This is a genomic window from Paracoccus sp. DMF, assembly GCF_004407025.1.
GTDB lineage: Bacteria > Pseudomonadota > Alphaproteobacteria > Rhodobacterales > Rhodobacteraceae > Paracoccus > Paracoccus aminovorans_B.
The window spans coordinates 1-56398 of sequence record NZ_SOKV02000016.1; the positions used below are offsets into that span (position 1 = coordinate 1).

Annotated in this window: 48 protein-coding genes and 1 pseudogene (1 of these 49 cut by a window edge); 18 read left to right on the top strand and 31 right to left on the bottom strand. The window is 69.3% G+C overall.

Going from position 1 to position 56398, the window contains the following annotated elements; translation table 11 throughout:
* Positions 1 to 111: 111 nt before the first annotated feature.
* From E3D03_RS10560 to E3D03_RS10595, 8 genes are all read right to left on the bottom strand, one after another.
* Positions 112 to 1674: a BCCT family transporter gene (locus E3D03_RS10560; RefSeq protein WP_263566929.1), complete on the bottom strand. Its 1563-nt coding sequence runs from the start codon at positions 1672 to 1674 to the stop codon at positions 112 to 114.
* A 39-nt stretch (positions 1675 to 1713) separates the two neighbouring features.
* A complete protein-coding gene (locus E3D03_RS10565; RefSeq protein ID WP_263566930.1) occupies positions 1714 to 2640 on the bottom strand; it encodes a bifunctional 5,10-methylenetetrahydrofolate dehydrogenase/5,10-methenyltetrahydrofolate cyclohydrolase in 927 nt (308 codons plus the stop codon).
* Positions 2641 to 2812: 172 nt separating this feature from the next.
* Positions 2813 to 3442, bottom strand: a complete 630-nt coding sequence (locus tag E3D03_RS10570) for an ABC transporter permease (protein WP_263566931.1) — start codon at positions 3440 to 3442, stop codon at positions 2813 to 2815.
* 257 nt (positions 3443 to 3699) lie between these two features.
* A complete protein-coding gene (locus tag E3D03_RS10575) occupies positions 3700 to 3846 on the bottom strand; it encodes a hypothetical protein (RefSeq protein WP_263566932.1) in 147 nt (48 codons plus the stop codon).
* Between the two features lie 186 nt (positions 3847 to 4032).
* Positions 4033 to 4176, bottom strand: coding sequence for a hypothetical protein (locus tag E3D03_RS10580; RefSeq protein WP_263566933.1), 144 nt, complete (start codon positions 4174 to 4176; stop codon positions 4033 to 4035).
* A 179-nt stretch (positions 4177 to 4355) separates the two neighbouring features.
* Positions 4356 to 6866, bottom strand: coding sequence for a TonB-dependent siderophore receptor (locus E3D03_RS10585; protein ID WP_263566934.1), 2511 nt, complete (start codon positions 6864 to 6866; stop codon positions 4356 to 4358).
* A gap of 112 nt (positions 6867 to 6978) precedes the next feature.
* Positions 6979 to 7929: a FecR domain-containing protein gene (locus tag E3D03_RS10590; RefSeq protein WP_263566935.1), complete on the bottom strand. Its 951-nt coding sequence runs from the start codon at positions 7927 to 7929 to the stop codon at positions 6979 to 6981.
* Entirely contained in the window at positions 7929 to 8441 is a 513-nt protein-coding gene (locus tag E3D03_RS10595) for a sigma-70 family RNA polymerase sigma factor (protein ID WP_263566936.1), read from the bottom strand. The genes E3D03_RS10590 and E3D03_RS10595 overlap by 1 nt, the downstream gene beginning before the upstream one ends.
* Before the next feature lie 263 nt (positions 8442 to 8704).
* Here E3D03_RS10595 and E3D03_RS10600 point away from each other — a divergent pair, with 263 nt between their 5' ends.
* Positions 8705 to 13012 (top strand): peptidoglycan-binding protein, encoded by a 4308-nt coding sequence (locus E3D03_RS10600; protein WP_263566937.1) that lies wholly within the window; start codon positions 8705 to 8707, stop codon positions 13010 to 13012.
* On the opposite strand, the gene E3D03_RS10605 is transcribed toward E3D03_RS10600, so the two are convergent.
* On the bottom strand, positions 13009 to 14295 hold the full coding sequence (locus E3D03_RS10605; protein ID WP_263566938.1) for an NAD(P)/FAD-dependent oxidoreductase: 1287 nt from the start codon (positions 14293 to 14295) through the stop codon (positions 13009 to 13011). The two genes, E3D03_RS10600 and E3D03_RS10605, sit on opposite strands and share 4 nt — an antisense overlap.
* Before the next feature lie 78 nt (positions 14296 to 14373).
* Positions 14374 to 16013 (bottom strand): annotated as a pseudogene (locus tag E3D03_RS10610) (FMN-binding glutamate synthase family protein).
* A gap of 104 nt (positions 16014 to 16117) precedes the next feature.
* Here E3D03_RS10610 and E3D03_RS10615 point away from each other — a divergent pair.
* Complete coding sequence (locus E3D03_RS10615) at positions 16118 to 16792, top strand: nitroreductase (RefSeq protein ID WP_263566939.1); 675 nt, start codon at positions 16118 to 16120, stop codon at positions 16790 to 16792.
* Here the strand turns inward: E3D03_RS10615 and E3D03_RS10620 are convergent.
* On the bottom strand, positions 16789 to 17058 hold the full coding sequence (locus E3D03_RS10620; RefSeq protein WP_318013726.1) for a hypothetical protein: 270 nt from the start codon (positions 17056 to 17058) through the stop codon (positions 16789 to 16791). The two genes, E3D03_RS10615 and E3D03_RS10620, sit on opposite strands and share 4 nt — an antisense overlap.
* Between E3D03_RS10620 and E3D03_RS10625 the strand changes: the two genes are divergently transcribed.
* Both E3D03_RS10625 and E3D03_RS10630 read left to right on the top strand, forming a co-directional pair.
* Positions 17057 to 17827, top strand: coding sequence for an AMP-binding protein (locus tag E3D03_RS10625; RefSeq protein WP_411969816.1), 771 nt, complete (start codon positions 17057 to 17059; stop codon positions 17825 to 17827). The genes E3D03_RS10620 and E3D03_RS10625 overlap by 2 nt on opposite strands.
* Positions 17824 to 18699 carry a thiolase family protein gene (locus E3D03_RS10630; protein WP_263566941.1) on the top strand — a complete coding sequence of 292 codons (876 nt, stop codon included), beginning with the start codon at positions 17824 to 17826 and terminating at the stop codon, positions 18697 to 18699. Before E3D03_RS10625 ends, E3D03_RS10630 begins: the two co-directional genes overlap by 4 nt.
* Before the next feature lie 325 nt (positions 18700 to 19024).
* On the opposite strand, the gene E3D03_RS10635 is transcribed toward E3D03_RS10630, so the two are convergent.
* The 3 genes from E3D03_RS10635 to E3D03_RS10645 are packed head-to-tail and all read right to left on the bottom strand — an operon-like array spanning position 19025 to position 20945.
* A complete protein-coding gene (locus E3D03_RS10635; protein ID WP_062562626.1) occupies positions 19025 to 19597 on the bottom strand; it encodes a biotin transporter BioY in 573 nt (190 codons plus the stop codon).
* A 3-nt stretch (positions 19598 to 19600) separates the two neighbouring features.
* Entirely contained in the window at positions 19601 to 20221 is a 621-nt protein-coding gene (locus E3D03_RS10640; RefSeq protein ID WP_263566942.1) for an energy-coupling factor transporter transmembrane component T family protein, read from the bottom strand.
* The gene (locus E3D03_RS10645) at positions 20196 to 20945 is read right to left on the bottom strand and encodes an energy-coupling factor ABC transporter ATP-binding protein (RefSeq protein WP_062562628.1); all 750 of its coding nucleotides are present in this window, start codon (positions 20943 to 20945) and stop codon (positions 20196 to 20198) included. Before E3D03_RS10645 ends, E3D03_RS10640 begins: the two co-directional genes overlap by 26 nt.
* A 120-nt stretch (positions 20946 to 21065) precedes the next feature.
* On the opposite strand from E3D03_RS10645, the gene E3D03_RS10650 reads away from it, so the two are divergent.
* From E3D03_RS10650 to ilvD, 10 genes are all read left to right on the top strand, one after another.
* A complete protein-coding gene (locus tag E3D03_RS10650) occupies positions 21066 to 22916 on the top strand; it encodes an ATP-binding protein (RefSeq protein ID WP_263566943.1) in 1851 nt (616 codons plus the stop codon).
* Positions 22913 to 24259: a sigma-54-dependent transcriptional regulator gene (locus tag E3D03_RS10655; RefSeq protein WP_062562629.1), complete on the top strand. Its 1347-nt coding sequence runs from the start codon at positions 22913 to 22915 to the stop codon at positions 24257 to 24259. The genes E3D03_RS10650 and E3D03_RS10655 overlap by 4 nt, the downstream gene beginning before the upstream one ends.
* A gap of 177 nt (positions 24260 to 24436) precedes the next feature.
* Positions 24437 to 25411 (top strand): tripartite tricarboxylate transporter substrate-binding protein, encoded by a 975-nt coding sequence (locus E3D03_RS10660; protein WP_263566944.1) that lies wholly within the window; start codon positions 24437 to 24439, stop codon positions 25409 to 25411.
* 51 nt (positions 25412 to 25462) lie between these two features.
* Positions 25463 to 25924 carry a tripartite tricarboxylate transporter TctB family protein gene (locus E3D03_RS10665; RefSeq protein ID WP_263566945.1) on the top strand — a complete coding sequence of 154 codons (462 nt, stop codon included), beginning with the start codon at positions 25463 to 25465 and terminating at the stop codon, positions 25922 to 25924.
* A 9-nt stretch (positions 25925 to 25933) separates the two neighbouring features.
* Positions 25934 to 27442 carry a tripartite tricarboxylate transporter permease gene (locus E3D03_RS10670; RefSeq protein ID WP_263566946.1) on the top strand — a complete coding sequence of 503 codons (1509 nt, stop codon included), beginning with the start codon at positions 25934 to 25936 and terminating at the stop codon, positions 27440 to 27442.
* Between the two features lie 10 nt (positions 27443 to 27452).
* Complete coding sequence (locus E3D03_RS10675) at positions 27453 to 28424, top strand: Bug family tripartite tricarboxylate transporter substrate binding protein (protein WP_263566947.1); 972 nt, start codon at positions 27453 to 27455, stop codon at positions 28422 to 28424.
* Positions 28425 to 28533: 109 nt separating this feature from the next.
* The gene (locus tag E3D03_RS10680; protein ID WP_263566948.1) at positions 28534 to 29166 is read left to right on the top strand and encodes a lysophospholipid acyltransferase family protein; all 633 of its coding nucleotides are present in this window, start codon (positions 28534 to 28536) and stop codon (positions 29164 to 29166) included.
* Positions 29167 to 29169: 3 nt separating this feature from the next.
* A complete protein-coding gene (locus E3D03_RS10685; RefSeq protein WP_263566949.1) occupies positions 29170 to 30108 on the top strand; it encodes a phosphatidate cytidylyltransferase in 939 nt (312 codons plus the stop codon).
* A complete protein-coding gene (locus E3D03_RS10690) occupies positions 30105 to 30746 on the top strand; it encodes a CDP-alcohol phosphatidyltransferase family protein (RefSeq protein WP_263566950.1) in 642 nt (213 codons plus the stop codon). Before E3D03_RS10685 ends, E3D03_RS10690 begins: the two co-directional genes overlap by 4 nt.
* 126 nt (positions 30747 to 30872) lie before the next feature.
* On the top strand, positions 30873 to 32711 hold the full coding sequence (ilvD, locus tag E3D03_RS10695) for a dihydroxy-acid dehydratase (protein ID WP_263566951.1): 1839 nt from the start codon (positions 30873 to 30875) through the stop codon (positions 32709 to 32711).
* Between the two features lie 65 nt (positions 32712 to 32776).
* Here the strand turns inward: ilvD and E3D03_RS10700 are convergent, their stop codons facing one another.
* Positions 32777 to 33919 (bottom strand): YncE family protein, encoded by a 1143-nt coding sequence (locus E3D03_RS10700; RefSeq protein ID WP_263566952.1) that lies wholly within the window; start codon positions 33917 to 33919, stop codon positions 32777 to 32779.
* Positions 33920 to 34215: 296 nt separating this feature from the next.
* Here E3D03_RS10700 and E3D03_RS10705 point away from each other — a divergent pair, with 296 nt between their 5' ends.
* Positions 34216 to 35202 carry a putative zinc-binding peptidase gene (locus tag E3D03_RS10705; RefSeq protein WP_263566953.1) on the top strand — a complete coding sequence of 329 codons (987 nt, stop codon included), beginning with the start codon at positions 34216 to 34218 and terminating at the stop codon, positions 35200 to 35202.
* Positions 35203 to 35518: 316 nt separating this feature from the next.
* Here the strand turns inward: E3D03_RS10705 and E3D03_RS10710 are convergent, their stop codons facing one another.
* The 7 genes from E3D03_RS10710 to E3D03_RS10740 all read right to left on the bottom strand — a co-directional run bounded on the left by E3D03_RS10710 (position 35519) and on the right by E3D03_RS10740 (position 45280).
* A complete protein-coding gene (locus tag E3D03_RS10710; protein WP_263566954.1) occupies positions 35519 to 36217 on the bottom strand; it encodes a spermidine synthase in 699 nt (232 codons plus the stop codon).
* Positions 36218 to 36471: 254 nt separating this feature from the next.
* Positions 36472 to 36774 carry a hypothetical protein gene (locus E3D03_RS10715; protein WP_263566955.1) on the bottom strand — a complete coding sequence of 101 codons (303 nt, stop codon included), beginning with the start codon at positions 36772 to 36774 and terminating at the stop codon, positions 36472 to 36474.
* Positions 36775 to 37070: 296 nt separating this feature from the next.
* Positions 37071 to 38108 carry a zinc-dependent alcohol dehydrogenase family protein gene (locus E3D03_RS10720; RefSeq protein WP_263566956.1) on the bottom strand — a complete coding sequence of 346 codons (1038 nt, stop codon included), beginning with the start codon at positions 38106 to 38108 and terminating at the stop codon, positions 37071 to 37073.
* A gap of 136 nt (positions 38109 to 38244) precedes the next feature.
* A complete protein-coding gene (locus E3D03_RS10725; protein ID WP_026155474.1) occupies positions 38245 to 38745 on the bottom strand; it encodes an acetone carboxylase subunit gamma in 501 nt (166 codons plus the stop codon).
* 71 nt (positions 38746 to 38816) lie between these two features.
* The gene (locus E3D03_RS10730; protein WP_263566957.1) at positions 38817 to 41132 is read right to left on the bottom strand and encodes a hydantoinase B/oxoprolinase family protein; all 2316 of its coding nucleotides are present in this window, start codon (positions 41130 to 41132) and stop codon (positions 38817 to 38819) included.
* A 20-nt stretch (positions 41133 to 41152) separates the two neighbouring features.
* The gene (locus tag E3D03_RS10735; RefSeq protein ID WP_318013727.1) at positions 41153 to 43300 is read right to left on the bottom strand and encodes a hydantoinase/oxoprolinase family protein; all 2148 of its coding nucleotides are present in this window, start codon (positions 43298 to 43300) and stop codon (positions 41153 to 41155) included.
* A 138-nt stretch (positions 43301 to 43438) separates the two neighbouring features.
* Positions 43439 to 45280: a sigma-54-dependent Fis family transcriptional regulator gene (locus tag E3D03_RS10740; protein WP_062562644.1), complete on the bottom strand. Its 1842-nt coding sequence runs from the start codon at positions 45278 to 45280 to the stop codon at positions 43439 to 43441.
* A 71-nt stretch (positions 45281 to 45351) separates the two neighbouring features.
* On the opposite strand from E3D03_RS10740, the gene E3D03_RS10745 reads away from it, so the two are divergent.
* Positions 45352 to 45567, top strand: a complete 216-nt coding sequence (locus E3D03_RS10745) for a hypothetical protein (protein ID WP_263566959.1) — start codon at positions 45352 to 45354, stop codon at positions 45565 to 45567.
* On the opposite strand, the gene E3D03_RS10750 is transcribed toward E3D03_RS10745, so the two are convergent.
* Genes E3D03_RS10750 through fmdA form a run of 3 tightly spaced genes read right to left on the bottom strand, consistent with a single transcriptional unit; the run spans position 45564 to position 47669 of the window.
* The gene (locus tag E3D03_RS10750; RefSeq protein WP_263566960.1) at positions 45564 to 45860 is read right to left on the bottom strand and encodes a zinc ribbon domain-containing protein; all 297 of its coding nucleotides are present in this window, start codon (positions 45858 to 45860) and stop codon (positions 45564 to 45566) included. The two genes, E3D03_RS10745 and E3D03_RS10750, sit on opposite strands and share 4 nt — an antisense overlap.
* Before the next feature lie 10 nt (positions 45861 to 45870).
* Positions 45871 to 46383, bottom strand: a complete 513-nt coding sequence (locus E3D03_RS10755; RefSeq protein ID WP_062562646.1) for an AmiS/UreI family transporter — start codon at positions 46381 to 46383, stop codon at positions 45871 to 45873.
* Between the two features lie 59 nt (positions 46384 to 46442).
* On the bottom strand, positions 46443 to 47669 hold the full coding sequence (gene fmdA / locus E3D03_RS10760) for a formamidase (protein ID WP_263566961.1): 1227 nt from the start codon (positions 47667 to 47669) through the stop codon (positions 46443 to 46445).
* 229 nt (positions 47670 to 47898) lie between these two features.
* Here fmdA and E3D03_RS10765 point away from each other — a divergent pair, with 229 nt between their 5' ends.
* Entirely contained in the window at positions 47899 to 50520 is a 2622-nt protein-coding gene (locus tag E3D03_RS10765; protein WP_263566962.1) for an ATP-binding protein, read from the top strand.
* On the top strand, positions 50517 to 51632 hold the full coding sequence (locus tag E3D03_RS10770) for a sensor histidine kinase (RefSeq protein ID WP_263566963.1): 1116 nt from the start codon (positions 50517 to 50519) through the stop codon (positions 51630 to 51632). Before E3D03_RS10765 ends, E3D03_RS10770 begins: the two co-directional genes overlap by 4 nt.
* Here E3D03_RS10770 and E3D03_RS10775 read toward each other — a convergent pair.
* The 6 genes from E3D03_RS10775 to E3D03_RS10800 form a co-directional block, all read right to left on the bottom strand.
* On the bottom strand, positions 51608 to 52363 hold the full coding sequence (locus tag E3D03_RS10775; protein WP_263566964.1) for a winged helix-turn-helix domain-containing protein: 756 nt from the start codon (positions 52361 to 52363) through the stop codon (positions 51608 to 51610). The two genes, E3D03_RS10770 and E3D03_RS10775, sit on opposite strands and share 25 nt — an antisense overlap.
* A 376-nt stretch (positions 52364 to 52739) precedes the next feature.
* Positions 52740 to 53678: a pirin family protein gene (locus E3D03_RS10780; protein ID WP_263566965.1), complete on the bottom strand. Its 939-nt coding sequence runs from the start codon at positions 53676 to 53678 to the stop codon at positions 52740 to 52742.
* Between the two features lie 97 nt (positions 53679 to 53775).
* Complete coding sequence (locus E3D03_RS10785; protein ID WP_062563325.1) at positions 53776 to 54285, bottom strand: gluconokinase; 510 nt, start codon at positions 54283 to 54285, stop codon at positions 53776 to 53778.
* 8 nt (positions 54286 to 54293) lie between these two features.
* Positions 54294 to 55667: a GntP family permease gene (locus E3D03_RS10790; protein ID WP_263566966.1), complete on the bottom strand. Its 1374-nt coding sequence runs from the start codon at positions 55665 to 55667 to the stop codon at positions 54294 to 54296.
* A gap of 97 nt (positions 55668 to 55764) precedes the next feature.
* The gene (locus tag E3D03_RS10795) at positions 55765 to 56046 is read right to left on the bottom strand and encodes a hypothetical protein (RefSeq protein WP_263566967.1); all 282 of its coding nucleotides are present in this window, start codon (positions 56044 to 56046) and stop codon (positions 55765 to 55767) included.
* Positions 56047 to 56107: 61 nt separating this feature from the next.
* Positions 56108 to 56398: the 3' portion of an FCD domain-containing protein gene (locus E3D03_RS10800; RefSeq protein ID WP_263566968.1), read on the bottom strand. 471 nt of this gene lie beyond the right edge of the window; the window shows 291 of its 762 coding nt (coding positions 472-762); its start codon lies beyond the right edge, outside the window — the gene reads right to left on this strand; its stop codon occupies positions 56108 to 56110.

Below are 56398 nucleotides of genomic sequence, written 5' to 3' on the forward strand. Positions count from 1 at the left end.
AGAAGCAGGAAGACATAGCGGGCGGGGCGGGGGTCTGGCGCGATCTCGGTCATGGCTTGGACAAGGTAGTTGCAGCCTGCCGCGCCGGAACAGCGCGGCAGGCCGGTTTCGTCAATGCAGGCGGTCCTTCAACCCGCCGGTATGCGGGTCGATCTCCTCGAAATGGCCATGCACCTCGATATCGTCCAGAAGCCCCTTCCACAGCGAGCCGCAAAGCCCGACCATGACCAGCAGGAAGGGCGCGGCCGCGATGATCGAGGCGGTCTGCAGCCCATCGAGCCCGCCCATCACCAGGAGCACCGAGGCGGCGGCGGCGGCAAGCACGCCCCACAGCACCACGATGCCGGCCCTGGGCTGGGGCGTCCCGCGCGAGGACAGCATCCCCATCACCACCGAAGCGGCATCGGCACCCGAGACGAAGAAGATCGCCACTAGGAACATCGCCACCACCGAGGTCAGCGAGGCCAGCGGGTATTGCTCCAGCAGCGCAAAGAGCGAGACCGGCGCGCCCTTGTCGGCGATGGCCTCGACCAGCCCGCCCGGACCCATCAGCTCGGAATGCAGGGCGCTGCCGCCCATGACGGTGAACCAGACGAAGGTCACGGCGCTGGGGATCACCAGCACGCCCACGACGAATTCGCGGATGGTGCGCCCGCGCGAGATGCGGGCGATGAACACGCCGACGAAGGGCGCCCAGGAAATCCACCAGGCCCAGTAGAAGATGGTCCAGCTGGCCAGCCACTTGCTGTCGCTGAAGGCCGAGGTGCGGAAGGACATCGACACCAGGTCGCCGAAGTAATAGCCCATCGCCTCGATCAGCGTGTCGAGCATGAAGACCGTCGGCCCCAGCGCCGCCAGGAACAGCAGGAGCAGCAGCGCGATCAGCATGTTCATGTTGCTGAGGAACTGGATGCCCTTGCCCACGCCCGAGACCGCCGACAGGATGAACAGCACCGAGAGCACGGCGATGATGCTCAGCGCGATGCCCGCGCTTTCGCCGGTGCCCCACAGGTAGTTCATGCCGCTGTTGATCTGCTGCGCGCCCAGGCCCAGCGAGGTCGCGGTGCCGAACAGCGTCGCGATGATCGCCAGCACGTCGATGGTGCGCCCGATCGGCCCGTGGATGCGGTCGCCCAAGAGCGGGTGGAAGGCGCTCGACACCAGCGTCGGCAGGTCGCGGCGATAGCTGAAATAGGCCATCGCCAGCCCGGCCATGGCATAGATCGCCCAGGGGTGCAGCGCCCAGTGGAAGTAGGCGTATTGCATGGCGACCAGCGCCGCCTCGCGCGTCTGCGGCTGCGCCAGGCCATGCGGCGGGGTGCCGAAATGGCTGACCGGCTCGGCCACGCCCCAGAACATCAGGCCGATGCCCATGCCGACGCTGAACATCATGCAGATCCAGGACCGGGTCGAGAATTCGGGCCGCTCGCCGTCATGGCCCAGCCGGATGCGGCCGAAGCGACTGAAGGCCAGGAAGACCGCGAAAGCCAGGAAGAAGGCCGTCGAGATGACGAAGCTCCAGCCGAAGACCCGGATGATCCAGGCCAGCACGGCGCCGGCGATGCCGGCCAGGCTGTCGGGGGCGGCGACGCCCCACAGGACAAATCCCAGGGCGATGGCGATGGCGGGCCAGAACACGCCCGCGTCCAGCCCCCTGCCGGGTGTTTCCTTCATGCGAAATCCTCCCTCTGTCGATGATCTGCTCAAGAAATGTCAGGCCCGGCCGGGCGCCTCCCCGCCCAGCCAGCCGGCGTCGACCTGGCGCCGATGCGCGGTCAGCGCGTTGCGCATCAGCATGGCGACGGTGACCGGGCCGACGCCGCCGGGGACCGGGGTGATCCAGCCCGCGACCTCGCGCACGCGGTCGGTGTCCACGTCGCCCAGGATGCGGATGCCGCCCTCTGCATCGGCGACCTGGTTGATGCCGATGTCGATCACCGCCGCGCCGGGCTTGATCATCTCGGGGCCGATCAGATGCGGCTTGCCCACCGCCACGACCACCGCATCGGCGCGGCGCGAATGCATCGCGACCGAGCGGGTCATGTGGTGGCAGACGGTGACGGTGGCGCCCTCGGCCATCAGCATGAAGGCGGCGGGCTTGCCGACGATTTCGGAATGGCCGATCATCACCACCTCGAGCCCCTGCAGGGGCAGGCCGGTCTGGCGCAACAGCTCGACCGCGGCGGCCGCGGTGCAGGGCGCCAGGGCGATGTCGTTATAGACGATGTTGCCGATCGAGGCCGGGTTCATGCCCTCGACGTCCTTCAGCGGATGGATCGCCGATTGCAGCGAGCGGACATGGATATGCGCCGGCACCGGGCGCTGCAGGATGATGCCCAGCACGGCGCCGTCGTCGTTCAGCGCCAGGATGCGGCGCTTGGCCTCCTCGGGCGCGATCCCGGCGGGCCAGACCTGTTGTTCGAAGGGCAGGCCGGCGCGTTCGGCGCCGCGCGCCTGGTTCCGGACATAGACCTGAACCTCGGGCGAGGGCCCGATCGAGACCGAGACCAGCCGCCCCACCGGCCGCAGCTGCCGTTCACGGGCGAAGGCCTCGTTCAGCTCGGACAGGATGCGGCGCTGCACGGCCCGGCCGTCGATCAGGCGGTGATCGGTCTGGCTTCGGTCGGGCTGGGTCGGCATGCCGGGCGATCCTTCCTGCTGTGGCGTCTGGGTCCGTGGCGGGTCGCGGCGCATCGGCCGGGCAGGCGCCGTCGGCCGCGACCATGCGGCACCGCCGGCCGCATCTGCGGCAATCAACCGACATGTCATGGGAAAAAACCGTCACGCCCCGGCATTGGCGGGTGGTCGCGGATCAGGGGCTGGCCAGCGCCTCGACCGGGCTCAGCCCGGCGGCGCGGATCGCCGGCACCAGGCCGAATCCCGCGCCCATCAGCGTGGCGCCGACCAGCGCGCCAAGCGCGACCGTGACCGAAAACACCACCGGCATGCCGAAGCCCCAGGCCGCAGTCGCGCCGACGCCGCCGGCCAGCGCCAGCCGGGCGATGCCGCCAAGCGCCGAGAACAGCACCGCCTCGGTCAGGAACTGGGTCAGGACGTCGCGCATCGAGGCGCCAGTCGCGGCGCGGATGCCGATCTCGCAGGTGCGCACGCGCACGGTGATAAACATGATGCTCACCACCCCGATGCCGCCGACGAAGATCGAGATCGCCGCGATGGCGCCGAACAGCAGTTTCTGCGCGGCGCGCTCGGCCCTGCCGGGTGAAGAAACTGCCCCGCGCCACGTCCCAGCCCTGCATGGCGCGAAAGTCGCGGTCGATGCCCAGCACGTCGGTCTGGACCGAGAACGCCCGGCGCTGACCGCCACCTGTTCCCAGCGGCCGGGTATGACGCCCGCGGCATTCGGCAGGCCCTTCAGCGCCTGCGCGTCCTCGGGCGTCAGCGGCCGGCGCGGCATGCGCTCGTCCTGGTCCGAGCCGATCACCACCCAGTTGGTGCCGATGGCCGAGGCGCGGGCGATGAATTCCTCTTGCGCGCCGCGACCGATGACGATGCCCGACAGCGTCAGCGCCGCGCGCCCGGCCTCGCGCAGGGCGGGCAGGAAGGCTGCGCGGCGATACGCAGCCGTGGGCGGCGCAGCCGGGGACGCGGGCGCGGCGGCGGGCCCGCTGTCGGCGGTGATCCGGCCGCCGATGCGGATGACGCGCCCGGCGCGGGCGGCGATGTCATTGTCATGGGTGCTCAGGATAACCGTATGGCCCCCGCGACCAGCGAGCCCCGCCGCCCGGCCTGGCGCTCGGCAAAGCCCAGCTGCGCCGGCAGCTCGGTGCGCTCGGCGGCCAGGCGCGCGAGTTCCGCCTGCAGGCCCTCGACCTGCGCGGGCTGCACCTCGGCGTCGGCCAGAAGCTGGCCGGCGCGGACCGCATCCCCGGGCTAGACCAGCAGCCGGCGTAATTGCCCCGAGACCGGGCGCCGCCATCGACCGCCACCTTGGGCTCGATCCGGCCGCTGGCGGCGACGGCGTTTTCCAGGTCGCGGCGCACGACCGGGGCGGTCATCGGCGGCCGGCGCCGATCACAGCCAGCCGCCGGCGACGGCAACCGCCGCCCCAAGCAGCAGCAGCGCCGCCAGCATGCGTCGGCGCGGGGAACGCGCGGCCGCCTCGGGCGTCGCCAGCGGCGGCGGCAGTTCGCCGCCGGCCGGGGCATGGGCGTTCATGGCCGGCCTCGGGCCAAGGCGATGGGGGGAAAGGCAAACCGGAAATCCTTCGCAAAAGGCAATGACGGTCTGGCTGTGCGGGACGGCGGCCCCGGAAACGGGCTGCGGGTCCTGGCCCCGGGAAAGCCAGGCGCAGCCGGGCCGATGGCGGACCGCGCGCCCCGCCATCCGAGCCCGGCTCAGAACTGGCCGCGCAGGGTCAGGGTGGCGTTCCTGGGCTCGCCATACCAGTTGCCGCCGCTGGGCGTGCCGAGCGTGGCGTAATAGGTCTTGTCGAAGACGTTGTTCACGTTCAGCGCCAGGCTCCAGCGGTCGTCGATCTGGTAATTCACATGCGCGTCCCAGACCGCATAGCCGCCCTGCCGGATCGCGAACTCCGGCTGCGTCCAGCCGGCATCGGTCATGACCCAGTAGGTGCCGGTATTGGCATGCCGGCTTTTCACCGTCACGCCGCCACCCACGGTCCATCTGGAATAGGCGCCCGGCAGGTTGTAGTCGGTCCACAGCTTGAAGATGTGCTTGGGCGTCAGCGCGCTATAGACCACGTTTTCCTTTTCGTTCCTGTTCTGGTTCCAGGTATAGCCGGCAAAGACCTGCCAGCCCGGCGAAACCTCGCCCGAGACCTCCAGCTCCAGCCCCTGGCTGACGATCTCGCCCAGCGGCAGGTAGAAGCGGCTGTTCTCGCCATAGGCCAGGTCCTGAATCGCCTCACCCTTGCGCTCGATGCGATAGAGCGCGGCCGAGACGTTCAGCGCCCCGTCCAGCACCGCGCCCTTGGCGCCCAGCTCGAAGTTGCGACCGGTGATCGGGTCCAGCTGGGTCGGGTTCTCGGGCGGGCCGGCAAACATGTTGCCCTGCGGCTTGTAGACCTCGGTCAGGCTGGCATAGGCGGTCCAGTCCGGCGTCACGTCATAGGTGACGGCGGCATAGGGCGTGAAGATGCCGGTTTCCTGCCAGTGGTAGCTGGTGTCGCGCTCGACGAGATCGCCGTTGTCGTCGTAAAGCTCGTAGATGTCGCGATGCTTGTAGTTGCCGTAGCGGCCGCCGACGATGACATGCGCCTTGTCGGTCACGGCCATGTCCAGCCGGGCATAGATGCCCTGCTGCTTGCCGCCCCAGGCCGGCCAGCCGTGGTCGCGCCGCAGGAAGGTCGGTTCCGGCAGATCGACGCCGGGGAAATCGTCGATGCCCAGCTCGCCGTCCGGGAAGGCGGTGCTGTAGCGGTTGCGGATCTGCTTGCCCTCGCTCATCCGCCAGTCGGCGCCGGCGGTCAGCTTGTAGTCCACGCCCCAGGCGCGGAAGCGGCCGGTGACGCTCAGGTCCACGCCCTTGGAGTGGTTGCCGTCATCCTCGGACGAGACGCTCGGCGCGCCGAACAGCCCCGTTGCCGGATCGACCGGGCCGCCGACGTTCAGCTTGAGATAGTCGAAATCGTATTTCTGCTGCATGGCGTTCAGCTTCACCGACCAGTCGTCGTTGAAGCGGTGTTCGGCGGTGAAGAAGGTCTCGCGGATGGTGGTGTCGCGCCTGGCCCAGTCCGGGTTCAGCGCCAGGTCGCGCGGCAGGCCCAGCTGGCTGCCGTCGAGGAAGGTCGGCAGGCCCGTTTGCCAATGCGTGCCGTATTGGTGCTGATAGGTCACCCCGCCGCTGATGGTGGTGTCGGGCGCCAGGTCGTATTCCAGGATGCCGTAAAGCACCTGCTTTTCCTCGTCCGCCGGCGCATAGAAATACTCGCGGTCCTGCCAGACGCCGACCACCCGGCCGCGCAGCCGGCCGTCGAAACCGATGGGGCCGCCGATATCGGCCTCGATGCGGCGGTTGTTCCAGCTGCCATAGGCCAGCGACACCGATGAACGCACCTCGTCCGTCGGCCGCTTGCGCGCCAGGTTGATGGTGCCGCCCGGCTCGCCCGCGGCCGAGAACAGCCCCTCGGCGCCGCGAAGCACCTCGACCCGGTCATAGATCGCCAGGTCGAAATCCGGCCGGAAGGTCGAGGTATACGAGGTCCCCATATTGTCGATCTGGTAATTGTCGATGACGAACCCGCGCGAGCGGAACTCGGGGTTGCCCATGCCATCCGTGGTGGCGACGATGCCCGGCGCCTTGGCCATGGCTTCGGACATCATGGTCAGGTTCTGGTCCTCGAGCGCCTGGTCGGTCAGCACGGTGACGGATTGCGGCACCTCCCGCAGCGACTCGGCGCCGCGCGCGATGCTGGCCGCCTCGGTCGCATAGCTGCCGCTGCCCTCGGTGGTGGCGCCGGCGCCATGCAGGGTCACGGTTTCCAGCACCACCGCGCCCGCGGCGCCCGGTGCGGCGCTGCCCTGGGTTTGCGGTCCGACCAGCACATAGCGGCCGGCGCCGGCCGATTGCAGCCGGAAGCCGCTGCCGGCCAGCAGCCGGGCAAAGCCCTGCTCGACCGTATAGCTGCCGCTGATCCCGGCGCTTTGCCGCCCGGCCAGGTCCGAGGGCTGATAGACCAGCTGCACGCCCGAGGCGGCGGCATAGCGGGCCAGCACGTCGCTGAGCCGCCCGGGCCCGATGGCATAGTCGCGCGCCTGGGCCGTGGCGGGGGCGGCGATGATGGTGCCCAGTGCCGTGCCGAGCAGCAGCGCCCGGGCGACGGTCAGGCCGGCGGAAACGGCAAGCGCACGCGCGGCGGCTGCCGGGGCGTAGGTCAGGTGGTTCATGCAGCGTGGTCCTTGGCTGAAGGGTCGGCGGCGGGCTGGCGCTCGGGCTGGCGGCCTTTCCTCATTCACCGGACGAGCAGCGAAATGTGATCACCCCCGGCGCGAAAAATCTTCAGCCGCGCGGCACGACCACCACCCACCAGGGCGTGCGGCGCTGGATGCGCACCGGCAGGGTCCGGGCCAGCAGGTCCAGCGCGCCCTCGGTATCGGCTAGCGAGATCGCGCCCGAAACCCGGATCTCCGCTACTTGGCGGTCGCAGCGCAGGATGCCGTGGCGATGGCGCGCCATCTCGGCCAGCACCTCGGCCAGCGGCATGTCCTGCGCAAGCAGCATGCCCTGTTCCCAGATCGCGGCGCTGTCGTCGACCGGACGCGCCGGCCAGACCCCCTCGGCCGAGAATTCCGCCTGCGCCCCGGCCTCGATCCGCCGCGGCGTGCCCCGGCTGGGCCGGATTTCGACCGCGTCGCGGAACACCGCCACCCGCACCTGCCCGTCGAGTTCGCGCAGGCTGAAGCGCGTGCCCAATGCCCGCACCTCGCCGAAGGCGGTCCCGATCAGCAGCGGGCGGGCGACCGGGGCCGGGTCGGGGCTGGTGGTGACCAGGATCTCGCCGCCGCGCAGTTCGATGCGGCGCTCGGCCGCGGTAAAGGCGATGTCGGCGGCGCTGTCGGTGTTCAGCACCAGCGCCGAGGCATCGGGCAGCGCCAGCCTGCGCCGCTCGCCCACCGCGGTCGCGACATCGGCGCGCCATTTCTGCCAGGGCTGCTGCCAGGCCAGCGCGCCCGCGCCGGTCGCGGCCAGCCCCGCCAGCAGGACCAGCGCCCGGCGCCGGCCGGGCTGCGGGTCGACCTGGCCGAGCACCTGCCGGCCCAGGCCCGGCGGCAGGCGCTCGAAGCTGTGGAACACCATCTCGGCCCGCTGCCAGGCGGCGGCGTGCTGCGGTTCCTGCGCCAGCCAGTCGCGAAAGGCGGCGCGCTGGGCCGGGTCCGCGTCGCCATAGCGCAGGGCCAGCGCCCAGTCTGCGGCCTGTTCCAGCAATTCGGTGGGCGGCTGCGGCGGCATCAGCAGGCCAGCGCCATGCAGGCCAGAAGCGCCTTGCGGATGTGCCGGCGCACGGTGATGACCGGCATCTGCACCCGGTCCGAGATCTGTTGCAGCGTCAGCCCGTCCAGCTGCGCCAGCAGGAAGACCTCGCGCGTCGGCGCCGGCAGCCGCGCCAGCAGGGCGTCGATGCGCGAAAGCGTCTCGATCACCACCAGCTGCTCTTCGGCCGGGGGCGCGGCGGCGGCGGGCAGATGCGCCAGCGCGTCCAGATAGGCGCGCTCGACCCGCTTGCGGCGCCAATGATCGACCAGCAGGCCCTTGGCGATATGGGTCAAGAGCGCGCGCGGCCGCTCGCCCAGGCGCGAAGGCTGGCGCCGCGCCGCGATCAGCCGAAGAAAGGTGTCCTGCGCCAGGTCGGCCGCCACATCGCCGCCGTCGCCCAGCTGTCCGCGCAGCCAGCCCTGAAGCCAGCCGTGATGATCGGCATAAAGCGCATGGAATTCGCATTTCGGATGCCCGCCGACCGCCACCCTGCCTCTCCGTATCCCTCAGCCCAAGCCGCCCGGGCGCGGCCATCGCGCCGGACAGGAATTCCTTACTGTATTAGGCGGATATTTCCACGCTCGTGCCGGACAGCGGGCGACGGCGCATAACGGCTGTCGATTTCATGTCACAATCGCGCAAAAGGCGAAAACCCGGCGCCGGGGCTCGCAAACCTGCCCTTTTCAATATCTTGACGGGATTCCGATTCCTCACGGAAACTTTATCCATTCCCGAGTGCAAGAGGTTTCCCATGACACGCCTGTCGAAACGGCTTGCCACGCCGCTGCTGTGCCTGTCCTTGTGCCTGCCGGCCCAGGCCGACGATGCGGCCAGAATCGTCGGCGGCATCCTGGGCGCCATCGTGCAGGAACAGTCGCGCCAGCAGCAGCAGCGCGACCTGCAGCGCCAGCAGCAATACCAGCAGCAACAGTATCAGCAACAGCCGCAGCGCCGCCAGCAGAACGCCCAGCGTCAGGCCCCCGCCGCGCCGCAGCCGAAGCAGCCGCGGATGTCGCTGGCCGAGCGCAAGGCCGTGCAGCGCGCCCTGCGCGAGGCCGGCTTCTATGGCGGCGCGATCGACGGCGCCCTTGGCCCGGGCAGCCGCAAGGCCATCGCGGCCTGGCAGGAATCGGTCGGGGCGACGCCCTCGGGCTATCTCGCGCCGCGCCAGGCCAGCACGCTGGTGGCCCAGGCCCCGGCGCCCGACCCGGAACCGGAACCCGCGCAAGACCATGCCGGGACGGCGCAGCCCGCCGATCAGCCCCTCGATTCGGGCGCAGCCTTCCCCGAGGCGGCCGAGACCGCGCTGTTTCCCGAAACCCCCGCCGAGGGCCCGGCGCCGACCGCCGCCAGCGCAGCAGAGTTCGACCCGGCCGGCGCCGAGGTGATCCGCGACGGCGACCATCTGCATGCCGCCTATCTGTTCTGGGCCCTCAGCCGCGCGCCCGAACAGATCTGGGCGCCCACCATCGCCCGCAATTACGGCAAGCTGCCGATGGCCGACGGCAACCCGCCGCCCTATGGCCTGCAGCAGGCGCAGCTGCGCCCGCTGGTCGAGACCGCCGTGACGCATTACGGCCAGCATCCGCCCCGGCTGGCGGTGCTGGACCTGCCCTTGCAGAAAGGCACCAACGACAAGGACGAGAACGGGCTTGACCAGCGCGCCACGCATTGGTTCCCCGAGATGCGCGGCAACCTGACCGACATCAGCGGCGTGCCGGCCATCACCGCCCTGCAGCTGCGCGGCGCGAGCGGCGGGCTGGAACTGCACCTGGCGTCCGAGAAGCCCTTCTTCCTGGCCGTGCCCGCCGATTACCGCACCGCCTGGGCGCAGCCCGTCAATGGCAGCGGCCGCCCGGTCCTGCGGGTCGAGATGGAGTTGTCCGGGCTGGAACCCTCGACCGACCTGACCGCCTGGCCGATGGGCAAGGCCCGCATCGCCATCCAGCGCGCGACGCTGCTGGTCGCCTCGGCCGAAGATCGCGCGACCGGCGCCCGGGACGAACAGGTGCTGCATGTCTGGACCGGCGCCGCGCCCGAGGCGCAAAAGATCGACCGCCCGGCCGATGCCGCCGCCATTGCCGCGATCTACGGCATCCCCGAACAGGCCGGCCGCATCCTGACCACGCCCGAGCGCGACACCCAGACCCGCCGCGTCCAGCGCAAGGACCAGCCGCGCGCCCTGCTGCAGGAGGACGGCTATGGATCAGGCCAGAACGGGCTGCAACTGCTCGAACTGGCGATGCGGCTCGGAGCGCTGATCGACGCCGGCCCGGACCGTGTGCTGGACCCGCGGCTGGCGCTGCAGGCCGCGAATGCGCTTCTGTCCAGGCGCGAGCGGGTCGAGCTTTTACCGACCGCGCTGGCCATGGACGGCGCCAGCGGCTATGCCAACGGCCTCAGCGAGCTTTCGGTGCGCAAGGCGATGAACCAGGCCGAGCCGCAGCTGCGCCGGCTGATCTCGGGCCGGGCGCCGCAATTCCCGGTGCCGCTGCGCGCCGTGATGCCGGTGCAGCTGGGCGAATACGACTTCGACGCCGGCGGCTTTCCCCTGACCATCCAGCGCGAATATGCGGCCTGGCTGCCGGACCTGGTCTCGGGCCAGCCGCCGGCGGTGCCGCAGTTCTTCCGCATCGACGTGGACAATGCCGAAAAGCTGCTGGCGCATCTGAACAAGGCCGGCAGCATGGGCCAGCGCACCGTCTATCTGGTCGCCGATTACGCCGTGGCCGCGATGCGGGTGCGCCCGGCCGGCAGCGACCCGATCGGCGCGGCCGAGCTCGAGACCGTGGCGCCGCAGGTCCATGTCGAGGCCTTGGCGCTGTTCGCCGATCCCGGCGCCCGCACCCGCATCCGCGACCTCGAGGTGCCGGCGGCGCTGGCCGCGCAGGCGCCGGACCAGGCGCAGGCGCAGACGGGGGCCGTGCCGGACGAGATCTTCGCCACCTCGGGCAAGTCGCTGATGGCGGCGGTCGCGGTGCGCCATCCCGGCGCGCTCGAGGCGGGCATGCTCGACCCCTACGAGATCGCCAACCTGCCCGCCGACCGGCGCGGCAACCGGGCCGCGGACTATCGCGCCGAACTGCCCGGCCTGGCGCAGGACAGCTATTGGATCGCCGCGGTGATGCTGATCGACGCCTACGACCCCGAACTGGGCGGCTTTCCGACCCGGCAGGTCAACTTCCAGGCGGTGCCCTATGACAAGGATCTGTCCGGGGTGACGCCGCCGAACCTGGCTGCCGCGAGCCGGACGGATTACGAACTGCTGCGCGTGCCGGCGGACCAGGCCGTGGCCGTGGCGGGCATGGCGGACGCCAATGGCGCGCTGCACATGTTCCTGAAGGTGCCCATCGTCGATGCCACCGCGCGCGAGGAGGAGCATCCCGCGCTGAAGCTCGGCGCCCCGACCGAGGCGATCTTCGGCCGCGGCAATCAGTTTCCCTGGCCCGATGCGCCTGAACTGCGGCTGGCGCTGGCCGCGCCCGACCGGCTGGCCTGGGTGCTGGCCGATCCCGCCAAGCCCTCGGCCGTGCCGAAGGCGCTGATGCTCGACCCCGAGGGGCTGGACCTGCTGGCGCTGGCCGTGCAGCCCGATCTTTATGACGACGCCGGCTATCGCCGCATGCTGCTGCAACGCATGGCCAAGGAACGCGCGGCCGCGGACGGCACGATGGCGCTGGATTGGGACCGCTTCTTCCGCGACCCGGCCAGGACGATGGAACCGTCCGAGATCGACGCCATGCTGCCGGCCTTCCGCGACTGGACCCGGGCCCGGGTGGCGCTGCTGCCGCAGCAGGTGCTGCTGCCGGTGGCGCCGGGCAACACCCATCCGCTGACCGGCTGCCTGGGCGCCAGCGAGCTGGGCCGCGTCGGCCAGGAGAACGAGGACAAGCTGTTCAGCGCCAATGCCCAGGGGTTGCTGGGCCAGCCGCTGCCCCGGGTGGAAAAGCTGCTGGCGATGAACGGCAACCGCGCGCGTCCCGGACCGGCGCGGCTGTGGACGCTGGGCATGGCGGGCCAGGGGCCGGCGTCGAACTGCCAGTATCTGCGCAGCGGCAATGACGGCACCGCCAGCGGCAGCTATGCCGATCTGCTGTTGCAGGTCGATGCCCAGCCGGACCTGGGCCGGCTGGCCGAGACATCGCTGGCCGCCGCCAGCTATGAGCTGACCCTGACCGAGCGCCGCCTGATCCCCGCCGACCAGCTCAGCGCGGCGCCCGAGGGGCTGCGCGGCATGCTGGTGCTGAAGGCCGCCGTGCAGGGGGTGCAGCTTTTCGGCAGCAAGCCCGGCAGCGGCGCCGTCGTCCAGGTCGGCCACCTGCAACCCGGCGACTGGCAGGCGGTGACCGGCACGCCGCCCAAGGCGCAGGACGTGCTGGGCATGACGCTGGGCATGGCGCTGGCCGATTTCGACAAGGCGGCGCGGGCGCATCTGCCGCAGGCCGATGTCTTTGCCACCGTCAAGCCCGGCACGGGCCCGTTCGGCACCGCCACGGGCTATGTCGACCCCGCGACGGGCGAGGCGCTGGCGGCGGTCTATGCCCCGCAATCGCCCGACAAGACCGTGGTCGCGATCATGCGCCAGCTGGAACTCCCCGAAGCCGAGATCTCGGTGGACGGGCTCAAGGCCAGCCTGATCGAGAAATACGGCCCGGCGATCAGCGAATACCGCGACACCGCATGGGCCTGGGGCACCCTGCCGCCGGACGAAGACGCCTATGGCTTCTGCGGCGGCCCGTCCACGCTCAACCCGCAAAGCGCCGAGGGCCAGCCGGAACTCGGCAGCGACGAGCCGGCCGTGCAGCAGCGCGCCCAGGCCAGCCGGCGCGGCGACGCCGGCTTCTGGCGTTCCTTCGGCTGGCCGATGGTGGTGCTGGGCGGCACCGGCGCCGAGCCGGAGCTGGCGCGTTGCGGCCCCGTCGTCACCGTCCGGATCGAGCGTTACGCCAAGCCCGACACGGTGATCCTGCGGCTGTGGCTTCTGAACCGCAAGCTGGCCGAAGACCTGGCCGCCGCAGCGGCACCGGCCGAGCCGCCGAAGCCCAAGGTCAAGTTCTAGGGCCCGCCGCCGCCTCGGCGCGGCGGCGGGCTGTCCTTCAGGGTTTCCTTCTGGGTGATCAGCCGGGCCGAGTTCTGCCCGGACAGGAACACCCACAGCCAGCTCAGCGCCACGAACAGCCGCGAACGGGTGCCGATCAGGAAATAGATATGGGCGATGCCCCAGACCCACCAGGCGAACCAGCCGGTCATCTTGAAGCGGCCGAATTCGATCACCGCCGCATTGCGCCCAATGGTGGCGAGGTTGCCCATGTCGCGATAGCGGAAATCGCCCGGGGCCGCCGCGCCCCGCAGCCGCGCCCGGATCGCCCTGGCGGCGAACTTGCCCTGCTGCTTGGCGGCCGGCGCCACGCCCGGCACCATGCGGCCGCCCGATTGCACATGCGCCGTGTCGCCCAGCACGAAGACCGCCGGATCGCCCGGCAGCGTCAGCTGCGGCGTGACCAGGACCCGCCCCGCCCGGTCGCCCTCGGCCCCCAGCCATTCGGCGGCGCGCGAGGCCTGCACCCCCGCCGCCCAGATCACCGTGCGCGCCGGGATCTGCCGGCCCGCCAGCATGATGCCCGCGTCCGACAAATCGGTGACCGGGGCGCCGGTCAGAACCTCGACCCCACGCCGTTCCAGCGCCTTGCGGGCGTAATCCGACAGCGTCTCGCTGAAGGCGGGCAGGATGCGCGGCCCGGCCTCGACCAGCAGCACCCGCGCCTGGCGGGTGTCGATGCGGCGGAACTCCGGCGGCAGGATGCGATGCGCCAGCTCGGCGATGATGCCGACCAGCTCGACCCCGGTCGGGCCGGCGCCGATCACGGCGAAGGTCAGCAGCGCCTGGCGCTCGGCCTCGTCCGCGCAGGTCTCGGCCCGCTCGAAGGCCAGAAGCAGCCGGCGCCGGATCGTGGTCGCATCCTCCAGCGTCTTCAGCCCCGGCGCGTCGGCCTCCCAGGCGTCCTTGCCGAAATAGGCGTGGCGGGCGCCGGTGGCGATGACCAGCGTGTCATAGGCCAGCCGCGCGCCGCCGCGCAGGATCACCTCGCGCGCGGCGCGGTCCACGCCCTCGACCGCGGCCAGAAGCGTGGTGACGTCCCTGCGCTCGCGCATCAGCGCCCGGATCGGCCAGGCGATGTCCGAGGTCGCCAGCAGCGTCGTCGCCACCTGATAAAGCAAGGGCTGGAACAGGTGATGGTTGCGCTGGTCGACCAGCGTGATCTGGCATCCGGCGCCCGGCAGCCCCAAGACCACCTGCAAACCGGCGAATCCCGCGCCGATGACCACGACCCGATGTGTCATGCCCGTTTCCCCGCTGTCCTGTCGCGGGGGTCAGGCTGGCGCATCCGGCGGCAGGGGTCAACGCCGCCCGCGCCGGCATCAGACGAAACGCCCCTCCGGGATGACCGAGGGCGCGAAGGTCTCGGCCGAGGCGCGGCCCCAGCGCTTGTGCCAGTCGCGCAGCTCCTCGGTTTCGCGGTCCGCGACCAGGAAGCCCTGCGGCAGATAGGGGAATGCCTCGTTCCATCCGAGAAGGTGCCGTCCTTGTGGCGGAACATGAAGTGATAGGGCAGGAAGTCGCTGGGCGCGCTCAGCCCCGCCGCGCCCGCGATCTCGGCCAGCGCATGCAGGGTGTTCTTGTGGAACCGCGCCACGCGCAGCGCCTTGGTCCCGACCTCCAGCCCGCGCTGGCGCAGCTTGTCCTGGGTGGCGATGCCGACCGGGCATGCGTTGGTATGGCAGGACTGCGACTGGATGCAGCCGATGGCGAACATGAAGCCGCGGGCCGAGTTGCACCAATCCGCCCCGAGCGCCAGCGCCCGGGCGATGTCGAAGGCGCTGACGATCTTGCCCGCCGCGCCGATGCGGATGCGCTGCCGCAGCCCGGCGCCGCGCAGGGTGTTGTGGACAAAGGCCAGCCCCTCCAGCATCGGCATGCCGACGCGGTTGGTGAACTCCAGGGGGGCCGAGCCGGTGCCGCCCTCTTTCCCGTCGACGGTGATGAAGTCGGGCGTGATGCCGGTCTTCAGCATCGCCTTGACGATGCACATGAATTCGCGCCGGTGCCCGATGCACAGCTTGAAGCCCACCGGCTTGCCATCCGACAGTTCGCGCAATTGCGCCACGAACGCCATCAGCCCGACCGGCGTGGAGAAGCTGCTGTGCGAGGGCGGCAAAATGCAGTCCACGCCCATCGGCACGCCGCGCGCCTCGGCGATCTCGGGGCTGATCTTGCGCGCGGGCAGCATGCCGCCATGGCCGGGCTTGGCGCCCTGGCTCAGCTTGATCTCGATCATGCGGATCTGCGGGTCCAGCGCCTGGCTGCGGAATTTCTCGGCCGAGAACCGGCCCTCTTCGTCCCGGCAGCCGAAATAGCCCGAAGCCACCTGATAGATCAGGTCGCCGCCATGCTGGCGGTGATAGCGGCTGATGCCGCCCTCGCCCGTGTCATGGGCAAAGCCGCCCAGCTTCGCGCCCTGGTTCAGCGCCATGATCGCATTGGCCGACAACGCGCCGAAGCTCATGGCCGAGATGTTGTAGAGGCTGGCGGAATAGGGCTGGCGACAGTCCGGCCCGCCGACCAGGACGCGGAAATCGCTGTCGGTGATGACCTTGGGCGCCACCGAATGCGTGACCCAGGCATAGCCGGCCTCATAGACCTTTTCCGAGGTGCCGAAGGGCTTCTTGTCCTCGACCCCCTTGGCGCGCTGATAGACCAGGCTGCGCGCCTCGCGCGAGAAGGGCAGCTCGTCGCTGTCGCTCTCGATCAGGTATTGCCGGATCTCGGGGCGGATGTCCTCGAGCAGGAAGCGCATGTGGCCGATGATCGGATAGTTGCGCAGCACGGCATGGCGCTTCTGGATCAGGTCGCGGATCCCCAGCAGCACCAGCGCCCCCAGCAGGACCGCCGGCAGCAGCGGCCAGCGCCAGCCCGCCGCGAGCAGCGCCAGCATGACGGCCGCGCCAAAGCCGCACAGCGCCAGCACCGAATATCGTTTGAACGCGGGAAGAAATGTCATGCCTTGGCAACCCTGGGTCCGGTTCTTGCCCGCGCGGCCGCTTGACCCCGGGGGCATCGCCCGCCAGTTTACGCCTGCTCTCGAGCGGTTTGGCAAGGCAGGGGATGCAGCGTAATTTCAGCGAATTGATGCGAAAGCGGCGCTCGGTGCGGGCCTATCTGGACCGCCCGGTGCCGCGCGTCACGGTCGAGGAGATCTGCCGCCTGGCCCGCAGCGCCCCCAGCGGCGCCAACCTGCAGCCGGGGCATTTCCACGTCCTGGCCGGCAGCGCCCTGGCGGACCTGGTGGCAGGATTGCAGGCCGCGATCGACGCCGGCGCCCCGCAGGCGCGCGAATATTCCTATTTCCCCGAGCCGATGCCGCCCGGGCTGAAGGCCCGGCAGCGCGCGGCGGGCTATGTGCTCTATCAGGCCCTGGGGATCGAGCGGCGCGATCTCGACGGCCGCCGCCGGCAGTTCCGGCGCAACTACGATTTCTTCGGCGCGCCGGTGGGCGTGGTCGTCACCATCGACCGGACCATGGGCAAGGGCTGTTTCATGGACCTGGGGATGAGCCTGATGGGCTTCCTGCTCGCGGCCGAGGCGCATGGCCTGGGCGCGACCGGCATCGGCGCGCTGGCGAATTACGGGCCCGAGGCGCATCGCCTGCTGGCCCTGCCCCGGGATCAGATGGTGGTCTGCGGCCTGGCGCTCGGCTGGCCCGACCCGGATGCGCCCGAGAACCGCTTCCGCACCGAACGCGCCGACCTGGCCGAGTTCACCAGCTTTCGCGGCTTCTAGCCCTCGCACCGCAGCAGGATCGCCGTGCCGAGCCCGCCGGCGGCGGCGATGGCGGCAAGCCCGGTCTGGCCTGGCTCCATATCGTGGAACAGCCGCACGAGGTTGATCGCGCCCGATGCGCCGATGGGATGCCCGCGCGCCAGGGCACCGCCGCCGGGGTTGATGCGATCCATGGGCAGGCCGGTTTCGCGGGTGCAGGCGATGGCCTGGACGGCAAAAGCCTCCATCAGTTCCACGAAGGCGTTGCAGCTCGGCGCCGGCCTCATGGTGCTGGCCGGCGACAGCCCGCGCCGGCAGCGCGCCGCGCTGGCGCAGGCGACGGTGATCTATGCCACGCCCGCGCAATTGCGCCGGCTGCTCTTGGCCGGGCCGGGTTGCTTGGCCGGCGTGACGCATGTCTTCTGCGGCGGCGGCAAGCTGGACCCGGCCTGCCGCGCCGGCATCGCAGGCCTGTGCCCCAATGCGGCGATCCGCGAATTCTACGGCGCCTCGGAGACCAGCTTCATCGCCATCGCCGATGCAGCCACGCCGCAGGGCTCGGTCGGCCGCGCCTATCCCGGGGTAGATCTGCAGCTGGATGCGGCGGGCCGCATCGGGGTCGCCAGCCCCTATCTCTTCGACGGCTATGCCGAGCCGGACCTGCCGCCGCTGCCGCGCGCGCAGGGCTATCTGCAACCCGGCGACATCGGCTGGCTCGACGCGCAGGGCAACCTGTTCCTGCGCGGCCGCGAAAGCCGCATGGTGACGGTCGCGGACCAGAACCTGTTCCTCGAGGATGTCGAGACGGTGCTGGCCGGCGCCGTCGCCGCCCCCAGCGCTGCGCTGGCGCTGCCCGACGCGCTGCGCGGCCATGCCGTGGTCGCGGTGGTCGAGGGCGCGCCCGACGATGCGCTGGCCGCCCGCCTGCGCCGCGCCTGCCGCGAGGCGCTGGGCGATCACGCCGCGCCGCGCCGGGTGGTGTTCCTGCCGCAAATGCCGCTGCTCGGCTCGGACAAGCCGGATCTGGCGGCGCTCGCCCGGCTGGTCGCGCCATGACCGGGGCGGTCGTCGTCGCCGCCCGCCGCAGCGCCGTGGTGCCGCGCGGCGGGGGTTTCGCGGGCCTGGACATCCATCAGCTTGCCGCGCCGGTGATCGCCGCCCTGCTGCGCGACGCGGGGCTGGCGCCCGGCGATGTGGATGAGCTGATCCTGGCCAATGCGCTGGGCGGCGGCGGCAATCCGGCACGGGTCGCGGCGCTGGCCGCCGGCCTGCCGGTCGCCGGGCTGACGCTCGACCGGCAATGCTGCGGCGGCATGGATGCGGCGCTGCTGGCCGAGGCGCTGATCCGCGCCGGCCGGGCGCAGTTGGTGATCGCCGGCGGCGCCGAGAGCTATTCCCGCCGCCCCCTGCGCCTGCGCACCGACCCCGCGGGCGGCCCAGCCGAGCCCTATGACCAGCCGCCCTTCACCCCCTGGCCCGAGCGCGACCCCGACATGGCCGAGGCCGCCGAGACCGTGGCGCGGCTGATGCGCATCACCCGCACGGACCAGGACGCCTGGACCATCGCCAGCCACGCCCGCGCGCTGGCCGCGGCGCCCCGCATGGCGCAGGAAATCACCGCCATCGCCGGGGTTGCTGCCGACCCCTATGCCCGGCGCCTGACGCCCGCGCTTTGCGCCCGGGCCAAGGCGCTGTCGGGCAGCGTCACCGCCGCCAACACCGCCGTCGCGGCGGATGGGGCGGGGTTCTGCCTGCTGGTCTCCGATGCCGTCGCGCGGCGGCTGGCAACGCCCCGGCTGCGCATCCTGGTGGGCGCGACGCTGGGCGCCGATCCCGAACTGCCCGGCCTCGCGCCGGTGCCGGCGATCCGCGCGGTGCTGGCCGCGGCGGGGCTGACGGCGAACGAACTCCACTCGATGCTGGCGTAAAGCGCCAGCGAATGGCCAAGCTGGCCCAGCACGGCATAGCGATCGGCGGCCGACAGGCCATAGTGATCGCGGTTGACCCGGAAGCTGGCGAGCCAAGAGGCGTGGCTGCGCCGGATGGTCTTGACCCGGCCGCCCGAGCCCGAGCTTTGGCAGCACAGCCAGGCGCCGGGCACGTCGCCCTCGGGGCGGATGCCCTCAAGGCTGGCGTGGATCGGCAGGCCGCGCGCCAGGCAGTCGAGCAGCGCCGCGAGTGCCGCCGCATTCTGCCCGGCGCCGCCGCAATCGAGCACCGCGCCGGGCCGGGCCGGGGCGAATGCCCCCTGGCTCACAGCCGGGTCTGGGCCGAGCCGGCCGGGCGATGCCAAGCCAGCGTCTGCGGCCGGGCGCGGGCCAGCGCCTGCACCAGCATGCCGGTGATCGCGGCCTTCAACAGATCGCCCGGGATGAAGACCGCGACCAGGCGGAAGGCCTCGGCCAAGGGCTTGCCGGTGACGATGGCCAGCCCGCCGGCGCCCAGGATATACAGCACGACGATGCCGCCCAGCACCGCGCCGATGCCGGCGACAAGGCCGGCCGGGCGCAGCGCGACGCGCTCGACGAACAGCCCGGTGACAAAGGCCGCGACCGGGAAGCCCAGCGCAAAGCCCGCCGTGGGCGAGGCGAAGACGCCAAGGCCGCCGCGCCCGCCGGCCAGCAGCGGCAGGCCCAGCGCGACCAGCAGCAGGAACAGCCCCGCCGCCGCCGCGCCGCGCCGGGCGCCCAGCACGGCACCGGCCAGCATCACCCCCAGGGTCTGGGCGGTGATCGGCACGCCGAAGCCCAGCGTGATCTGCGGCACCAGCCCCAGCGCCGCGATCATCGCGGCAAACAGCGCGACCTGCGCGATATTGCGTTCCATGGCCTAATCCTCCGTGTCCAGGGATATGGGGGCGCCACCCCGCGCCCGCAAAGCTTCGCCGACATGATCGGCGTCGTCCAGTGCCTGCAAGGTCAGGGGCAGGACCAGCTGCCAGCCGGGGCGGCGGCGCGAGCGCGCGCGCCAGGCTTCGGCCAGGGTCTCGGCCCGGGCGACCAGCACCGGGGTGAAGCGGATGACCAGCGGGATCGCCAGCTCCAGCGCGGCGGTGCGCAGGCCCAGCCGGCGCAGCGGCGCGGTCAGGCGGTGGATCAGCGCCACCATGTCCTCGAGCGGCGTGGTCATGGTCACCAGGTTCGCCAGCGCCACCAGCGCCACCATGCGCAGCGTGATCGCGACGCCCTGGGGCAGGTCGCCGGTCAGCGCGTGCCAGGCCAGCAGGATGGCGACGAAGGGCAGCACCACCCGCAGGCTGGCCAGTCCCGCGCGCAGGAAGACCGGCCCCGGCAGAGCATAGAGCCCCAGCACCAGCGCCAGCGCGGCGGCGTTCCAGCCGATGCCGGGCAGCCAGAACAGCCCGGTCGAGCACAGGCACAGCGCCCCCAGCTTCAGCCCGGCGGGCCAGCGATGGGCGCGCGTCTCAACCGGCGAGGTCAGCGAGATCATCGAGATCCCCCAGCCGGATCATCTCGGCGGTAAAAGTGTCCAGCAGCTCGGGCCCGCCCTGGGCGACGATGCCGCCGCGGTCGAGCCAGAACAGCGCCTCGCAGGCTTCCAGATCGGCGGGCTCGTGCGAGATATGCAGCAGCCGGGTGTCGGCGCGGTGCAGGTGGCGGGCAAGCTGGCGCCGCGTCGGGATGTCGAGCCCGGCATAGGGCTCGTCCAGGATCAGCAGTTTCGGCCGCATCGCCAGCACCGCCATCATGCAGACCAGGTGCTTCTGGCCCTGCGACAGGGCCGAGATCGGCGCGTCGTGCCAATGCGGCTTGTCGAAGGCCGCCAGCACCGCCCGCACACGCTGGGCCGCGGCCGATTTGTCCAGGCCCTGCTGGCGCAGGCCGAAGGCGATTTCCTCGGCGACGCGGGGAAAGATGATCTGGTGTTCCGGGTTCTGGAACAGGATGCCCACGGTCTGCAGCGCCGCGCGGCGGTCGCGGTAAAGATCGTGGCCGCCGATGCGGACCTGGCCGCTGGTCGGCGCCAGCAACCCGGCCAGCAGCCGCGCCAGCGTGCTTTTGCCCGAGCCGTTGCGCCCGACCACGCCGATGCGCCGGGCCGAGGAATGCAGCGTCACGTCCGAGAGCACCGGCCGGCCGCCGGCCTCATAGCCCAGGCCGTCCAGCCGGATGGCGAAATCGGCCGGGGCGGCCTGCGGCGCGGGCGAAATCATCGGCAATCCCATCCTGCTTTCGCCGCGGCGCGGCGCGAGTCGCGCCTGTGTAACCGCAGATCGGCGCCGCGAGAACCCCGCGCCATTGCGCCGCGCCCGGCTTGCTGCCAGATTTCCCGCATGGAGATGCCGCTTTCCCATTCCCGGCGCGCCGGCTGGCGCGCGGCGCCGCTTTGGGCGCTGGCGCTGCTGGCGCTGGCGGCGACCGTCTGGCTGGGCGCCCGGCTGGCCGAGCGGCAGGCCATGGCGCGCGGCTATGCCCGGGCCGAGACCACGCTGCGGCTGACCGTCAACGCGCTGGAGGCCGACCTCGCCCGCTACGAGATGGTGCCGCAGCTTCTGGGCGACCTGGACCTGATCCGGCAGCTGGTCGCCGATCCGACCGACTCGGACCTGCTCGCCGCCACGAACCGCTGGCTGGAGCGGCAGAACGCGGCGCTGCAGGCCTCGGACATCTACCTGATGCTGCCGGACGGGCTGACCATCGCCGCCTCGAACCACGGCCAGCGGCTCAGCTTCGTGGGGCAGAACTTCAGCTATCGGCCCTATTTCATCGACGCGATGCGCGGGAAGCCGGCGCGGTTTTACGGCGTCGGCACCACCTCGGGGGTGCGGGGCTATTTCTTCTCGGCCCCGGTCAGGGACGCGGGCGGGCGCATCGTCGCGGTGACGGCGGTCAAGATCGGCGTCGACCGGATCGAGGCCGGCTGGCAGGGCGGCGCCAGCCGCGTGCTGGTGACCGACCCCGAGGGCACGGTGTTCCTGTCCTCGCAGCCGGCCTGGCTTTATCACGCCTTGCAGCCGCTGACGCCGGACCGGCTGGCGCGCACCGCCGCCTCGCGCCGCTATGCCGAGACGCCGCTGGCCGACCTGCCGCTGGAACGCATCGCGCGCGGCGGCACCGCGCTTCTGCGCCTGCCCGACCGGCCCGGCGACCCCGCCTCGCCCCGGCGCGACTATATCGCCGCGGCCGAGCCCATGCCCGAGGCCGGTTGGACCGTGCATGTGCTGCTGGACAGCGCCGAGTTGCAGGCTGAGGCGCGGCTGACGGTGGCAAGCCTGGTGCTGCTCTTGTCGGCCGCGGTCTTCGGCGCGCTGATGCTGCGCCAGCGCCGCGCCCGCCTGCGCGAGCGCCTGGCCGCGACCGAAGAGCTGGAGCGCCGGGTGATCGCCCGCACCGCCGACCTGGCCCGCGTGAACGAGCAGCTGGGCCAGGAGATCGCCGAGCGCCGCGCCACCGAGGCCGAGCTGCGCGCCGCCCAGGTGAGCCTGGTGCAGGTCGGGAAGCTGGCGGCCTTGGGGCAAATGTCGGCCTCGCTGTCGCATGAGATCAACCAGCCCCTGGCGGCGGCGCGCAACTACGCCGACAGCGCCGGCATCCTGATCGAGCGCGGCGACTATGCCCGTGCGCGCGAGAACATCGCCGAGATCCTAGCGCTGGTCGATCGCATGGCCGCCATCGGCAAGCACCTGCGCCAGGCCGCGCGCCAGCCCGATGCCAACCCCGGCGCGGTGACGCTGGCCGCGCTGCTGCCCGAGACGCAGACCATCGTCGCCGGTCGCCTGGCCGGCAGCGGCGCCACGCTGGAGCTGGACCTGCCCCCAGACCTGCCGCCCCTGCGCGCCGGGGCGACGCGGCTGCAGCAGGTGCTGGTCAACCTGATCTCGAACGCCGCCGATGCCGCGCTGGAGGCCGAGGACCGCCGCATCACGCTGTCGGCCCGAGCCGAGGGCGGTCGCGTCCGGATCAGTGTCCGCGACCGCGGCCCCGGCGTGTCTGATGCCATCGCGCCGCGCATCTTCGACCCGTTCTTCACCACCAAGGGTATCGGCGCGGGCCTGGGCCTGGGTCTGTCGATCACCGCCAATATCCTGCGCGACCTCGGCGGCGAGATCAGCGTCCACGACGCAAGCCCCGGGGCCGAGTTCCGCGTCACCCTGCCCGCCGCCCCGCAGGAGGCCGCCGCATGAGCGCGCGCGTCCTGCTGATCGACGACGATGCGCAGATGCGCGGCTCGACCGCGCAGGCGCTGGAGCTGGCGGGCTTCGCGGTCGAGGCGCTGGCCTCGGGCGAAGAGGCGCTGGCGCTGGCGGGCCCCGGCTTTGCCGGCGCCGTGGTCAGCGACATCCGCATGCCCGGCATGGACGGCATGACCCTGCTGGGCCGGCTGCACGCGATCGACGCCGAGATCCCGGTGATCCTGGTCACCGGCCATGCCGAGGTGCCGCTGGCGGTCGAGGCGATCCGCGGCGGCGCCTATGACTTCATCGAGAAGCCCTTCGTGGTGCAGGAACTGGCGACGGTGATCCGCCGCGCCGCCGAGCATCGCGCGCTGGTGCTGGAAAACCGCCGGCTGCGCGCCGTCGCCGGCAAGCGCGACGATATCGAGGCCCGCCTGCCCGGCCGCAGCCAGGCCATGGTCGATCTGCGCTATCGCCTGCGCGCCATCGGCGCCTCGGACGCGGATGCGCTGATCATCGGCCCGACCGGCAGCGGCAAGGAGGTCGTGGCCCATGCGCTACACGACATCTCGCCCCGCGCCGGCCGGCCCTTCATCGCCATCATGTGCGCCGCCCTGCCCGAGGCGCTGATCGAATCCGAGCTGTTCGGCCATGAGGCCGGCGCCTTCCCGGGCGCGCTGCGGCCGCGCTATGGCAAGTTCGAGCACGCGCGCGGCGGCACGGTGCTGCTGGACGAAATCGGCTCGATGCCGCTGGAATTGCAGGCGAAATTGCTGCGCGTCCTGCAGGAACGGGTCATCACCCGGCTGGGCTCGAACGACGCGGTGCCGCTGGACGTGCGCTTCATCGCCACCTCCAAGACCGACCTGGCCGAACTGGTGGCGCGCGGCGCCTTCCGCGAGGACCTGTATTGGCGGCTGAACGTCGCGGTGCTGCATGTGCCGCCGCTCGCCGCCCGGCGCGAGGACGTGGCGCTGCTGTTCCTGCAACTGGTCCGCGAATCCGCCGCGCGGCACAACCTGCCCGAGCGCGCGCTGTCGCCGGCCTTGCTGTCCGACCTCGCCGCCCGCGACTGGCCGGGCAATGTCCGCGAATTGCGCAACCTGGCCGAGCGCTTCGTCCTGGGGCTGGAACCGGGCCGGCCCGAGCCGGCCCCGGGCGCGACCCGGCTGGCCGAGCGCGTCGCCGAATACGAGCGCAGCCTGATCGCCAGCGCCATCGCCGCCCATGGCGGCCGCCTGCGCGCGGTCTATGAGGGCCTGGGGATTTCCCGCAAGACGCTTTACGAGAAGATGCAGAAATACGGGCTGGACCGCCGACTGATCCTCGATGCCGCCGAGGACGACGGCTGAGGGGTGGATTTCCACCCATGCGATGGCGGCAATGTTCCCTTTCCCACCCATTTTCTGGCCCCGGCGCGGCGTTTTCCGCCCGGAAGGCGGATTAGCGTTTGGCGCATCGCCCGGGCCGCGCGCAACCTGACCGCATCGGCCGCAGGGAGGCGCGGCCCAACAGGGGAGGAATCACGGATGGCATATCCGAAACTGGCCGCCGCGCTGACGGCCGTGATGGCGTTCGGCTCGGGCGCCTGGGCGCAGGATTATCCGACGCGGCAGATCACCATGGTCGTGCCCTTCTCGGCCGGCGGACCGACCGATACCGTGGCGCGGCTGGTGGCGGAAAAGATGTCCTCGGACCTGGGCCAGCAGATCGTGGTGGAAAACGTCGGCGGCGCCGGCGGCACGCTGGGCGCGGGCAATGTCGCCAAGGCCGAGCCGGACGGTTATACCGTGCTGCTGCACCATATCGGCATGGCGACCTCGGCCACGCTCTATCGCAAGCTGGCCTATGACCCGCTGAACGCCTTCGACTATGTCGGCCTGGTGACCGAGGTGCCGATGGTCGTCGTCGCCCGCAAGGATTTCGAGCCGGCGGATTTCGCGGGCTTCACCGAATACGTCAAGGCCAATGCCGACAAGCTGACCCTGGCCAACGCCGGCATCGGCTCGGCCAGCCACCTGTGCGGCATGCTGCTGATGCAGGCGCTCGAGGCGCCGCTGGTCACCGTTCCCTACAAGGGCACCGGCCCGGCGATGACCGACCTGCTGGGCGAGCAGACCGACATCATGTGCGACCAGACCACCAACACCACGCAGCAGATCAAGGGCGGCACGATCAAGGCCTATGCCACCACCACGGCCGAGCGCCTGCCGCTGTTCCCCGACCTGCCGACCGCGACCGAATCCGGGCTGTCGGCGCTGCAAGTCGGCATCTGGCACGGCATCTATACCCCCAAGGGCACCGCGCCCGAGATCAACGAGCGCCTGTCGCAATCGCTGCAAAAGGCGCTGGCCGACGAGGGCGTCGTCAAGGCCATGGCGGATCTCGGCACCGCGCCCGAGCCGGCCGAGAATGCCACCCCCGCCGCGCTGAAGGCCAAGCTGGAATCCGAGATCGCGCGCTGGAAGCCGGTCATCGAATCCGCCGGCGTCTATGCCGACTGATCCCATCCGGCCCCGCCTGTCCGCGGGCGGGGCCCCTGAAAGGGCGAACGCATGACGACGAAACCCAAGGACAAGACCGACCTCGCCGCCGGCCTCCTGCTGATGGCCGCGGCCGGTTTCTTCGGCTGGCAGACGCTGGAGCTGGAAATCGGCACCTCGCTGCGTATGGGGCCGGGCTATTTCCCCATGGTGCTGTCGGGGCTCTTGTTCCTGCTCGGCGCGCTGGTGGCGCTGAAATCGCTGGGCCGCGAGGGCGAGCCCTTCGGCCCGATCGCCTGGCGCGGGCTGATCTTCATCCTGCCGGCGCCGGTGTTCTTCGGCCTGACGGTGCGCGGCCTCGGCTTCGTGCCGGCGCTGTTCGTGACCACGCTGATCGCGGCCCAGGCCTCGCGCCGGATGCGGCCGCTGCCGGCACTGGCCCTCGCGGTCGCGGTCACCATCCTGTCGACGCTGATCTTCAGCTATGGCCTGGGCCTGCCGTTCCGGCGCTTCGGCCCCTGGCTGCCGTTGTAGGGGGCGCGCATGGACCTGCTTTCCAACCTTGCCATGGGTTTTTCGGTCGCCTCGTCGCTGGCGAACCTGGCCTTCTGCCTGATCGGCGTCATCCTCGGCACGCTGATCGGCGTGCTGCCCGGCATCGGCGCCACCGCGACCATCGCCATGCTGCTGCCGATCACCTTCCAGCTGGAGCCGGTCAGCGCGCTGATCATGCTGGCCGGCATCTATTACGGCGCGCAATATGGCGGCTCGACCACGGCGATCCTGATCAACATGCCGGGCGAAAGCTCCTCGGCGGTGACCGCCATCGACGGCTACCAGATGGCGCGCAAGGGCCGGGCGGGCACGGCGCTGTCGGTGGCGGCGCTGGGGTCGTTCTTCGCCGGCACGGTCTCGACCTTCCTGGTCGCGATCTTCGCCCCGCCGCTGACCGAGATCGCGCTGAAATTCGGCGCGGCCGAGTATTTCAGCCTGATGGTGCTGGGTCTGGTGATGTCGGTGGCGCTGGCGCATGGCTCGGTCTTGAAGGCGCTGGCCATGGTGGTGCTGGGTCTGCTTCTGGGCATGGTCGGCACCGACATCTATACCGGCACGCCGCGCTTTACCCTGGGCATCACGCAATATGCCGACGGGCTGAACTTCGTCGCGCTCGCCGTGGGGGTCTTCGGCATCGCCGAGATCCTGCGCAACCTCGAGGACGAGCACGACCGCGAGGTGATGACCAGGAACATCAACCGCCTGTTCCCGACCGGCGCGGAGCTGAAGCAGATGATCGGCCCGGTGCTGCGCGGCACCGGCGTCGGCTCGGTGCTGGGCATCCTGCCCGGCGGCGGCGCGATCCTCGCCAGCTTCGCCAGCTACACGGTCGAGAAGAAGCTGTCGAAAAACCCCGGGGAATTCGGCAAGGGCGCGCTGGCCGGCGTCGCCGGGCCGGAAAGCGCCAACAACGCGGGCGCGCAGACCTCGTTCATCCCGCTGCTGACCCTGGGCATCCCGGCGAACCCGGTGATGGCGCTGATGATCGGCGCGATGATCATCCAGGGCATCGTGCCGGGGCCGAACGTGGTCAGCGAACAGCCGCAGCTTTTCTGGGGCATCATCGCGTCGATGTGGATCGGCAACCTGATGCTGGTGGTGCTGAACCTGCCTTTGATCGGGCTGTGGGTGAAGCTGCTGACCGTGCCCTATTACGTGCTGTTCCCGATCATCATGGCGATGTGCTCGATCGGGGTCTATTCGGTGGCGACGAACACCTATGACCTGTTCGCGGTCGCCTTCTTCGGGCTGCTGGGCTATGTCATGACCAAGCTGCGCTGCGAGCCGGCGCCCTTGCTGCTGGGCTTCGTGCTGGGCCCGCTGCTGGAGGAAAACCTGCGCCGCGCCATGATCCTGTCGCGCGGCGATCCCTCGACCTTCGTGACCCGTCCGATCAGCCTGGTGCTGCTCTTGATGGCGGCGGCCGTGCTGGTGCTGGTCTTCACGCCGCAGATCCGCAAGCGGCGGGACGAGGTCTTTACCGAAAGCGATGCATAGGAGGAAACGGATGACCGCATCCATCACCCGCCGCCTGCTTCTGGGCGCCGCCATGGCGCTGGGGCTGGCCGGCGCCGCCCGCGCCGAATTCCCCGACCGCCAGATCACCCTGGTCATCCCCTTTGCCGCCGGCGGCTCGACCGACGTGGTCGGGCGCATCGTCGCCGACAAGATGGGCGCCGCCCTGGGCCAGCAGGTGATCGTGCAGAACGTCGGCGGCGCCGGCGGCAGCCTGGGCGCGGCCCAGGTCGCCAAGGCCGATCCCGACGGCTATACGATCCTGATGGCCACTGTCGCCACCCATGCGCTGAACCCGCTGATCCTGAAGCAGAAACCCTATGACCCGGTGGCGGATTTCGCCCCGATCTCGCTGCTGGTGCTGGTGCCGAACGTGCTGGCGGTGAACCCCGAACTGCCGGTCAACAGCGTGCAGGAGCTGATCGACCTCGCCAAGAAAGAGCCCGGCACGCTGGCCTATGCCTCGTCCGGGAACGGCACGCCGCTGCACCTGTCGGGCGAGCTTTTCAAGTCCATGGCGGGCGTCGACATCACCCATATCCCCTACAAGGGCTCGGGTCCGGCGCTGACCGACGTGCTGGGCAACCAGGTGCCGATCATCTTCGACAACCTGCCCTCGGCCTCGGGGCATATCGCCTCGGGCAAGCTGCGGGCGCTGGGGGTGACGACGGCGGAACGCGCGCCCAGCTTCCCCGACGTGCCGGCCATCGCCGAGACCCTGCCGGGATACGAGACCTATACCTGGAATGCGCTTTTCGCCCCGGCCGGCACCCCGCCCGAGGTGGTCGCGGCGCTGAACAAGGCGGCGCTGGAGGCCATGGCCGACCCGGCCGTGGCCGAGCGGATGAAGGAATTCTCGGCCAGCATCGTCGCCTCGACCCCCGAGGCGCTGGCCGAACACGTCAAGGCCGAGATGGCGAAATGGGAACCCGTGGTGCGCGACGCGAACGTCAGCCTGGACTGACGCAGCGGCATGCGCTCCAGGGGCCGGGTCCGCGCGACCCGGCCCCTTTCATTCCCGCATGGTTTCATGGCAGGAAAGGCCGCAGAACCAATGCGGTGGGGGAAAGGGCATGACGGCGACGACGGCGGTGCGGTTGACCCGTGCGGGGCTGGTCGGGACCGCCCGCGCCCTGCTGAGCCTGCGGGCCATCGACCTGCCGCCGCCCTCGGGCCAGCCGCGCATCCTGGTCGCGAACCACGTCAGCCATGCCGATTTCGTGGCGCTGTGGTCGGTGCTGCCGCCCGCAGCTCGCGCCCGCACCCGGCCCGTCGCCGGCGCCGATTACTGGGAACGCTCGGACCTGCGGGCCTGGATCGCGAACGAGGTGTTCCGCGCCGTGCTGATCGACCGCGACCCGGCCAGCCGCCGCGGCGACCCCATCGCCACCGTGGCCGCGGTGCTGCAGGGCGGCGAGGACGTGATCTTTTTCCCCGAGGGCACCCGCAACCTGACCGATGCCCGGCTGCTGCCGCTGAAATCCGGCATCTTTCACCTGGCCCGCGCGGTGCCGCAGGCCGAGATCGTGCCGGCCTGGATCCTGAACCTGGACCGCATCCTGCCCAAGGGCGCCTTCCTGCCGGTGCCGCTGAACTGCGCCGTGCGCTTCGGCCCGCCCATGCACCCCGAGACCTTTGAGACCCGCGACGATTTCCTGTCCCGCCTCGGCGCCGCCATGCTGGCGCTGAGCCAGGCGAAAGGCTGAGCCATGGACCGTTTCCATTCCCCCTCGGCCTTTTTCTTCTACGGGCTCTTCGCCTTCCTGCTGCTCGCCTCGGCTGTCGCGCGGCTGCTGATCCGCTCGGGCCGGGTCCGGGGCGAGATGGCCGGCAACCTCGCCGACCGCATCCGGGCCTGGTGGGTGATGATCGGCGTGCTGGCGTTGATCTTTACCTTGGGCGCCGGGGCGATCACGCTGTTCTTCGCGCTCTGCTCCATGGCCGGCTTGCGCGAATTCGCCACCATCACCCATACCCGGCGCGACGACCACGACGGGCTCGCCATCGCCTTCTACGCCGTGCTGCCGCTGCAATACCTGCTGGTCTATTTCGAGGTCCCGGTCTTTGCCGCGCTGCTGATCCCGGTCTATTGCTTCCTGCTGCTGCCCGTCGTCACCGTCCTGAAGGGCGAGGTGCAGGGCTTTCTGACCCGGGTTTCGGAAACGCAATGGGCGCTGATGGTCTGCGTCTATTGCGTCTCGCATATCCCGGCGATCCTGACGCTGGACATTCCCGGCTATCGCTACAGCGCCTTCACGCTGGTCGCCTGGCTGATCCTGGTCGTGCAGGCCTCGGACGTGCTGCAATATGTCTGGGGCAAGGCCTTGGGGCGGCATCTGCTGGCACCGCGCGTCTCGCCCTCGAAGACGGTCGAGGGGCTGGTCGGCGGCGTGCTCAGCGCCAGCGCGCTGGGGGTGGCGCTGGCGCCCTTCACGCCCTTCGGCTGGTGGCAGGCCGGGCTGGTCGCGCTGACCGTGACCACGTTCGGCTTCCTGGGCGGGCTGATCATGTCCGCCATCAAGCGCGACCGCGGCGTCAAGGACTGGGGCACGCTTGTGCAGGGCCATGGCGGCATCCTGGACCGGCTGGACAGCCTGGTGTTCTCGGCCCCGGTCTTTCTGCATATCCTGGCATGGGGGTGGTTATGACCGAGGATTTCAGCCGGCGGCCGATCGCCAGCCGCAACACGAAATGGGCCGCGCATGTGACGCGGCGGCTGGTCGCGCGCGGCGTGGCGCCGAACCGCATCTCGGCCGGCTCGGTCGTGGCGGCGGCGCTGGCGGGCGGCGCCTTCGCCACGGCGGGGGTGGTCGGGCCGCTCTGGGCGGCGGGGCTGCTTCTGCTGCTGGGCGCGGCGTTCACGCAATTGCGGCTGCTCTGCAACCTCTTCGACGGGCTGGTCGCGGTCGAGGGCGGCATGGCCGGCCCCGACGGCGCCTTCTGGAACGAGGTGCCGGACCGGCTGTCCGACCTGCTGATCCTGGCGGGCTTCGGCATGGCCTCGGGGCAGCTCGAGCTTGGCCTCTTGGCCGGGGCGCTGGCGATCCTGACCGCCTATCTGCGCGAATTCGGCCGGGCGGCGGGCTTCGGCTCGGATTTCAGCGGGCCGGGGGCCAAGTCGCATCGCATGGCGGTGGTCACGCTGGGCGCGCTGGCGCAGGTCGCGGGCCTGATCGCGAGCTGGGGCTGGCCGATCCTGGCCTGGGCGCTGTGGCTGGTTCTGGCGCTGACGGCGGCGACCGTGATCCGCCGCAGCCTGCGCATCCTGCGCCGGATGCGCGGCTAGGCCCTTGCCTCGCGGACAGGGCGGCACCAGATTTGTCAAAGAATCGCGTCAGGGGGGCTGAACTCGGCCGGCCTGCCGTGCTAACAGGCGCCCCAGCCCGGACAACCAGACCAGAGAACCGAAGCCATGCCCGCATATCGTTCCCGCACCACCACCCATGGCCGCAATATGGCAGGGGCCCGCGGCCTCTGGCGCGCCACCGGGGTCAAGAACAGCGATTTCGGCAAGCCCATCATCGCCATCGTCAACAGCTTCACCCAATTCGTGCCCGGCCACGTCCACCTGAAGGACCTGGGCCAGATGGTCGCGCGCGAGGTCGAGGCGGCCGGCGGCATCGCCAAGGAATTCAACACCATCGCCGTGGACGACGGCATCGCCATGGGCCATGACGGGATGCTGTATTCCCTGCCCTCGCGCGAGCTGATCGCCGACTCGGTGGAATACATGGTGAACGCGCATTGCGCCGACGCCATGGTCTGCATCTCGAACTGCGACAAGATCACCCCCGGCATGCTGCTGGCGGCGATGCGGCTGAACATCCCGGCGATCTTCGTCTCGGGCGGGCCGATGGAGGCGGGCAAGGTCACGCTGGGCGACGGGCGCACCGTGGCGCTGGACCTGGTGGACGCCATGGTCGCGGCGGCCGACGACACCGTCTCGGACGCCGATCTGGCCGCCATCGAGGAAGCCGCCTGCCCGACCTGCGGCTCTTGCTCGGGCATGTTCACCGCGAACTCGATGAACTGCCTGACCGAGGCGCTGGGTCTGTCGCTGCCCGGCAACGGCTCGACGCTCGCCACCCACGCCTTGCGCAAGGGGCTGTTCCTGGAGGCCGGGCGCCGCGCGGTCGAGATCGCGAAGCGCTATTACGAACAGGACGACGATTCGGTGCTGCCGCGCAATATCGCCCGGAAATCGGCCTATGAGAACGCCATGGCGCTGGACATCGCCATGGGCGGCTCGACCAATACCGTGCTGCACCTCTTGGCGGTGGCGCAGGAAGGCGGCGTCGATTTCACCATGGACGACATCGACCGGCTGTCGCGCAAGGTGCCGTGCCTCTGCAAGGTCGCGCCGAACAAGGCCGACGTGCATATGGAGGACGTCCACCGCGCCGGCGGCATCATGGCCATCCTGGGCGAACTGGACCGCGCCGGGCTGATCGACCGCGACTGCACCACGGTCCACGCCCCCACCATCGGCGCCGCCATCGATCAATGGGACATCGCGAAATCGAACGACCCGGCCGCACGCGAACTGTTCCTGGCCGCCCCGGGCGGCGTGCCGACGCAGACCGCCTTCAGCCAGGCGACGCTGTGGCCGGACCTGGACACCGACCGGGAAAAGGGCGTGATCCGCTCCGCGAAGACGCCGTTTTCCAAGGACGGCGGGCTGGCGGTGCTGCGCGGCAATATCGCGCTGGACGGCTGCATCGTGAAGACGGCGGGCGTGGACGAATCGATCCTGGTCTTCTCCGGCACGGCCAAGGTCTATGAAAGCCAGGACGCGGCCGTCTCGGGCATCCTGACCGGCAAGGTCGAGGCCGGCGACGTGGTCGTCATCCGCTATGAAGGCCCGAAAGGCGGGCCGGGCATGCAGGAGATGCTGTATCCGACCAGCTACCTGAAGTCGAAGGGCCTGGGCAAGGCCTGCGCGCTGATCACCGACGGCCGCTTCTCGGGTGGCACCTCGGGGCTGTCGATCGGCCATGCCTCGCCCGAGGCGGCGGCCGGCGGCACCATCGGCCTGGTCCGCGACGGCGACCGGATCGAGATCGACATCCCGAACCGCACCATCCACCTGGCCGTCCCGGACGAGGAACTGGCCGCCCGCCGGGCCGAGCAGGACGCCAAGGGCTGGAAACCGGCGCAGAAACGCCAGCGCCAGATCTCGGACGCGCTGCGGGTCTATGCGCAATTCGCAAGCTCCGCCGACAAGGGCGCGGTGCGGGTGCTGCCGGAATAAGGCCCGGCGGCAGGACATGAAAAAGGGGCGCCGCGCGGGCGCCCCTTTTGCGTCTCGGGCCGGGATCAGTCCAGCTTGGACAGGTCCACGCGCAGCACCGAATCCACCGCGTCCTTGCGGAAATCCGGGTGCTCGTCGCCATGCGGCACCTTGACGGTCACGAACAGCAGCTTGCCGTCCTGGCTGACCTCCAGGCTGTTCGGATGCGTCGGCAGCGACAGTTCATGCTTGACCGCCAAGGCCTTGGCGTCGATCACCACCAGCTTGCCGGTGCCCTTGGGCTGCTCCTTGCTGACGCCGCGGGTGGTGGCATAGACCTCGTCGCGATCCGCGTTATAGACCACGTCCAGCGTGCCCGTGCCGGCCGGGACCGTGCCGATCAGCTTGCCGTCCTCGGTGCCGAAGACATAGATCTGGCCGGAGTTGGCATCGGCCGCGAAAAGCCGCCCGCCCTGCGCGTCCAGCGCCAGGTTGACGAAGAAATGCTTGGAATCGTCCTTGGCCGTGCCCTTGGTGTCGCCGGTCGAGAAACCGCCGACCCGCTCGCCCGAGGCGGCGTCATAGACTGCGACCTCGTCGATGCCGCCGCCGCCGACATAGACCCGGCCCTTGTCGCTGTCGACGGCCAAGGCCGCCGACCACAGGCCCGAACCGTCGACGCGTTTGACCAGCTCGGCCTTTTCGCCGTCCACGATCCACAGCGCGCCCTTGTCGGTCGGGCTGGTGACATAGACGCGGTGGGTCTTTTCATCGACCGCGACCATGCGGGTATGCTCATAGCCCTCGCCGTCCTTCTGGCCCAGCTGGACCGTGCCGGTCAGGACGCCGCTTTGCGCATCGAGGATGCTCAGCTTGCCGCTCATGGTATTGCCGACGTAAAGCCGGCCCAGGTCGCGGTCCATCGCCAAGGCAAAGGCGCCGTCGGGCAGCTGGATGCGGCGTTTCACACTGAGGTCGTCGCGGTCGAGCAGCCAGACATAGCCGGCGCTCGGCCCCTCGAAGCTGGGGTTCGAGGCGACGAAAAGCACGCCCTGGTCGGGATCGTCCAGGATCTCGTAGGCGCCGGGGATGATGTCCTGGCGCATCACCGCATCGGCATAGCCCGCGGGCTGGACCAAGGCGGCCGAGTCCTGCGCCAAGGCGGGGGCGGCCAGCGTCATCGCCAGCAGCAGGGGCAGGATCGCGCGTTTGGCAAATGTTTTCCTCATTCCGTGTCCTTCTTCTGTCCTTGCGTCGAAAACCTCGGAAGCGCGAGACCCGCGTTTCGCGGCGCGCCAGCTTGCGCCGCCCGCGCCGGACAGGCGCCGCCCGGCGCGGGAGAGCCGAAACAAGGGTCGATTGCGCGTCACCGGGGGGCCGCCTGCCAGCTTTGTCCGCCTGTCTAGGCAGATTTCCGCGATCGCGCAATGTCCGATGCAAACAGTCGGAAATCATCCGCTCCTTCACGCGGAACCCATCCGGTGCCGGCGTCGTTCGTCGCAGGCACCAGAAAGGCACCGGCGCAATGCAGCATCTGACATGCCCGCACTGCGGGCAGAAGGTCTATTTCCAGAACACGATCTGCGCCTGCGGCGCGGCCCTGACCTTCGACCCCGAAGCCGGCGGCTTCGTCCCGAACGGCATCCCCTGCGCGCAGGCGCAGGACATCGGCTGCAACTGGATGGCCGAGGCGGAGACCGGGCTCTGCCGCTCCTGCCGGGCGGTCGTGACGATCCCGGACCTCTCGGTCGCGGAGAACCGCGCGCTCTGGGCGAAAAGCGCGGCGGCGCTGCGCTGGGTGCTGGCGAATCTTGCCCGCTGGGAGTGGTTCACCGATGCCGACCCCGGCCCGCGCCCGGTCTTCGAGATGCTCTCGGAGCGCATCGGCGGGGCCTCGGTGCCGGTCAGCATGGGCCATGCCGACGGCGTCATCACCATCAACGTGGCCGAGGCCGACCCGGCGCTGCGCCTGGCGCGCCAGCAGCAGCTGGGCGAGCTCTACCGCTCGATGATCGGCCACATGCGCCACGAGATCGCGCATTTCCTGTTCCAGCGGCTCTCGGCGCTGCCCGGTTTCCTGGTGGCCTTCCGCACCATGTTCGGCGACGAGCGCGCCGATTACGCCGCCGCGCGCGCGCGGCATTACGCCCATCCCCAACCCCCGGGCGAGCGCTACGTCACCGCCTATGCCACCATGCACCCGCATGAGGACTGGGCCGAGACCGCGGCGCATGTGCTGCATCTGGTCGACATGACCGACAGCCTGGTCGCGGCCGGGCTGACCGGGCTGGCGATCCCGCCGCCCGGCTATGACGCCTATGCCGATGCCGACGGCGACCACCTGCTGCAGGTCGCGGGTGCCGTGGCGCTGGCGGTGAACGAGATCAACCGGGCGCTGGACAATCCCGACGTCTATCCCTTCGTGCTGACCGACACGACGCGCGAAAAGCTGAAATTCGCGCTGCACTGGCTGTCCTTCGGCGCGACCATGGCGCCGGAGGACGCGCGCTAACTGAGCTACTCGCCGAGCTTTGGACAGATCTGGCGTAATTCAGGGTCCGCCGCAGCCTCTCGATAAAATGTTGTCGGGCTTTAGTATCTTTCCAAAAAAGAGTTGGCCGCCGCCAGCTCCCCGATCTGGCGTCGAGTTCCTTCATCTGCGCCTCGTCAATCTCGGACTTCTTGCGGCCCCCGCGTTCGAACACGCCCGACGCACCGTCGAGCAGCAGGCCGAACCGGCTCGCCAGCTCGGCCGCTGTTCCTCACCAGAAAATCATCCGGCTGCAACCATAGCTTATGTCAGCCGTTGGCCGCCCGTCTTCCAGACCTCAACTCGCCTGCTTCAGCCCCAGCACCCGGGAATCGAAAGCGCAACTGTAGATGTGATGCATTGCGTCAACGCGACCGGGAACAAGAGCGATATCCTCCCTGATCCAGCTCCAAGGATATCTCGACAATGTTCCTTCGAACCTGCTGGAAGCGGTCGCCGACCAGAATGCGGCCACCCCGCCCGGGGTCAGCGCCTCGGCCACGTCGGCAATGCCACGGTCTTGGTACAAGCTTTCGTTTTCGGGCCTGACCACGAAATCCGGCCCGTTGTCCGTATCAAGCAGGATAAGATCATAACGCCCTTTCGACGAAGCCAGATGATCGCGCACGTCGCCGACCACCAGCCTGCTGCGCGGATCGTGCAGCGGGCTTCCCGCCAGATGGGCAAGCTGCCCGCGGTTCCAGGCGACCACCTCGGGAATGATCTCGCAGACCGTGACCTCGGCGTCCGAGGCGGCAAGATCCAGCAGCGCGCGCAGGCTGTAGCCAAGGCCAAGACCGCCGATCAGCACCCGGTTCGCCTGGAAATTCAAGCGCCACATCGACCGCATGGCCAGCTGCATTTCCGATTGGTGGTTCAGGTTGGACATCAGCTCGATGCCGTTATAGCGGATTTCATAGATTTCCCCGCGCTGCCGAAGCACGATTTCGTCACCCGACGCGGTGCGCGCGCGGGCCAAGGTTTCCCACAATGACATGACATTTCCCATGGATTTCAGGCCGCAGCCAGAGGCACGGCAAAGAACTGGATCAGCGGTATTCTTGGGGTTGCCGGCCCTTAAAGACCAAGCAACCCAAGGACATTGTTGGCCCTGAGTCCGGTCAGAAGGGGAAAGATGGCCGAAGGGTTGAACAAGCCTGGCGGCTCCTGCCATGTCGCGCTGGAATGGCCGCAAAAGCAGCCGACGGCACTATGGCCCCGGCCGCGCCGGCTTGCAAGCCGAGGACTGAATCACGCGCCAACCACGCCGATTCCATGCAGAACCCAGGCTCCGCCACCGATCACGTTGATGGACACCAAGGAGCATTTCGGCAATTGGTGATGCAGCGGTGGGCCACGGTCGACTTTGTCTTCGATGAAGTTCTTTCCGGCCTGAATTGGCGTGAGACCGAAAAACGGCGCTGAACGATAATGGCGGAAGGAGCGGGACTGGGACATGCTCTCCGCTGTCGGGCTGGACCGCGTGCTTGCGCCAGCGATGGTCGTGCAGCGCGCAGGCGTGCCGCTCCATGCCACCTCGATCCAGCGACTCATCCGGGTTCGGCCATGGTTGCCGGCGTGATGGGTTTCGATCCATGTTCCCAGTACACGCAGCTATCCAGCCCCGCCTCGCCCCGCCAACCCGCCGGATTTCAGGCGCGCGCGGATGCACCAGATATTGCCGCGTGGTCAGGGGACAGATCCCACAAGTTCCTCGACCTTGGCCGCGTTGAACAGGTCCAATGCATGGGCGCGGCCAGCGAAGCCAGCGTCTTGCCGCCGGTGGGCGGCCGCGTGACCTTCAGCCCGGCACAGAAGGACTCGGTATCGCGAACCAAAATCAGGAACGCTCAGGCGCTGAGGATGACCTTCATCGCCTTTTCGCGCGCGGCATTGGCGAAGACGTCATAGGCCTGCAGGATCTCGTCCAGCTTGAAGCGATGCGTCACCAGCTTGCCGGGATCCACCCGTCCCGACCGCAGCGTCTTCAGCAGCATCGGCGTGGTATTGGTGCAGACCAGACCCATGGCGATGTTGATGTTCTTGATCCACAGCTCCTCGATGTGAAGCTGCACCGGTTTGCCGTGCACGCCGACATTGGCGATATTGCCCCCGGCCGAGACGATCTTCTGGCAGATGTCGAAGGTTGCCGGGATACCCACCGCCTCGATCGCGACATCGACACCTTGCCCGCCGGTCAGCGCCATGACGCTGGCGACCGCATCGCCGTCGCCGACCCGGATCACGTCGGTCGCACCGAATTGCCGCGCCAGTTCCAGCCGGGCCGAGTCCATGTCGATCATGATGATGCGTTCCGGAGCGTAGAATTGCGCGGTCAGCAGCACCGACATGCCGACAGGACCGGCGCCGACGATGGCAATGGTATCGCCCGGCTTCACGCGGCCGGCCTGAACGCCGATCTCCATGCCGGTGGGCATGATGTCGGACAGCATCACCAGCGCCTCTTCGTCCACCCCTTCGGGAATCGGATAAAGCGAATTGTCGCCATGCGGGATGCGGACGTATTCGGCCTGGGTGCCGTCGATCCTGTGACCAAGGATCCAGCCGCCATCGGCGCAATGCGCGTAAAGCTGGCGCTTGCAATTGGCGCAGCGCCCGCAGGAGGTGACACAGGAAATCAGCACCGCATCGCCGGGTCTGAAATTGGCGACGGCTTCGCCCACGTCCTCGACGATGCCGACCCCCTCATGGCCCAGCGTGCGACCCGGGGTCACCGCGGGCACGTCGCCCTTGAGGATATGCAGGTCGGTGCCGCAGATGGTGGTTTTCGTCACCCGCACGATCACATCGGTGGGCTTTTGGATGTCGGGCCTTGGTTTCTCGACCCATTCCTTGCGACCAGGACCTTGATAAACCAGAGCTTTCATTTGATGCTCTCCTGCTTGACACGGCTGGAACAAGACTTACCCGGTTTCGCCGCGCCTTGCCTGTCCGATTTTCGGACATTGCCGGGGGCGGCCATGTCGCCATGGCCAACCCCCTTGCGGATCGGGAAGCGACCGCTCAGGCGCGTTCCGGGACCGGCAGCCCCAGCCAGTCCTTGTAGAATGCCTCGATGTCGGGCTCGAAGTCGTGGATCACCGGATACCACGGCGTCGGCGCCTCGACATCCAGCAGATCGCCCGAGATCGGACAGAAATACTCGCGGATCACCTGCCATTCCGGCGAGGGCGCCATCAGCCGGGGATAAAGTTCCTCCATCTGCGCGGCGGTCTCACGCACGCGGACACGGGCGTGCAGTTTCCAGTTCTGGTCCCATTCGCAGAAATCGTGCCCGGCCTGGCTGCGAATGATCCATTTCCTGTCGGATTTGCGCTGCACGATATAGAGCTTGGGCCCCAGCGGCAGGATGATCGGGTCGTCCCATTCGACCTGTTCCTGCAGGATCTCCAGATAGATCTGGAAGCGTTCCTTGTCCTTGGGGGTCGAAAGCATGGTGTGCAGGGTGTCGCGGTCGATCTTGCCGTCCACCAGGTCTTTGATCTTGGCTTTGGTATAGGCCATCGGTTCCTCCATTGGATGGGCCTTGAAAGAATCGGCTGCGCCCAAGGGGGACGGGCGCAGCCGGGGCGCGGTCATTCCTCGACGAATTGCACCGTCTTCACATCGGGAAGCTCGGAGATGTCCATCGAGTATTCGCGCCCGTAGGAGGGGATCGGCAGATCCGCTTCCATCAGCCGCCAGTCGGCCGGCAGGTCCCAGAAGCTGCGGAACTGCTGCTCGAAGCGCGGGCCGAGCTTGAACGAGGCGGCGAACATCTGCTGGACATGCACGCCCGCATCCTTGGCCAGGATGCGCTTGCGCTCGTCCGCCATCCAGTCCCGGGTCGGCACCGATTCCTCCAGCCGCTGCTTGCGGATCCGCTTGCGCAGGGCCGTGGTCGCGGCCTGATCGACGCCTTGCAGTCCGTCTCCGGCGGCGGCCAGCACCACGCCATAGACGCTTTCGGCAAAGCGGGGCAGCAGATAGCCGCCGTTCACGTCATCGACCACCTTCTGAGGCTCGCGGTCCAAGGGATCGCCGAAGCCCGGACCGCCGCGCATGTAGTTCAGGTAAAGGTCATAGTCCTTGAACATGGCCTCGGTGGTGATGGCCTGCTTGTCGCGCTTGATGCGCGCATCGGGCAGCATCGCCTCCCAGACCGGATGCTCGGGGTCGGTGTCGCCGCCATGCGGGATCGCGCCGCCCTCGGCGATGATCTGCTGAAGCCGGGTGTCATGCGCCTCGAAGCGATAGCCCGAGGCCGCCGGATAGCCGCCCATCAACCCCCAGTCGGAACTGATATGGCCGTTGCCCATGAAGAACATCGTCCAGTCCTTGGCATTCCAGACCATGCGCAGGCTTTCGAAGCCGCAGCCGCCGCGATACTTGCCGGCGCCGCCGGAACTGGCCTTGATCTGCCGGCCCAGATAGACCAGCGGCTCGGCCAGCTCCCAGATCTCCATGTCGCCCATGTCGCCTTCCGGGTTCCAGACCGCGGCGGCATGGCTGATGCCGTCCATGTGGGCGGTGGCGCCGACGCCGTTCGCCGCGCATTCGAACGAGTTGACGGCATGGATCTCATCATACTGGTTGAAGCCGCCGCCTTGCAGCCAGTTCGAGGTATTGGCGTTGCCGGCGTTGACCTCTTCCAGGTAGCCGCGGCCGAAATAGGCCCGGCTGAGGCCACGCCACAGCGCCGTCCAGGAACTGACCAGGAAGTGCCAGCTATAGCTGAAGGCCACGCGGCGATCGTCGGGGTTCATCCAGGTGCCTTTCGGCAGCCGGAACTCGGTGCCGTAGGCGGCGCCGTCGTTGATCATCTCGGTCGGGATCAGCGATTGCGTCATCATCACCCAGATGCCGCTGGTGAAGCTGACCTGATGGGCGTTGTAGGTGTGCCAGCCCCAGCGGGACGAGCCCTCGAAATCCAGCCGCCAGGTCCCGTCCGGGCGGATGGTGATCTCGGAGGGCGTGTGCATGATCGTGTCGACCTTGGCGAAGTCGGAGGGCACCCGCACGTCGTCATGCGCATAGGGCACGTCCACGAAGCCCACTTGCCGGTACTTGCCGGGAATGGTCATCGCCTTGATGCGGGCCTGCAGGCCGACGCGGCCATGCTCGACCGATTCATAGGCGAATTTCCAATAGGCCTCGATGCCCTCGTCCGCGATCACCTCCTCGACCAGCTTGCGGATCATGTGGCAGCCGGCGACGCGGGTGCGTTCGTCCAGCATCCAGTAACGGGTGGTGCGCACCATGCGCTGGCTTTCGTGCAGCCAGTCGCGCTTCAGCTCGTCGTTCTCGCCGATCTTGCGGCAGGTGATGGAATAACCGTCGCCGAACCGCTGCACCTGGCCCGTGGACATCGAGCCCGGCCCGACCGAGCCGGTGTCGATCACATGGGTCACGCCGCCGACCCAGCCGATCAGCTCGCCCTCGTGAAAGATCGGCACGATGGTGTGGATGTCGCAGGGATGGACATTGCCGATCAGGCTGTCGTTGTTGCAGAAGATGTCCTTGTCCTTGATGCCGGGGTTTTGCTCCCAGCCGTTCTCGATCATGTATTTGATCGCCGCGCCCATGGTGCCGACATGGATGATGATGCCGGTCGAGGTCAGGATCGAATCGCCCGCCGCGTTGTAGAGGGTGAAGCACAGCTCGCCCTCCTGCTCGACGATGGGCGAGGCGGCGATCTTCTTGGCGGTCTCGCGCGCGTCCACTACCCCGGCGCGAAGCCGCGAGAACAGCTTGTTGTATTTGATCGGGTCGCTGTCGCGCAGCTCCAGCCGGTCGAGGCCGGCGTAATGTTTCGTCCGCTTGGTGGCCTCCATCAGCCGGTCGCGGTGCTGCTTCAGCGTCTCGCCGCCGCGGACGATGCCGCGCGTCTCGACTTTGGATTGCATGTTCATATTGTTTCCTCCCCGGGAAATCAGACTTCTTTCAGGTGGAACAGGCGGTGGCCGTCCAGGAACGTCTCGAAACCGCCCGGCACCACGAAGGTCGTCGCGTCGGATTCGATCACGGCGGGGCCGGTGATGCGGTTGCCGGGCTTCAAGGCTTCCATCCGGTAAAGCTGGGCATCGACCCATTTCTTGTGCCGGTAGAACTTGCGCGTGCCGAGCTTGGCCTCCTCGGGCGGGGTCGGGCCGGCCTCGGCTTCCTTCGGGATCTTCGGCTTCGGGATCGGCACCGTGCCGCGCATGATCGCGCCGGTCACCGAATAGCCCAGTTCGGGCGAACGCGCCGAGGCGGCATAGACCCGGCCATAGGTGTCGTTGAAGGCCTCGACCAGGCGGTCCCAATCCCCGGCGGAATGGGCCTGCATGATCGGGCTTTCGATTTCCAGGTCGTTCAGCTGGCCGCGATACTGCATCCGGAAACCCGGCTGCAGTTGCACGCGGTCGGCGGCATAGCCGTTGATCTCGAATTCCTCGAGCACGCGCTCCTTCAGCTCTTCCCAGGCGGCTTGCAGGGTTTCGGCCTGCGCGACCTTCAGGTCGGCCGAGGCATCCTCGGCGATATTGATGTCCAGCGACTTGTCATAGCGATATTCGAAATCCGCCGCCGCGCAGCCGAAGGCGGAAAAGCCCGCCGCCCAGGCCGGCACGATCACGTCCTCGAAGCCCAGTCCCTCGGTATAGCCATAGGTATGGACCGGGCCGGCGCCGCCATAGCTGAAGCAGACGAAGTTGCCCGGCGTCGAGCCCTTGCCCGAGATCATCGAGCGCAGATAGTCGCGCAGGTCGCTGTCCAGCAGTTCGATGACGCCCGCCGCCGCATCCTCGACCGACAGGCCCAGCGGATCGGCGATCTGCTCCTTCATCGCGTTCCAGGCGCGTTCGCGGTCCAGCTTGACCTGCCCGCCCAGGAAATTGTCGGGGTTCAGATAGCCCAGGATGACATGGCAATCCGAGATGGTGACGGTCTCGATCCCCGACTCGGACCAGCAGACGCCGACGCGATAGCCGGCGCTGTCCGGACCCAGCTTGATCGCCTTGGTATAGGGGTCAAGCCGGATGAACGAACCGGCGCCCGCGCCGACCGAATCCATCGCCACCAGCGGCAGCGACAGCACCAGCCGCGCCATGTCGGGGTCGTTGCGGATCGTCAGTTCGTTCTGGGTGATCAGCGCCACGTCGAACGAGGTGCCGCCGATATCCGAACAGGCGATGTTGGAATAGCCCAGCACCTCGCCCAGGTATTTGGCGCCGATCACGCCGCCGATCGGACCCGAGACGATGGTGCGCGCCAGTTCCTTGGCCTTCCACGAGATGGTTCCGCCATGCGTCGCCATCACCCGGAAATCGAATTTCGAGCCGTTCTCCTTGAAGGCCGAGGTGATCTTGCTCAGCGTCTGGCGCGAGGGCTCGGCGGCATAGGCTTCCAGGATCGTGGTATTGGTGCGGTGGGTTTCCTTGCGCACCGGATAATAATCGGTCGAGGCAAAGACCGGGATGTTCTTGCCCGACGCATCCACTTCCTCCTGCACGATATCGCGCACCCGGCGCTCATGGCCCGGGTTGCGATAGCTGTGCAGCAGCGAGATCACGATGCCCTCGACATCCTGCGCGATCAGGTCGCGGGCCGCCTGGCGGGCGGTATCCTCGCGCAGCGGGATGACCACGGTGCCGGACATGTCCACCCGCTCCATGACGCCGCGCGTCAGGTGGCGCGGCACCAGCGGCTCGTCGTAGTAATGCGTGTTCAGGTGGATGCGGTCCTCATAGGCAAAGCCCAGATAGGCCTGGATCGCGCGGCCCATGCGGTGGAAATCCTCCATCCCGGCATTGACGATCAGGCCGCAACGCAGGCCCTTGCGCTGCACGACGCGGTTCAGCATCGCGGTGCCGGAATAGACGCCGGTCTGGATTTCGGACAGCGCATCCTTCAGCGACAGCCCCCAGTGATCCAGCCCCTCCCTGGCGCTGGCGATCAGGCCGAGCGCCTCGTTCTGCGGCGTCGATTGCGCCTTGCCGACGACGAAATCGCCGTCGCTGTCCACGAAGAACGTGTCGGTCATGGTGCCGCCGGCGTCGATGCCCAGCACCTGCACTTTTCGATTGTTGGATTTGTCCAATGGCACGGTTTGCTCCTCCCATTGCGCCACCTCCCCGTGGCGTAGGGTCAGGATGTCGTGCCGGCCGGGACCCGTGTTGTCCGGTTTTCGGACAGTGCGTCGGACATGCTGCGGACGCAGCGCCGCAGCGCGGAAGGCTCAGCCGCGACGGCTGCGCGGCACGCCGTATTGTTCCAGCTTGAGATACAGCGTCGAGCGCGAGATCCCCAGCCGCCGCGCCGTCTCGGTCATGTTGCCGCCGCATTGCGCCAGGGCATCCAGGATCTCGGCCCGCTCGCGATCGCGCAGGGTGTCGTCGCGCGCCTTGCCCGGCCCCTGCGCGATGGCCTGCGGCAGGTCGGCCACGTCGATCAGCCGGCTGAAGGAGGTGGCCGACAGCGCCTCGATCAGATTGCGCAATTCGCGCAGGTTTCCCGGCCAGCCATGGGTCTGCAGGCGCAGCATGGCGGCGGGGGTAAAGCGCAGGACGCTGCCCTTGCGCCGGTCCGAATACAGGTCCGAGAACCGCCTTGCCAGCGGCTCCAGATCGGCCCGGCGCTCGGCCAAGGCCGGCAGGCGCAGGACGGCGCCGGACAGGCGGAAATGCAGATCCGCCCGCAGCGCGCCGGACGCCAGGCGCTCGGACAGCGGGACCGAGGACAGGCTGATGAACTGCACCGGCACCCCGGATTCGCGGCCCAGATGTGCCAGCGCCTGGGCCAGCAGCGCCTGCACCCCGAGCGGCGTCTCGGCCGGCTCGTCCAGAACCAGCGTGCCGCCGGTTTCGGCCAGCCGGGCCAGCATGCCGCCCGCCGCACCGGCAAGACCGCCCTGCGCTGCGCGCAGGCCCTCGGCATCCAGCAGGCTGCAATCCACCACCTCCAGCGGCAGTTGCGCCAGCGGACCCGCGGCATGCAGCGCGCGGGCCAGGGTTTCCTTGCCGCTGCCGACTGCGCCCTTGATCAGCAGGGGCACCCCGCTTTTCACCAGCTCCAGCGCCTCGGCGCAGATCGCGGCCAGCGCCGGGCCGGTTTCGGCGATGGCGGCAAGCCCGGCCTGCGCCGCGGCCTGGCGCGGACGCTGGCTGGCAAAGGCCAGCATCAGCCCCAGGGCCTCGCCGTTTTCCGAGATCAGGTTCACGTCGGCCTCGGGCAGCGCCTCGCGCATCCGCCCGGCCAGCGCGCGAGGGTCGCTTTCATCGCCCGGGGCGGGGCTGGCGGCAAGCTCATCCAGCACGCGCCCGCCGGCGCTGATGCGCTCTTCGATGCGGGCGAAGTTCTCGCTGGCCCAGACCCGGTTGCCGTAGCGATCCAGAAGCAGCAGTTCCTCGCCGCCGCGCCCGCGCCGCGCCAGCAGGCGGTCGATCAGGATCTGGTGCTCCTGCAGGCCCAGCAGACGCAGCGCCTCCTCGATCTGCATGGCCAGGCTGACCGACAGCGCCGCACCCTGGCGCAGGTTTTCATCCGAAGGCGCCGAGATATCGACCGCGCCCAGGATATGGTTGGTCATGGGGTCGCGAACCGGAGCCGCGGCACAGGACCAGCGCTGGATCTCTTCGCAGAAATGCTCGACCCCGGCGATGCTGACGGGCTGGCCCAGATGCAGCGCGGTGCCGATCGCATTGGTGCCGATGGCGCGCTCGTCCCAGCGCCCGCCCGGATGCAGGTGGTTTTCCGCGCCGCGGGACCGGACATAGGCGTCGCCGGTGGCGTCCAAGACCATGCCCGACCGGTCGCAAAGCAGCAGCATCGCCCCGGCGCCGTCCAGCATGTAGCCCGCCCGCGCCACCGCATCCCGCGCCGCCCGCCGCAGCCGGTCGTTGCGCAGCCGGATGGCGCGCAATTCGTCCTCCGCGACCGAAGGCGCGCGCTTCAGCCCCCTCAGCCCGACGCTGTCCCGTGATCTGACCCAAGACCTGAGCACGATTTCGCGAATGCTTGGGGGCACGCTCCCCAAGGCGCGAAAGCGTTCCCAGTCCTCCTTCTGGATGCTCTCAGCCATGTCCGGCCTCTTGTGAGGTGGGGAATATAAGGCAACCTCGGACCTCTCATGTCAAGAAACGGATCGGAATCGTGCGGACGCCGGGCAAGCATCATCCCGCCGACCGCCCCTGTATTTCCCCAAGCGCCACAGAGGGCACCGCGGTCATCCAGTCGCCGGGCAACGGCATCGAACAATCCGGCGGCGCACCAGTTTTCAGCACCAGCGGCGCGGTCGTGCCTTTCTCCAGCGCCAGACCGGATCGCATGATCATTGCTCCTATCGCGGCCATGAATCGCCTGCGCTAGCATTGCCCCAGCATCCAGCGCCGCGAGGTGGGCGGCGCCTTCTTCTTGCACAGGTTGCAGCCGCAGCTCGGCAGGTGGCCGCGCTTGACCACGCGCGGCTCGGCAGAGCTCGCCTCGGCGCGGCGCTCGGCCCGGCGCAGCCCGCTCGAAAGCGTGCTGATCAGCGGCAGGGCCGGCAGCACCGCGGCGGGCGCGCCGCAATGCGGACAGGGCGCGCCGGCCAGGCTGGCCTCATAGCTCATGCGCTCGGTGAAAAGGCCGTGTTCGGCGCAGGCGAAATCATAGATCGGCATGGCATGACCCTCACATCAATCCGTCGAGCAGCAGGAAACCCGGCAGCCAGCCGGTCACGATCCCGGCCAGCAGCGTCACCCAGGCGGTGGCGCGCAGGATCGGCCGTCCCAGCGCCAGCAGCAGGAAATACATGAACCAGAGCACGCCCCAGACCAGCCAGTTGCCCGCCAGCCAAAGCTCGGTCGGCGAGCCGGCGGCGGCGAGCGCGCGCAGAAAGACCGGAACCGTGGTGATGGCCACGAACAGGCTGAACCAGCCCAGGCCCCGGCCATCGACCGCAACGACGCGGTTGTGGGCGACCCAGAAATAGGTGGTGCTGAACATCAGCGTCAGCGCCGCCGCCCGGACCGTCTGCAGGTCCGCCCCCGCACCGAAGGCGCCCTGCACCACCACGCCCGCGGCGACCAGGCCCGAGACCAGGTTGATCACCACGATCTCGCGATCCTCGATCCGGCCCATGAGCCACAGCCCGTTGAGAAACAGCACCGCGCCCACGTAGAACAATAGAAAACCAAGCAGCATGGACCTCTCCTCCCTGGTGAAGCCGCGCGCCCCGAAAGCCGGGACGCGGGCGCGTGGCCTCAGCTGGTCTTGGCGACCGGAATGTCCGGGACCGAGCGTTTCGGCCCGTCGCCATTGGGCCGGATGTCGAAGTCGAAGATGCCGGTCGGGATCGCCAGCGTCGCGCAGACATTGGGGATGTCGACGATGCCGGCGATGCGGCCCTCGACCGGGGCGGTGCCCAGGATCATGTAGCCCTGCTCGCCCGAATAGCCGAATTTCTTCAGGTATTCGATGGCGTTGAGGCAGGCCCGGCGATAGGCGACATGGGCGTCGAGATAATATTGCTCGCCCGTGTGCTCGTCGACCGAGATGCCCTCGAAAATCAGGTAGTCGTCGAAATGCGGGTCGATGGGCGAGGGCCGGAAGATCGGGTTGATGACGCCGTATTTCGCCATGCCGCCCTTGATGATATCGACCTTGATCTCGATCCAGCCGGCCATCTCGATGGCGCCGCAGAAGGTGATCTCGCCGTCGCCCTGGCTGAAATGGATGTCGCCCATCGAAAGCCCGCCGCCCTTCACATAGACGGGGAAATAGACCTTGGAGCCGCGCGACAGGTTCTTGATGTCGCAATTGCCGCCATGTTCGCGCGGCGGCACGGTGCGCCAGGCCTCCTCGGCGGCGCTTTGCGCGGCGCTGCCGGTCATCTGCCCCATCAGCGCGGTCGCGGCATGGGGTGGTGCTGCCAGCGGCGGGACGCGGTTCGGATCGGTGGCGATCAGCGCCGCCTCGCGCCGGTTCGCCTCGGCCAGCAGCTTGTGGTCGGGCAGGCAGCCGATCAGGCCGGGATGGATCAGGCCGGGATAGCGCACGCCGGGGATATGGCGCGAGGTGGTGTAGATGCCCTCGAAATCCCAGATCGACTTGGTCGCCTGCGGGTAATGTTCGGTCAGGAAGCCGCCGCCGTTCTCCTTGGCGAAGAGCCCGTTGAAGCCCCAGCGCGACTCGGGCAGCGCGCCGATGTCGAGAATGTCGACCACCAGCAGGTCGCCCGGCTCGGCGCCCTCGAAGCCGAAGGGACCGGACAGGTAATGCACCCGCGTCAGGTCCACGTCGCGGATGTCGTTGGCGCTGTCGTTGTTGCCGATCTGGCCGCCGGTCCAGTCGTAGCATTCGACGCGCAGCACCTCGCCGGGCTTGAAGGTCTCGACCATCGGGATGTCGGGATGCCAGCGGTTGTGCGGCTTTTGCGTGGCCTGTTCGGGGGCCGTGTTGAGATCCACCTTGAATACGGTTTTCGACATGTTCTCCTCCCTCCTTGCGGGCCGGCGGGCAGGCCGGCCCCGCCGCCAGCCTGGGTCGGGCATGTAATCGCCATGCATGCCGCAAGCCGGGAAAATGTAATTTCTTGTAACCGGCGCTTGCGCGACGCGGGGTTTCGCGGCGCCATGCAGGCAAGGGCAATTCCCAGCCCGGGCAAAGCCCGCTAGGCTGGCGGCGGCGGCCGCAGGAGGAGCGGCCCCGGGGGGAGCGATGAACAGGCACAGCGCCATCGCGGAAGCCGACCTGCCGCCGCGGGACGCAAGCGGCTTTCCCGGCCTGGAGCCCGCGCCGCGCAGCTATCAGTCCTGGGTCGCGGACGAGACCATCGAGGATTACGCGCTGCGCTACGCCCCCGCCAGCCACCGCCGCTGGAGCCCCGCCACCATCACCCATACCGCGCTGGGGGGCATCTCGTTCCTGGCGCTCGAGGCGATCGGGGCGGCGCTGACCCTGTCCTGGGGCGTGCATGTGACGGTGGTGGCGGTGCTGATCGCCTCGGCCTTCATCTTCGTCACCAGTCTGCCCATCGCCTATCATGTGGCGCGGGCCAATGTGGACATGGACCTGCTGACGCGGGGCGCGGGCTTCGGCTATATCGGCTCGGCCATCACGTCGCTGATCTATGCCACCTATACCGTCATCTTCTTCGCGCTCGAAGGGGTGATCATCGGCCAGGCGCTGCTGGTCTGCTTCGGCCTGCCGCTGCCCTTGGGCTATCTGCTGTCGGCCTTGGCGATCCTGCCGGTGGCCTCGCGCGGGATGACTGCGATCTCGCGCTTCCAGGTGGCGACGCAGCTGCCCTGGATCGTGCTGGCCCTGCTGCCCTTTGCCGCCATCGCCTGGGCCGAGCCCGATGCGGCGGCGCGCTGGCTGGCCGCGCCCGGTCCCGCCTTCAGCCTGCTGTCGCTGGGCGGCGCCATCGGCGTGCTCTGCGCCCTGACGCTGCAGATCGGCGAACAGGTGGACTATCTGCGCTTCCTGCCCCCGCGCGAGGCCACAACGCGGCTGCGCTGGTGGGGGGCGCTGATCCTGGCCGGGCCGGGCTGGATCCTGATCGGCGGCGCCAAGGTGCTGATGGGCAGCTTCCTGGTCTGGCTGGCCATCGGCGACGGCATGGCGCCGGAATTCGCGGTCGAGCCCATCGGCATGTTCTGGCACGCCTACGAATACCTGTTCGGGCCGCGCATGGCGCTGCTGGTGGCGACGGCCTATATCCTGCTAGCGCAGGTCAAGATCAACGTCACCAACGCCTATGCCGGCTCGCTGGCGCAGTCGAACTTCTTCCTGCGCGTGGCGCGCTATCATCCCGGGCGGCTGATCTGGCTGCTGATCCATGTCGCGATCAGCTGCGCGCTGATGCTGATGGGGGTGTTTGCCACGCTCGAGGCGGTGCTGGCGATCTATGCCAACCTGGCGCTGGCTTGGCTGGGGGCGATCTTTGCCGACCTGGCGGTGCTGAAGCCGCTGGGGCTGAGCCCGGCGCGGATCGAGTTCCGGCGCGCGCATCTGCCGGATTTCAACCCGGTCGGCTGCGGCGGCATGGCGCTGGGGGCGCTGGCGGGGCTGGCGCTTTACGCCGGCCTTTGCGGGCCGATGGCGCAGGCCTGGTCGGCGCCCATCGCCTTTGCCCTGTCGCTGGTCGCGGCGACCGGCCTGGGCCTGATGCGGCAGGGCCGCGGCTTCATCGCGCGCGAGCCGCATGTCTTCCGCCGCCGCAGCCGCTGCGACTGCGCCATCTGCAGCCATGGCTACGAAACACGCGACATGGCCTATTGCACCTTCTACGAACGGCCGATCTGCTCGCTCTGCTGCAGCCTCGAGCCGCATTGCCGCGACTTCTGCAAGCGCGGCCGCGCGCCGGGCGCGGTCGATCCCGCCGCGCCTGCCCTGCGGCTGCACCGCATGCCGCCGCGGCTGGGCCGGCGGACCTGGCAGGTCGCGGCGGTCTTCGCGCTGCTGATGGCCGGGCTCGGGATGCTCTACCTGCTCGCGCGGCACCTGTCGGCCAGCCTGCGCGACATGCAGGTCGTGGCGCATGTCTTCCTGGGCTCGGCACCGCTTCTGGCCCTGCTGGCCTTCTGGGCGGTGATGGCGAACGAGCGCCGCCGCCTGACCGAGGAGGACCTGATCGACGCGCTGCGCCGGCTGGGCTCGACCCAGCGCGAGCTGGCCATCCGCCAGCGCCTTGCCGCCGTGGGCGAGGTCGCGGCCACGATCAGCCACGAGCTGCGCAACCCCTTGGGCACCATCACCAGCTCGGTCGAGGTGCTCTCGCGCAGCCCCGGCCTGGGCCCCGATGCCGAAGAGGACGTGCAGCGCATCCGCCGCAACATCGCCCGTTGCAGCCGGATCATCGACATCCTGCTGGATTTCGCCCGCCAGGGCGCGCATGAGACGGTGCCGGTCGATCTGCGCGACTGGCTTTCGGCCCTGGTGGCCGAACATCCGGCCGCGCCCCATGTCACGCTGGAGGTGCCCGAGAGGATGCGCCTGCGCTGCGACCCGGCGCGGCTGCAATTCGCCATCCGCAACCTGATCGAGAACGGCTGGCAGGCGGCGGAATCGGTGCCCGGCCGGGTGCCCCGCGTGATCCTGCGCGCCTTTCGCGACGGGGGCCGCAGCATCGTCGAGATCGAGGACAACGGCCCCGGCCTTGCGCCCGAGATCCGCGCCCGCGCCTTCGACCCGCTGGTCACCACCAAGGATTCCGGCGTGGGGCTGGGCCTGTCGCTGGTGCGCCGCGTCGCCGAACTGCATGGCGGCGACGCCTGGATCGCGCGCACCGGCCCCGAGGGCACGGTCATGCGCCTGAGCATCGCCGAGCCGCCATGACCCGGCGGCTGTTGATCCTGGACGACGACAGCGACTTCGCCGTCTCGACCTCGCGCGCGCTGGCGCTCGAGGGCGTGGAATGCCGCATCGCGCCGGACGGGGCCTCGGCCTTTGCGCTGCTCGAGGCCGAGCCGGTCGAGGTGGTGCTGATCGACATCCGGCTGCGGCACGAGGACGGGACCGAGCTTGCCGCGCGGCTGCACGCCCGCCATCCCGGCCTGGTCATGGTGATCATGACCGCCTATGCCTCGGTGGACAGCGCCGTCGCGGCGCTGAAGGCGGGCGCCTACGACTATCTGCGCAAGCCCTTCTTCCTGGACGAGCTGATGGGGGCGCTGGAGCGCTGCTTCCAGCTGGTCGAACTGCGCGCGGCCAAGGCGCGGGCCGAGCGCGAACTGGCGCTGATGCGCCAGATCGAGGCCACCTCGCAGCTGGCCGCCGGGCTGTCGCATGATTTCAAGAACATGCTGGCCGTCATCCGGGCCAATCTGGCGGTGATCGCCGAACGGCTGCCGGCGCAGGACGGGCTGAAGCCCTATGCCGGCGATGCGCTGGACGCCGCCGTGACGGCGGGCGATCTGGTCACCCGGCTGATGGGCTTCGCCCGCCAGCCGGCCCTGTCGCCCGAACCGCGCGACCTGCGCCTGCCGGTCCGGACCACCGCCTCCATGCTGGCGCGCACGCTTTGCGCCGGGATGCGGATCGAATGCGACCTGCCCGACCATCCGCTGCTGGCGCCGGTCGATGCGGGCCAGATCGGCACCGCGCTGGTCAACCTGCTGATCAATGCGCGCGATGCCACCGAGGGCCGGGGCCGGGCGCGGATCGCGCTGCGCCATGTCTGGCGCGGCGGCGATTACGCGCGGCTGACGGTCGAGGACGACGGACCGGGCTTCGACGCCGGCGGGCTCGACCATGCGCTAGAGCCGCTTTTCACCACCAAGCCCGAGGGGACCGGGCTGGGCCTGTCGATGATCCAGCAGCTGGCGCTGGTCAGCGGCGGCGATTTCCGCATCGGCAATGCCGAGGCCGGCGGCGCGCGGGCGGTGCTGGACCTGCCCTGCCTGCGCCCCGGCCCCGCGCCGGATCAGGGCTCGGGCGAGAACATGTAGCCGGCGCCGCGGATGGTGCGGATCCGGCGCGGCTCGGGTCCGACATCGCCGATCTTGCGGCGGATCTTGCCGATCATCACATCGACCGAGCGGTCATAGGGCGCCCAGTTGCGGCTGACGGTCAGGTCCAGCAGCTGGTCGCGGCTCAGCACCCGGCCGGGCCGCTGCGCCAGCACGCTGAGCAGGTTGAATTCCTGCGTGGTCAGGCTCTGCACCCTGCCCTGCGCGTCCCGCAGCACGCGGGCGTCAAGATCCAGCAGCCAGCCGTCGAAGCCGATCTGCCGCGCCGCGCCGTCCCGCGCCGGGCTCGCGGCTGCTGGCAGGCGGCGCAGGATGGCGCGGATGCGGGCCAGAAGCTCGCGCGGCTCGAAGGGCTTGACCAGGAAATCGTCGGCGCCGATCTCCAGCCCGACGATGCGGTCCAGCGCCTCCTGCCGGGCCGAGAGGAACAGGATACCGATGTCGCGCTCTTTCTTCAGCTCGCGGGCCAGGGCATAGCCGTCCTCGCGCCCCGGCAGGCCGACATCCAGCACCACGAGGTCGAATCCCCTGTCCGACAACGCCCGCCGCATCGCCGCCCCGTCATGCGCCGCCTCGACCAGGTAGCCCTGTTCGGCGAAATAGCGGCACAGGAAAGCACTGAGCTTGCGGTCATCCTCGACGAAGAGAATGCGCTGCGGCGGTTCCGTCTCGGGCGTCTGGACCGGCGCGCCGGTCGGGCTGGGCATCATGGCGGGGCGTTCCGTCGGACATGGATGCGGCTGGTTCAAGCGTCGGGAGTTCTGGAGATTTCCTGAACATAGCCGAGCAAAATCGGCCTTCATAGCCCCTCGCAGAGCCGTTGGAGCCTCCGCCCGTTCAGCCCGCCCGACTTCGGCCTCTACGGGCCCGCCTCCACCGCGGATCAGCTCCGTCAGCTAGGCCCCTGCGCAAACTGCATGAGAGGGTGAGCTCTGGGCGCCGATCGGGGCAGTTTGGGGCTCTGACGCAGATTGTGATCTCCGTGGCCGTGGAAGCGCGCCCACCGCGCAAGACCGGACCAATCGTCATCGACGATCAGGATCACCGGGGGCATGCGCATAGGGTGGCCTGATGCCGCCTTCAGGGCTAACGATCCGGCAGCGGGATGAATTCGTCGCGGTCGGTCGGCGGCAGGTCGAACAGCCCCTGCCCCCAGTCGGCCGCGCGCCATTCCGCCTTGGCATGCTCGATGCGCTCGCGCGACGAGGCCACGAAATTCCACCAGATATAGCGCGGCCCGTTCATCGTCGCGCCGCCCAGCGCCAGCAGCCGCGCGCCCGCGGGTCCGGCGGCGACGGTGATGCGGTCGCCGGGACGGAACACCATCATCCGCCCGGCCTCGAAGTCCTGCCCGGCGATGCGGACCGAGCCTTCGGTGATGTAAAGCCCGCGGTCCTCGTGATCGTCCGGCAGCGGGAAGCGCGCGCCGGGTTGCAGCACCACGTCCAGATAGAACGTGTCCGAATACAGCGTCACCGGCGCCCGCTCGCCATAGGCATGGCCCAGGATCAGCCTGGCCTCGACGCCCTCGGCCTCGATCCGGGGCAGCGTGTCCTTGCCGTGATGCTCGAAGGACGGGTCCATGTCCTCGCGGTCCTCGGGCAGCGCGATCCAGGTCTGGATGCCGTAAAGGCTGTGCGGGCCCGACCGCCCTTCGGCCGAGGTGCGCTCGGAATGGCTGACGCCCTTGCCGGCCACCATCCAGTTCACCGCGCCGGGCAGGATCACCTGGTCGCTGCCGATGCTGTCGCGGTGGTGGAAATCGCCGCGATACAGATAGGTGACGGTGCCCAGCCCGATATGCGGATGCGGGCGGATGTCGATACCCTGCCCGGTCAGGAACTCGGCCGGACCGGCCTGGTCGAAAAAGATGAACGGCCCGACCATTTGGCGGCGCGGCGCGGGCAGCGCGCGGCGCACCTCGAAACCGCCCAGGTCGCGCGAACGCGGCACGATCAGGGTCTCGATCTGGTCGATGCCGATCGCATCGGGGCAACCTGGCGCGAGCGCGGGGTTCCAGCTCATCTCGGCTCTCCTCGTGGTGGACATGCCCAATTGACGGGGCCCAAGTGACAGGGCCCAAGTGACAGGGCCCAACGCGGCGCGGGCCATGCCGGGTCCATCACGCCGCCTGCGACGTCAGCCCCAGCAGACGCAGCGCCAGCGCGACCTGTTCCTCGACCGGCAGCGCCATGTCCACGACGACGCCGTCCTCGTCCGGGCCCAGCATCTCCAGCGTCGCAAGCTGCGAATCGAGCAGCTTCGCGGGGAAGAAATGCCCCTCGCGATGCGCCAGCCGCTCTTCCAGGATGGCCCGCGTGCCATGCACGTGCAGGAACCGCACCCGGGGCGCGCCGCTGCGCAGGATGTCGCGATAGCTGCGCTTCAGCGCCGAACAGCCCATGACCGAGCTTTCCCCCGCCGCCTCGTTGCGGGCGAACTCCGCCGCCAGCGCCTGCAGCCAGGGCGCGCGGTCCGCGTCGGTCAGGGGCGTACCGGCCGCCATCTTCTCGACATTGGCGCGCGGGTGGAAGCTGTCGCCCTCGATGAAGCGCCAGCCCAGCACTTCGGCCAGCGCGCCGCCGGTGGTGCTTTTCCCGCTGCCGGACACGCCCATGACCACGATATGCATCGGCGCGCTCACAGCAGCCACCAGCCCAGCAGGGCAAAGCCGAAGGCGATGCCGCCGAGCAGCGTCTCCATCACCGTCCAGGTCTTCAGCGTGGTCTTTTCGTCCATGTTCAGAAAGCGCCCGACCAGCCAGAAGCCCGAATCGTTGAAATGGCTCAGCACGGTCGCGCCGCCGGCAATGGCGATGACCAGGAAGCAGCGGTCCAGCTCGGAAAGGCCGGTGGTCGCGGCGACGGTGGGCGCGATCAGCCCGGCGGTGGTGGTCAGCGCCACCGTGGCCGAGCCCTGCGCCACCCGCAGCGCGGTCGCGATCACGAAGGCCGCCACGATCAGCGGCATGCCGACGCTGTCCAGGCTGCCGGCCAGGGCCTGGCCGATGCCGCTGGCGCGCAGGACGCCGCCGAACATGCCGCCGGCGCCGGTCACCAGGATGATGGCGCAGATCGGACCCAGGGCGCCGTCCATCAGCTTCTCGACCTCGGCCGCGCTGCGGCCCTTGCCCAGCAGCGCCATGGCGACGATGACGGTAATCAGCAGCGCGACCGGGGTCTGGCCGACCAGCCGCAGCACCGTGACCCAGCCTGCCTCGGCGTCGATCGCACCCATGGTCGCCAGCGTGTTCAGCCCGGTGTTCAGAAAGATCAGCGCCAGCGGCAGCAGCAGCACGAACAGCACCGTGCCGAAACTGGGCGGCCGGCGGTCGTGCTTTTCCTCGGTCGCGCCCAGGATCTGCGGCACCGGCAGCACGAAGCGGTGCCCGGCCCATTTGCTGAACAGATAGCTGCCCAGGAACCAGGTCGGGATCGCCACCACCAGCCCGACGATCAGCAAAAGCCCGATATCGGCGCCCAGCAGGTCGCCCGCCGCGACCGGGCCGGGATGCGGCGGCACCAAGGCGTGCATGACCGCGAAGGCCCCGGCCGCCGGCAGCGCGTAAAGCAGCACCGAGCCGCCGAAGCGCAGCGCCACGCTGAAGATGATCGGCAGCATCACCACCAGCCCGGCGTCGAAGAAGATCGGAAAGCCGAACAGCAGCGAGGCCACGCCCAAGGCCAGCGGCGCGCGCTCGGCGCCGAACTGGTTGATCAGCCGGTCGGCCAGCACCTGCGCGCCGCCGGTGACCTCTAGCAGCCGGCCGATCATGGCGCCGAAGCCCACGAGCAGCGCCACCGTCGCCAGCGTCGAGCCGAAGCCCTCGAGCAGCGTCGGAATGACCTTGCCCATCGGGATGCCGGCGATCATGGCCGTGATCAGGCTGACCAGCACCAGCGCCACGAAGGCATGCAGCCGGAAGCGCATGATCAGAACCAGCAGCAGCAGGACCGCGCCCGCCGCGATCATGAGCAGCACCGGGGTGCCATAGACGGGTTCAACCGCGTTCATCAAATCTCCTCCCAAGCAAAATCCCTTGCGTCACCGCGCCGTCCGACCGGCATGTTAGCGGTAACGTGCGCCGCATTACGCGATGCGAGGCGAAAAGTTAATATGTTTTTGTCTCCTGCCCGCTCGTCTCCTGCGCGGTGGTCAGTGCGCCATGGATCAGCCGCATCTCGTCCGACAGCGCCAGCTCCAGCGCCGCGCCCTCGGGGTCCAGCGCGCCGGGGTCTTCCTGCCCGTCCGGCATGATCTCGCGATCCTCCAGCCATTCCAGCAGCGCCGCGCGCAAGCCCGGCGGCGACAGCGCCAGAAGCTGCGCCAGCAGCCGGCGATGCGCGATCAGCCGGCCTTCGAGCGCGTCGAGCCGGGCCTCGAGCCTGTCCATCCGCGTTCCCTCCCTGATTGCAGGGCCATCATGGCATGGAAGCGGCGCCCGGCAAAGCGGCTCAGCGCGGGGTCAGGCTGCCGCCCTCGATCCGGCGCAGCGACACGTCCAGCCGCGCCTCGGCGGCGGCGATCTCGGCCAGCGCCTGGCGGGTATAGCGCATATGCGCCTCGGCCGCGGCCGAGGCCGCCAGCGGGTCGCGCGCCATCACGCCGTCATGGATGGCGCGGTGCTGGCGCCGCAGCACCTCGCGCACCTCGGGCCGGGCATAGAGCGTGTCGCGGTTGTGGAACACGCCGCAACGCAGCATCCCCGACAGCGCCCGCATGATCTGCAGCAGCACGACATTGTG

What these genes read in the sequence shown, in the direction of transcription:
- E3D03_RS10560 (WP_263566929.1), bottom strand. Translation starts at nt 1,674, where the DNA reads ATGAAGGAAACACCCGGCAGGGGGCTGGACGCGGGCGTGTTCTGGCCC.
- E3D03_RS10565 (WP_263566930.1), bottom strand. Translation starts at nt 2,640, where the DNA reads ATGCCGACCCAGCCCGACCGAAGCCAGACCGATCACCGCCTGATCGAC.
- E3D03_RS10580 (WP_263566933.1), bottom strand. Translation starts at nt 4,176, where the DNA reads ATGAACGCCCATGCCCCGGCCGGCGGCGAACTGCCGCCGCCGCTGGCG.
- E3D03_RS10585 (WP_263566934.1), bottom strand. Translation starts at nt 6,866, where the DNA reads ATGAACCACCTGACCTACGCCCCGGCAGCCGCCGCGCGTGCGCTTGCC.
- E3D03_RS10590 (WP_263566935.1), bottom strand. Translation starts at nt 7,929, where the DNA reads ATGCCGCCGCAGCCGCCCACCGAATTGCTGGAACAGGCCGCAGACTGG.
- E3D03_RS10600 (WP_263566937.1), top strand. Translation starts at nt 8,705, where the DNA reads ATGACACGCCTGTCGAAACGGCTTGCCACGCCGCTGCTGTGCCTGTCC.
- E3D03_RS10605 (WP_263566938.1), bottom strand. Translation starts at nt 14,295, where the DNA reads ATGACACATCGGGTCGTGGTCATCGGCGCGGGATTCGCCGGTTTGCAG.
- E3D03_RS10615 (WP_263566939.1), top strand. Translation starts at nt 16,118, where the DNA reads ATGCAGCGTAATTTCAGCGAATTGATGCGAAAGCGGCGCTCGGTGCGG.
- E3D03_RS10625 (WP_411969816.1), top strand. Translation starts at nt 17,057, where the DNA reads ATGGTGCTGGCCGGCGACAGCCCGCGCCGGCAGCGCGCCGCGCTGGCG.
- E3D03_RS10620 (WP_318013726.1), bottom strand. Translation starts at nt 17,058, where the DNA reads ATGAGGCCGGCGCCGAGCTGCAACGCCTTCGTGGAACTGATGGAGGCT.
- E3D03_RS10630 (WP_263566941.1), top strand. Translation starts at nt 17,824, where the DNA reads ATGACCGGGGCGGTCGTCGTCGCCGCCCGCCGCAGCGCCGTGGTGCCG.
- E3D03_RS10635 (WP_062562626.1), bottom strand. Translation starts at nt 19,597, where the DNA reads ATGGAACGCAATATCGCGCAGGTCGCGCTGTTTGCCGCGATGATCGCG.
- E3D03_RS10640 (WP_263566942.1), bottom strand. Translation starts at nt 20,221, where the DNA reads ATGATCTCGCTGACCTCGCCGGTTGAGACGCGCGCCCATCGCTGGCCC.
- E3D03_RS10645 (WP_062562628.1), bottom strand. Translation starts at nt 20,945, where the DNA reads ATGATTTCGCCCGCGCCGCAGGCCGCCCCGGCCGATTTCGCCATCCGG.
- E3D03_RS10650 (WP_263566943.1), top strand. Translation starts at nt 21,066, where the DNA reads ATGGAGATGCCGCTTTCCCATTCCCGGCGCGCCGGCTGGCGCGCGGCG.
- E3D03_RS10655 (WP_062562629.1), top strand. Translation starts at nt 22,913, where the DNA reads ATGAGCGCGCGCGTCCTGCTGATCGACGACGATGCGCAGATGCGCGGC.
- E3D03_RS10660 (WP_263566944.1), top strand. Translation starts at nt 24,437, where the DNA reads ATGGCATATCCGAAACTGGCCGCCGCGCTGACGGCCGTGATGGCGTTC.
- E3D03_RS10665 (WP_263566945.1), top strand. Translation starts at nt 25,463, where the DNA reads ATGACGACGAAACCCAAGGACAAGACCGACCTCGCCGCCGGCCTCCTG.
- E3D03_RS10670 (WP_263566946.1), top strand. Translation starts at nt 25,934, where the DNA reads ATGGACCTGCTTTCCAACCTTGCCATGGGTTTTTCGGTCGCCTCGTCG.
- E3D03_RS10675 (WP_263566947.1), top strand. Translation starts at nt 27,453, where the DNA reads ATGACCGCATCCATCACCCGCCGCCTGCTTCTGGGCGCCGCCATGGCG.
- E3D03_RS10680 (WP_263566948.1), top strand. Translation starts at nt 28,534, where the DNA reads ATGACGGCGACGACGGCGGTGCGGTTGACCCGTGCGGGGCTGGTCGGG.
- E3D03_RS10685 (WP_263566949.1), top strand. Translation starts at nt 29,170, where the DNA reads ATGGACCGTTTCCATTCCCCCTCGGCCTTTTTCTTCTACGGGCTCTTC.
- E3D03_RS10690 (WP_263566950.1), top strand. Translation starts at nt 30,105, where the DNA reads ATGACCGAGGATTTCAGCCGGCGGCCGATCGCCAGCCGCAACACGAAA.
- ilvD (WP_263566951.1), top strand. Translation starts at nt 30,873, where the DNA reads ATGCCCGCATATCGTTCCCGCACCACCACCCATGGCCGCAATATGGCA.
- E3D03_RS10700 (WP_263566952.1), bottom strand. Translation starts at nt 33,919, where the DNA reads ATGAGGAAAACATTTGCCAAACGCGCGATCCTGCCCCTGCTGCTGGCG.
- E3D03_RS10705 (WP_263566953.1), top strand. Translation starts at nt 34,216, where the DNA reads ATGCAGCATCTGACATGCCCGCACTGCGGGCAGAAGGTCTATTTCCAG.
- E3D03_RS10710 (WP_263566954.1), bottom strand. Translation starts at nt 36,217, where the DNA reads ATGTCATTGTGGGAAACCTTGGCCCGCGCGCGCACCGCGTCGGGTGAC.
- E3D03_RS10715 (WP_263566955.1), bottom strand. Translation starts at nt 36,774, where the DNA reads ATGAGTCGCTGGATCGAGGTGGCATGGAGCGGCACGCCTGCGCGCTGC.
- E3D03_RS10720 (WP_263566956.1), bottom strand. Translation starts at nt 38,108, where the DNA reads ATGAAAGCTCTGGTTTATCAAGGTCCTGGTCGCAAGGAATGGGTCGAG.
- E3D03_RS10725 (WP_026155474.1), bottom strand. Translation starts at nt 38,745, where the DNA reads ATGGCCTATACCAAAGCCAAGATCAAAGACCTGGTGGACGGCAAGATC.
- E3D03_RS10730 (WP_263566957.1), bottom strand. Translation starts at nt 41,132, where the DNA reads ATGAACATGCAATCCAAAGTCGAGACGCGCGGCATCGTCCGCGGCGGC.
- E3D03_RS10740 (WP_062562644.1), bottom strand. Translation starts at nt 45,280, where the DNA reads ATGGCTGAGAGCATCCAGAAGGAGGACTGGGAACGCTTTCGCGCCTTG.
- E3D03_RS10750 (WP_263566960.1), bottom strand. Translation starts at nt 45,860, where the DNA reads ATGCCGATCTATGATTTCGCCTGCGCCGAACACGGCCTTTTCACCGAG.
- E3D03_RS10755 (WP_062562646.1), bottom strand. Translation starts at nt 46,383, where the DNA reads ATGCTGCTTGGTTTTCTATTGTTCTACGTGGGCGCGGTGCTGTTTCTC.
- fmdA (WP_263566961.1), bottom strand. Translation starts at nt 47,669, where the DNA reads ATGTCGAAAACCGTATTCAAGGTGGATCTCAACACGGCCCCCGAACAG.
- E3D03_RS10765 (WP_263566962.1), top strand. Translation starts at nt 47,899, where the DNA reads ATGAACAGGCACAGCGCCATCGCGGAAGCCGACCTGCCGCCGCGGGAC.
- E3D03_RS10770 (WP_263566963.1), top strand. Translation starts at nt 50,517, where the DNA reads ATGACCCGGCGGCTGTTGATCCTGGACGACGACAGCGACTTCGCCGTC.
- E3D03_RS10775 (WP_263566964.1), bottom strand. Translation starts at nt 52,363, where the DNA reads ATGATGCCCAGCCCGACCGGCGCGCCGGTCCAGACGCCCGAGACGGAA.
- E3D03_RS10780 (WP_263566965.1), bottom strand. Translation starts at nt 53,678, where the DNA reads ATGAGCTGGAACCCCGCGCTCGCGCCAGGTTGCCCCGATGCGATCGGC.
- E3D03_RS10785 (WP_062563325.1), bottom strand. Translation starts at nt 54,285, where the DNA reads ATGCATATCGTGGTCATGGGCGTGTCCGGCAGCGGGAAAAGCACCACC.
- E3D03_RS10790 (WP_263566966.1), bottom strand. Translation starts at nt 55,667, where the DNA reads ATGAACGCGGTTGAACCCGTCTATGGCACCCCGGTGCTGCTCATGATC.
- E3D03_RS10795 (WP_263566967.1), bottom strand. Translation starts at nt 56,046, where the DNA reads ATGGACAGGCTCGAGGCCCGGCTCGACGCGCTCGAAGGCCGGCTGATC.